The sequence below is a fragment of the Modestobacter marinus genome (assembly GCF_019799945.1).
Classification (GTDB): domain Bacteria; phylum Actinomycetota; class Actinomycetes; order Mycobacteriales; family Geodermatophilaceae; genus Modestobacter; species Modestobacter marinus_B.
Map to the genome: position 1 here is coordinate 56976 of NZ_JABGCH010000011.1, position 57671 is coordinate 114646.

46 protein-coding genes (2 of these 46 cut by a window edge) are annotated in these 57671 nt (G+C 74.4%); 25 read left to right on the forward strand and 21 right to left on the reverse strand.

The window, feature by feature from the left end; translation table 11 throughout:
• Positions 1-213: the 3' end of a deoxyribonuclease IV gene (locus HK417_RS11940; RefSeq protein WP_222266663.1), read on the forward strand. The gene continues 618 nt to the left of window position 1, outside the view; only the last 213 of its 831 coding nucleotides appear in the window; its start codon lies beyond the left edge, outside the window; the stop codon is at positions 211-213.
• Here HK417_RS11940 and HK417_RS11945 read toward each other — a convergent pair.
• From HK417_RS11945 to HK417_RS11955, 3 genes are all read right to left on the reverse strand, one after another.
• Positions 196-1734 carry a glycosyltransferase family 87 protein gene (locus HK417_RS11945; RefSeq protein ID WP_222266665.1) on the reverse strand — a complete coding sequence of 513 codons (1539 nt, stop codon included), beginning with the start codon at positions 1732-1734 and terminating at the stop codon, positions 196-198. The two genes, HK417_RS11940 and HK417_RS11945, sit on opposite strands and share 18 nt — an antisense overlap.
• Before the next feature lie 24 nt (positions 1735-1758).
• Positions 1759-4209 carry a transglycosylase domain-containing protein gene (locus HK417_RS11950; protein WP_222266667.1) on the reverse strand — a complete coding sequence of 817 codons (2451 nt, stop codon included), beginning with the start codon at positions 4207-4209 and terminating at the stop codon, positions 1759-1761.
• Positions 4210-4344: 135 nt separating this feature from the next.
• Positions 4345-4758 (reverse strand): DUF5318 family protein, encoded by a 414-nt coding sequence (locus HK417_RS11955; protein WP_308123534.1) that lies wholly within the window; start codon positions 4756-4758, stop codon positions 4345-4347.
• Positions 4759-4938: 180 nt separating this feature from the next.
• Here HK417_RS11955 and HK417_RS11960 point away from each other — a divergent pair, with 180 nt between their 5' ends.
• Both HK417_RS11960 and HK417_RS11965 read left to right on the forward strand, forming a co-directional pair.
• Positions 4939-5550, forward strand: a complete 612-nt coding sequence (locus tag HK417_RS11960; RefSeq protein ID WP_222266669.1) for a PadR family transcriptional regulator — start codon at positions 4939-4941, stop codon at positions 5548-5550.
• 67 nt (positions 5551-5617) lie between these two features.
• Positions 5618-6697 carry an inositol-3-phosphate synthase gene (locus tag HK417_RS11965; protein WP_222266671.1) on the forward strand — a complete coding sequence of 360 codons (1080 nt, stop codon included), beginning with the start codon at positions 5618-5620 and terminating at the stop codon, positions 6695-6697.
• A gap of 91 nt (positions 6698-6788) precedes the next feature.
• Here HK417_RS11965 and HK417_RS11970 read toward each other — a convergent pair whose 3' ends face one another.
• Positions 6789-7568 carry a glycerophosphodiester phosphodiesterase gene (locus HK417_RS11970; protein ID WP_222266673.1) on the reverse strand — a complete coding sequence of 260 codons (780 nt, stop codon included), beginning with the start codon at positions 7566-7568 and terminating at the stop codon, positions 6789-6791.
• A gap of 286 nt (positions 7569-7854) precedes the next feature.
• On the opposite strand from HK417_RS11970, the gene HK417_RS11975 reads away from it, so the two are divergent.
• The 3 genes from HK417_RS11975 to HK417_RS11985 are packed head-to-tail and all read left to right on the forward strand — an operon-like array spanning position 7855 to position 11026.
• On the forward strand, positions 7855-8847 hold the full coding sequence (locus HK417_RS11975) for an ATP-grasp domain-containing protein (protein ID WP_222266675.1): 993 nt from the start codon (positions 7855-7857) through the stop codon (positions 8845-8847).
• On the forward strand, positions 8844-9662 hold the full coding sequence (locus tag HK417_RS11980) for an ATP-grasp domain-containing protein (protein WP_222266677.1): 819 nt from the start codon (positions 8844-8846) through the stop codon (positions 9660-9662). The genes HK417_RS11975 and HK417_RS11980 overlap by 4 nt, the downstream gene beginning before the upstream one ends.
• Complete coding sequence (locus HK417_RS11985; RefSeq protein WP_222266678.1) at positions 9659-11026, forward strand: phosphotransferase; 1368 nt, start codon at positions 9659-9661, stop codon at positions 11024-11026. The genes HK417_RS11980 and HK417_RS11985 overlap by 4 nt, the downstream gene beginning before the upstream one ends.
• Here HK417_RS11985 and HK417_RS11990 read toward each other — a convergent pair.
• The 7 genes from HK417_RS11990 to HK417_RS12020 all read right to left on the reverse strand — a co-directional run bounded on the left by HK417_RS11990 (position 11010) and on the right by HK417_RS12020 (position 25756).
• Positions 11010-14585, reverse strand: a complete 3576-nt coding sequence (locus HK417_RS11990) for an Hsp70 family protein (protein ID WP_222266680.1) — start codon at positions 14583-14585, stop codon at positions 11010-11012. The genes HK417_RS11985 and HK417_RS11990 overlap by 17 nt on opposite strands.
• 19 nt (positions 14586-14604) lie before the next feature.
• A complete protein-coding gene (locus HK417_RS11995) occupies positions 14605-16440 on the reverse strand; it encodes a serine/threonine-protein kinase (protein ID WP_222266682.1) in 1836 nt (611 codons plus the stop codon).
• Between the two features lie 42 nt (positions 16441-16482).
• Positions 16483-18204 carry a trypsin-like peptidase domain-containing protein gene (locus HK417_RS12000; RefSeq protein ID WP_222266684.1) on the reverse strand — a complete coding sequence of 574 codons (1722 nt, stop codon included), beginning with the start codon at positions 18202-18204 and terminating at the stop codon, positions 16483-16485.
• Positions 18205-18319: 115 nt separating this feature from the next.
• Positions 18320-21802, reverse strand: coding sequence for an ABC transporter ATP-binding protein (locus HK417_RS12005; RefSeq protein WP_222266686.1), 3483 nt, complete (start codon positions 21800-21802; stop codon positions 18320-18322).
• A 94-nt stretch (positions 21803-21896) separates the two neighbouring features.
• Positions 21897-22709 carry a protein kinase domain-containing protein gene (locus HK417_RS12010; protein WP_222266688.1) on the reverse strand — a complete coding sequence of 271 codons (813 nt, stop codon included), beginning with the start codon at positions 22707-22709 and terminating at the stop codon, positions 21897-21899.
• A 7-nt stretch (positions 22710-22716) separates the two neighbouring features.
• Positions 22717-23949: an FHA domain-containing protein gene (locus HK417_RS12015; RefSeq protein WP_222266690.1), complete on the reverse strand. Its 1233-nt coding sequence runs from the start codon at positions 23947-23949 to the stop codon at positions 22717-22719.
• A 13-nt stretch (positions 23950-23962) separates the two neighbouring features.
• On the reverse strand, positions 23963-25756 hold the full coding sequence (locus tag HK417_RS12020) for a glycoside hydrolase family 15 protein (RefSeq protein ID WP_222266692.1): 1794 nt from the start codon (positions 25754-25756) through the stop codon (positions 23963-23965).
• 115 nt (positions 25757-25871) lie between these two features.
• Between HK417_RS12020 and HK417_RS12025 the strand changes: the two genes are divergently transcribed.
• From HK417_RS12025 to HK417_RS12040, 4 genes are all read left to right on the forward strand, one after another.
• Positions 25872-26525: an FHA domain-containing protein gene (locus HK417_RS12025; RefSeq protein ID WP_222266694.1), complete on the forward strand. Its 654-nt coding sequence runs from the start codon at positions 25872-25874 to the stop codon at positions 26523-26525.
• Between the two features lie 178 nt (positions 26526-26703).
• Complete coding sequence (locus tag HK417_RS12030) at positions 26704-27171, forward strand: PepSY domain-containing protein (RefSeq protein WP_222266696.1); 468 nt, start codon at positions 26704-26706, stop codon at positions 27169-27171.
• A gap of 46 nt (positions 27172-27217) precedes the next feature.
• The gene (locus HK417_RS12035; protein ID WP_222266698.1) at positions 27218-28297 is read left to right on the forward strand and encodes an inositol-3-phosphate synthase; all 1080 of its coding nucleotides are present in this window, start codon (positions 27218-27220) and stop codon (positions 28295-28297) included.
• 105 nt (positions 28298-28402) lie between these two features.
• Entirely contained in the window at positions 28403-29197 is a 795-nt protein-coding gene (locus HK417_RS12040; protein WP_222266700.1) for a hypothetical protein, read from the forward strand.
• A gap of 116 nt (positions 29198-29313) precedes the next feature.
• Here the strand turns inward: HK417_RS12040 and HK417_RS12045 are convergent, their stop codons facing one another.
• The gene (locus HK417_RS12045; RefSeq protein ID WP_222266702.1) at positions 29314-29985 is read right to left on the reverse strand and encodes a YqgE/AlgH family protein; all 672 of its coding nucleotides are present in this window, start codon (positions 29983-29985) and stop codon (positions 29314-29316) included.
• Between the two features lie 147 nt (positions 29986-30132).
• Between HK417_RS12045 and HK417_RS12050 the strand changes: the two genes are divergently transcribed.
• The gene (locus HK417_RS12050) at positions 30133-31548 is read left to right on the forward strand and encodes an MFS transporter (protein WP_308123535.1); all 1416 of its coding nucleotides are present in this window, start codon (positions 30133-30135) and stop codon (positions 31546-31548) included.
• On the opposite strand, the gene HK417_RS12055 is transcribed toward HK417_RS12050, so the two are convergent.
• A complete protein-coding gene (locus HK417_RS12055; protein ID WP_308123536.1) occupies positions 31523-33007 on the reverse strand; it encodes a CCA tRNA nucleotidyltransferase in 1485 nt (494 codons plus the stop codon). The genes HK417_RS12050 and HK417_RS12055 overlap by 26 nt on opposite strands.
• A gap of 108 nt (positions 33008-33115) precedes the next feature.
• On the opposite strand from HK417_RS12055, the gene HK417_RS12060 reads away from it, so the two are divergent.
• The 9 genes from HK417_RS12060 to HK417_RS12100 all read left to right on the forward strand — a co-directional run bounded on the left by HK417_RS12060 (position 33116) and on the right by HK417_RS12100 (position 45050).
• On the forward strand, positions 33116-33589 hold the full coding sequence (locus tag HK417_RS12060; RefSeq protein ID WP_222266704.1) for an NUDIX hydrolase: 474 nt from the start codon (positions 33116-33118) through the stop codon (positions 33587-33589).
• Positions 33589-35949 (forward strand): DUF6049 family protein, encoded by a 2361-nt coding sequence (locus HK417_RS12065; protein ID WP_261326468.1) that lies wholly within the window; start codon positions 33589-33591, stop codon positions 35947-35949. Before HK417_RS12060 ends, HK417_RS12065 begins: the two co-directional genes overlap by 1 nt.
• Positions 35946-37988: a murein biosynthesis integral membrane protein MurJ gene (gene murJ, locus HK417_RS12070; protein ID WP_222266708.1), complete on the forward strand. Its 2043-nt coding sequence runs from the start codon at positions 35946-35948 to the stop codon at positions 37986-37988. The genes HK417_RS12065 and murJ overlap by 4 nt, the downstream gene beginning before the upstream one ends.
• 64 nt (positions 37989-38052) lie before the next feature.
• Entirely contained in the window at positions 38053-39660 is a 1608-nt protein-coding gene (locus tag HK417_RS12075) for a hypothetical protein (protein ID WP_222266710.1), read from the forward strand.
• A gap of 76 nt (positions 39661-39736) precedes the next feature.
• Positions 39737-40756, forward strand: a complete 1020-nt coding sequence (trxB, locus tag HK417_RS12080; protein ID WP_222266712.1) for a thioredoxin-disulfide reductase — start codon at positions 39737-39739, stop codon at positions 40754-40756.
• A 98-nt stretch (positions 40757-40854) separates the two neighbouring features.
• Positions 40855-41181, forward strand: a complete 327-nt coding sequence (gene trxA, locus HK417_RS12085) for a thioredoxin (protein ID WP_222266714.1) — start codon at positions 40855-40857, stop codon at positions 41179-41181.
• 220 nt (positions 41182-41401) lie between these two features.
• Entirely contained in the window at positions 41402-42523 is a 1122-nt protein-coding gene (locus HK417_RS12090; protein ID WP_222266716.1) for an N-acetylmuramoyl-L-alanine amidase, read from the forward strand.
• Between the two features lie 27 nt (positions 42524-42550).
• Positions 42551-43999 (forward strand): aminotransferase-like domain-containing protein, encoded by a 1449-nt coding sequence (locus tag HK417_RS12095; protein ID WP_308123537.1) that lies wholly within the window; start codon positions 42551-42553, stop codon positions 43997-43999.
• A 55-nt stretch (positions 44000-44054) separates the two neighbouring features.
• Positions 44055-45050: a D-alanine--D-alanine ligase family protein gene (locus HK417_RS12100; protein ID WP_222266718.1), complete on the forward strand. Its 996-nt coding sequence runs from the start codon at positions 44055-44057 to the stop codon at positions 45048-45050.
• Between the two features lie 96 nt (positions 45051-45146).
• Here the strand turns inward: HK417_RS12100 and HK417_RS12105 are convergent, their stop codons facing one another.
• The 8 genes from HK417_RS12105 to rpmH all read right to left on the reverse strand — a co-directional run bounded on the left by HK417_RS12105 (position 45147) and on the right by rpmH (position 50837).
• Entirely contained in the window at positions 45147-46187 is a 1041-nt protein-coding gene (locus HK417_RS12105; protein WP_222266720.1) for a ParB/RepB/Spo0J family partition protein, read from the reverse strand.
• A gap of 46 nt (positions 46188-46233) precedes the next feature.
• A complete protein-coding gene (locus HK417_RS12110; RefSeq protein ID WP_222266722.1) occupies positions 46234-47298 on the reverse strand; it encodes a ParA family protein in 1065 nt (354 codons plus the stop codon).
• A 60-nt stretch (positions 47299-47358) separates the two neighbouring features.
• On the reverse strand, positions 47359-48057 hold the full coding sequence (gene rsmG / locus HK417_RS12115; protein WP_222266725.1) for a 16S rRNA (guanine(527)-N(7))-methyltransferase RsmG: 699 nt from the start codon (positions 48055-48057) through the stop codon (positions 47359-47361).
• Positions 48054-48710 carry a Jag family protein gene (locus HK417_RS12120; RefSeq protein ID WP_261326432.1) on the reverse strand — a complete coding sequence of 219 codons (657 nt, stop codon included), beginning with the start codon at positions 48708-48710 and terminating at the stop codon, positions 48054-48056. The genes rsmG and HK417_RS12120 overlap by 4 nt, the downstream gene beginning before the upstream one ends.
• A 95-nt stretch (positions 48711-48805) precedes the next feature.
• Complete coding sequence (gene yidC, locus HK417_RS12125; RefSeq protein WP_308123538.1) at positions 48806-49918, reverse strand: membrane protein insertase YidC; 1113 nt, start codon at positions 49916-49918, stop codon at positions 48806-48808.
• A 1-nt stretch (position 49919) separates the two neighbouring features.
• Positions 49920-50306: a membrane protein insertion efficiency factor YidD gene (gene yidD / locus HK417_RS26930; RefSeq protein WP_368858522.1), complete on the reverse strand. Its 387-nt coding sequence runs from the start codon at positions 50304-50306 to the stop codon at positions 49920-49922.
• Positions 50303-50698 carry a ribonuclease P protein component gene (gene rnpA, locus HK417_RS12135; RefSeq protein ID WP_222266727.1) on the reverse strand — a complete coding sequence of 132 codons (396 nt, stop codon included), beginning with the start codon at positions 50696-50698 and terminating at the stop codon, positions 50303-50305. The genes yidD and rnpA overlap by 4 nt, the downstream gene beginning before the upstream one ends.
• 1 nt (position 50699) lies before the next feature.
• Positions 50700-50837, reverse strand: a complete 138-nt coding sequence (gene rpmH, locus HK417_RS12140; protein WP_056296149.1) for a 50S ribosomal protein L34 — start codon at positions 50835-50837, stop codon at positions 50700-50702.
• 687 nt (positions 50838-51524) lie between these two features.
• Between rpmH and dnaA the strand changes: the two genes are divergently transcribed.
• From dnaA to HK417_RS12165, 5 genes are all read left to right on the forward strand, one after another.
• On the forward strand, positions 51525-53372 hold the full coding sequence (gene dnaA / locus HK417_RS12145; RefSeq protein WP_222266729.1) for a chromosomal replication initiator protein DnaA: 1848 nt from the start codon (positions 51525-51527) through the stop codon (positions 53370-53372).
• 786 nt (positions 53373-54158) lie between these two features.
• Complete coding sequence (dnaN, locus tag HK417_RS12150) at positions 54159-55319, forward strand: DNA polymerase III subunit beta (protein WP_222266732.1); 1161 nt, start codon at positions 54159-54161, stop codon at positions 55317-55319.
• 140 nt (positions 55320-55459) lie between these two features.
• Complete coding sequence (gnd, locus tag HK417_RS12155) at positions 55460-56425, forward strand: phosphogluconate dehydrogenase (NAD(+)-dependent, decarboxylating) (protein WP_439957921.1); 966 nt, start codon at positions 55460-55462, stop codon at positions 56423-56425.
• Positions 56426-56469: 44 nt separating this feature from the next.
• Entirely contained in the window at positions 56470-57651 is a 1182-nt protein-coding gene (gene recF, locus HK417_RS12160) for a DNA replication/repair protein RecF (RefSeq protein WP_222266736.1), read from the forward strand.
• On the forward strand, positions 57644-57671 hold the 5' portion of the coding sequence (locus tag HK417_RS12165; protein ID WP_222266738.1) for a DUF721 domain-containing protein. Its footprint extends 473 nt past the window's final position; only the first 28 of its 501 coding nucleotides appear in the window; it begins with the start codon at positions 57644-57646; its stop codon lies beyond the right edge, outside the window. Before recF ends, HK417_RS12165 begins: the two co-directional genes overlap by 8 nt.

Sequence of the window (57671 nt, forward strand, 5' to 3'; positions counted from 1 at the left end):
GGGCGGATCGACCTGGTGCACCTGAACAACAGCCGGGACCCGGCCGGCTCCGGCCGCGACCGGCACGCGCCGCTGTCCGACGGCGAGGTCCCGGTGGAGCTGCTGCTGGGCGTGGCCCGGGCCGCGGGTGCCCCCGTCCTCCTGGAGACCCCCGGCGACGCGGCCAGCCACGCGGGGGAGATCGAGCTGATCCGCTCAGCGCTCCGCAGCTGAGCGCAGCCGCCGGCCGTCCAGCCGCACCCGGTCAGGAGCGCCGTCCAGAACACCGCCGGCGGGGTCGTCGACGGCCGGCCAGCTGGTGCGCACCCGGTCGGTGTCGGGGTCCCAGACGTCCCGCACGACCAGCGCCATGAGGACGACGAGGGCGACGTCCCGCAGCACGACCGCGGTGTAGAACCACTCGACGTCCACGCCCCGGTTGTCCGCGCCGAGGTAGTACAGCAGCGTCAGCGCCCAGACCAGCGCCTCGGTGACCTGCCACAGCAGCAGCGAGCGCCAGCTCGGGCGGGCGAGCACGGCCAGCGGGAGCAGCCACAGCGCGTACTGCGGGCTGTACACCTTGTTCAGCAGCAGGAACGCCGCGACCAGCAGGAACGCCAGCTGGGGCACCCGCGGCCGCAGCGGCGCGGCCAGCGCGAGCCAGAGGACGCCGGCCGCGCACAGCAGCAGCACGACGGCGACCACCGCGTTCAGCTGCGCCGGCGACTCACCCTCGGCCGGCGGGCCGCCCAGGAACGTGCCCCCCGACAGCGCGATGAGCATCGCCCAGATCGACTCGGGGTTGGCCGGCCGGGTGCCGCTGAGCGTGAAGAACCGCAGCCAGCCCTCCGTGCCCAGGACGGCGACCGGGGCGTTGACGACCAGCCAGGCCACCCCGGCGGCGGACGCCGTCCTCAGCCAGGCGCCCAGCCGGCCCGCCCGCAGGCAGAGGGCGAACAGCACGCCCAGCACGATGACGGGGTAGAGCTTGGCGGCCACCGCGAGACCCAGCAGCACCCCGGCGAGGACCAGCCGGTGCCGCGCCCAGGCCCACAGGCCCAGGGTGGTCAGCGCGACCGCGAGCAGGTCCCAGTTGGTGAACGCGTGCACGAGCAGCACCGGCGACAGGGCGACCATCGCGGCGTCCCAGGGCCGCCGGCCGCTGAGCGCGAGCACGGCCCGGGTGACCAGCAGGGCCAGCGCCGACAGCAGCAGGCAGGTCACCACGTAGAAGGTCTGGACCGGAACGCCGTCCGGCAGCAGCCCGGAGCCGGTCGCCAGGCCGTCGTAGGACCGGGCGAGGACCGCGGCCAGCTGCATCAGCCCGCCGGTGAGCACGGGGTACTCCACGAGGGAGTCCAGGTAGGGCACCTGCCCGGTGTCCAGGCCGTGCAGGCCGAACAGCGGGACGGCGTCGTTGTAGCAGAAGTGGGTGTACTGCTTGGACCCCGACCAGTTGCCGTCCGCGCAGGGCTCCTGCTTGACCCACGCCAGGGTCAGCACCAGCACGGTGAACAGCAGGCACACCCGCAGCGGCGTCCAGAACAGCGCCCGGCCGGTCACCGCGTGCCGGCCCCACGGCCCGCCGACGGCCTCGCTGGCCTGCGCCGCGACCGGATCGGTCCAGGTCGGGACGACGCGGTCCGGCGGCGGCGGAGCGGCGACCTGGGGCAGCGCGCCGTGCCCCCGGAACGCCTCGGGCCCGCCCCCCGGCTGGTCGGCCGGGGCGGTCGGGCCCGAGGGTGTCGTGCTCACCCGGTCAGTGTGCCGGGGTCGGGATCAGCGGTTGGACGGCGGTGCGGGGGACGTCGTCGGCGGCCTGCCGATCGCCACGCTGGTCGTCGCGGGCACCGAGACCGACGGCGGCGGGACCCCCGGGACCTCGGTCGTCGGCTCCGGCGACCCGGTCTCCACCGGCGGCTCGCTGGTCGTGGGGGCCGGCGCCTCGCTGCTGGGCACCGGGGTCGCCTCCTGCGTGGTGGCAGGGGCCTGCGTCGTCGGCACCGAGACGCTCTCCCCGGTGTCACCCCGGATGAGCGCCTTGGCCGGCAGCGGCTCCTCCGGGGTGCCGGCCAGCACGGTGTCCATGTACTCCTGCCAGATGGCGCCCGGCAGGCCGGACCCGTAGATGATGCTGCCCGCGGCGTTCTCGATCGGCGCCGCACCCTGGGTGCCCATCCACACCGCCGTGGAGATCGACGGGGTGTAGCCGACCATCCAGGCGTCGGAGTTGTCCGACCGGTTGAGGCCCTGGGTACCGGTCTTGGAGGCGACCGGCCGGCCGCCGTCCAGCGACCGCTTGGAGTAGTCCGCGACGCCCTCCAGCGCGAAGGTGACGTCGTTGGCCGTCTCGGGGGAGATGACCTGCTCGGCCCCCGCGGTGCCGTCGACCGTGGTCAGCACCCCGCCCTCGCTGTCGGCGACCTGCGCGACGAAGTGCGCCGGGCGGTATGTCCCCCCGTTGGCGAAGGTGGCGAAGCCGACCGCCTGCTGGATCGGCCGCACCGCGTACTCACCGATCCCGATCGAGCCTCCGGTGGAGTCGGTGCCCGGGACGCTCAGCGTCTCGTGACCGGCCAGGGTCTCGGGCACGGTGGGGTCGTTCGGGTCCCAGACGTCCGGGATGCCGGCGGCCGCGCGCGCCAGCTGGGCCACCTCCTCGGGCCCGACCTCGAAGGCCAGCCCGTAGAAGGTGGTGTTCAGCGAGCGGGTGATCGCCTCCTTGAGCGTGCACGCCCCGCACTGCGCGTTGCCGGAGTTGACGACCGGCAGCCCCGGGCGGTCGGGGAACTCCTGCGGCGAGGTGCCGTCCCGCCGGGCGTTGACGCTGATGCCCTGCTCCAGGGCCGCGGCCAGCGTGTACGGCTTGAAGGACGAGCCCGGGGGCTTGAGCGCCTGCGCGTAGTCGGTGGTGTCCGCGGCCGGGTCGTCACTGGTCCGCTGGGCGTTGCCGAAGTAGGCCAGCACCCCGCCGGTCTTGGGGTCGATGGAGACCAGCGCCTGGCGCAGGGCCGGGTCCTCCCCGGTCATCACGTCGGTCACCGCGGCGACGGCGGCGTCCTGGTGGGCCTTGTCGACCGTGGTGGTGATCCGCAAGCCCTGCGTCTCCACGTCCTGGTAGCCGTGGTTCGGGCCCTCGAGCTCGGTGATCACCTGGTCGACGATCAGCCCCTCCGGGCCGCTCGGGACGCCGAGGCCGTTGCCCTCGTCCGGCAGCACCGCCGGGTACTGGGCCGCCGAGCGGGCGGCCGCGTCGTACCAGCCCTGCTCGACCATCGCGTCGAGCACCCGGCCCCAGCGGTCCTGGGCCTCCTCCGGGTTGTTCTGCGGGTCGTAGTAGCTCGGGCTGCGCACCAGGACGGCGAGCACCGCGGCCTGCTCGGCGGTGAGCTGCGCGGCCGGGACGCCGAAGTAGGTCTCCGCGGCGGCCTCGATGCCGTACGCGCCGCGGCCGTAGTAGATGGTGTTCAGGTAGCTCTCGAGAATCTCGTCCTTGGTGTACTGGTTGTCCAGCTTGACCGCGAGGAACAGCTCCTTGAACTTGCGGCTGAACGTCTGGTCGGAGTTCAGGAACGCGTTCTTCACGTACTGCTGGGTGATGGTCGAGCCACCCTGGGTGGAGCCGCCGGTGAGGTTGTTCCACGCGGCCCGGACGATGCCGGTGAAGGAGATGCCCGGGTCGTTGTAGAAGTTCCGGTTCTCCGCGGCGAGGATCGCGTTGCGGGCCGGCTCGGAGACCTCGGCCAGCGGGACGTTGATCCGGTTCTCCGGGCCCAGCCGGGCCATCTCGGTGACGCCGTCGGAGTAGTAGAGGATCGTCGTCTGCTTGCTCTGCACCGACTCGGGGGTCGGCACCTCGGTGGAGGCGTAGGTGACGCCGACGAAGACGCCCAGCAGCACCAGCATGCTGACCACCAGCCCGGCGAGGATCTTCAGCCAGCGACGGCGCCGCTGCCTGCCCGTGGGCTTGCGCTTGCCGCCCCCGGAGCCCCCGGTCGGCCGGCTGCCCGGAGGGCGGCCGCCCGGGGGACGGCCACCGCCCGACGACCCGCCGGGACGGCCGCCTCCGGAGCGGCCGGCAGGGGTGCGCCCGCGGGAGGCGGGGGCGCCGCCGCGGGCCGGGGTGCGGCCACGGCCGGGCGTTCCGCCGGTGGAGCGGGCGGCCGGCGGAGGACGGCGCACCGAGCCCGAGCCGGACCCGAGGCGGGAGGTCTCGTCGTGGGGAGGCACGCGGTGGGCCCCTTTCCTGCAGGTCGGAGGTGGTCCGGCGAGCCGGGGACCACCCGGTGTGGCGTCTTCACTGTGCGCCCGCCCCCAGGGCAGGCGTCAGCCCGGTCCGGCGTGCAGGCCGGGCCGGGCGCGGGTCTACTCGGTCGCCGCCCGGCGGCGGGTCCGGCGTGGTGCGCGTCCCGGCACCGGTTCGGCGCCCAGGACGTAGGAGAGGACGAGGTGGTTCCAGCCGCAGCCGCGGCAGACCTCGACGGTGTACACGGAGAACTCGTCCTGCGCGGCGTCCATCCGGGCCAGCTCGGCCTGGCTCTTCGCCTGCCCGGACACCGCGCCCAGCCCGTCGCCGTAGACGTAGCTGACCTGGGTCAGCCGCTCCCGACGGCAGAGCGGACAGGGCGTGTCGGTGGGTTCCCCGTGGTACTTCGCGGCCCGGGACAGGTACGGGCTCGCGTCGCAGACCTCGAAGAGCCCGGCCCGCCCCGTGCGCACGTCGGCGAGGAGCGCGCGCCGCTGGAGCGCGTAGTCCACCACCGACCGTCGTCCGGGCACGGCGCCAAATGTACGCACTGGCGCGCTGGTGATGGCCTCCTTCCGATGTCGACACGTCGCCCGTCGGCGTCGGCGGCCGCGCGTCAGCGGTTGCGCGTGCCGTGACGTCCGGATGTATCGTCCCGATACATCGAGCCGGTGGACGGCGGAGGGCGCGACGGCCGGACGAGGGGGTGGCGGGTGCTCGAGTTCGCCATCCTCGGTCTGCTCCAGCAGTCGCCCATGCACGGCTACGAGCTGCGCAAGGAGCTCGCCGCGGTCCTCGGCGGACGGCGCAGCATCTCCTACGGGTCGCTCTACCCGGCCCTCAAGCGGCTGGCCGGCGCCGGGCTCATCGCCAGCGACGAGCCCACCCCGCGCTCCCTGCTCCCCGCGGACGCCCCACCGCTGACCGGCCGGCGCGGCAAGGTCGTCTACACGATCACCGCCGAGGGAAAGGAGCGGTTCGCCGAGCTGGTCAGCGAGGCGGGCCCGGAGGCCTACGACGACGAGGGCCGCTTCGGCGTCCACCTGGCCTTCTTCCGGCACACGGCGGCCGACGTCCGGCTGCGCATCCTGGAGGGCCGCCGCCGCACCGTCGAGCGCCAGCGCGACCGGCTGCTGGAGTCGCTGCGGCGCACCCAGGCCCGGCTGGACCGCTACACCCTCGAGCTCCAGCGCCACGGGCTGGACTCCGTCGACCGCGAGGTGCGCTGGCTCACCGAGCTGATCGACAGCGAGCGCACCCACCCCGGGGACGCGCCCCCGCAGGCCGCACCACCCACCGCACCACCGAGTGACCGCACCACCTGATCAGCACCACCCACTGGGATCCACACACGTCGTCCGGGCCGCGCGGTCCGGCGGAGGGAGGCAGTCCATGACAGAGGTCAAGGTCGCCATCGTCGGCGTCGGCAACTGTGCCGCGTCGCTCGTGCAGGGCGTCGAGTACTACAAGGACGCCGATGAGACCGCCTCGGTCCCCGGCCTGATGCACGTCCGGTTCGGTGACTACCACGTCTCCGACATCCGGTTCGTCGCCGCGTTCGACGTGGACGCCAAGAAGGTCGGCCGCGACCTGTCCGAGGCCATCGTCGCCAGCGAGAACAACACCATCACCATCACCGACGTCCCCCCGCTCGGGATCACCGTGCAGCGCGGGGTCACCCTCGACGGCCTGGGCAGGTACTACCGGGAGACCATCGAGGAATCCGACGAACAGCCCGTCGACGTCGTCGCCGCGCTGCGCGCCTCCCGCGCCGACGTGCTCGTCTGCTACCTCCCCGTCGGCTCCCAGCAGGCCGCCGAGTTCTACGCCCAGGCCGCCCTCGACGCCGGCGTCGCCTTCGTCAACGCCCTGCCGGTCTTCATCGCCGGCACCCCCGCATGGGCCGCCAAGTTCACCGCCGCCGGCATCCCCATCGTCGGCGACGACATCAAGAGCCAGGTCGGCGCCACCATCACCCACCGCGTGCTGGCCAAGCTCTTCGAAGACCGCGGCGTCCAGCTCGACCGCACCATGCAGCTCAACGTCGGCGGCAACATGGACTTCAAGAACATGCTCGAGCGCGAACGCCTGGAGTCCAAGAAGATCTCCAAGACCCAGTCGGTCACCAGCCAGGTCGACCGCGACATGGGCACCGGCAACGTGCACATCGGACCCTCGGACCACGTGCCCTGGCTGTCGGACCGCAAGTGGGCCTACGTCCGCCTCGAGGGCCGCGCCTTCGGCGACGTGCCGCTGAGCCTGGAGTACAAGCTCGAGGTCTGGGACTCCCCCAACTCCGCCGGGATCATCATCGACGCCGTCCGCGCCGCCAAGATCGCCCTCGACCGCGGCATCGGCGGACCGATCCTGTCCGCCTCCTCGTATTTCATGAAGAGCCCGCCCGTCCAGTACGACGACAGCACCGCCCGCGACGCCGTCGAGGCCTTCATCCGAGGAGACATCGAGCGGTAAGCAGAAGGCTGTCGCCGAGCCGCCCCCGCCTCCTCGCGTTGCACGTGAAACGGAAGCACGTGAAACGGAGAGGAGGCGGGGGCGAGCTGCCTCAGGCCGCGATCAGCTCCGGCAGGACGACGCGGTCCAGCTCGCTCCACGCGGTCAGGACGTCGTCGGTGATCACGGCGTCGGCGCCCAGCTCGGCCACCCACTGCAGAGCCGGCCGGCGGTTGACCGTCCACAGCGCGACCGCCATGCCCAGCGAGTGGGCCCGCTCCACGACCTGCGGCAGGCGCCGGACACCGACCAGCGGCAGGTGCACCTCGTCGTGCCCGCCCTCGGCGGCGCGCCGCACGACGTCCTCGACGGAGTCCGTCTTGTCGCCCAGCAGCGCGGTGCGCACCGGCAGGTCGGCGCAGGCCGCGCGGATCGCCGCGAGCAGGACCGGGTCGAAGGACGAGACGGTGATCGCGGCGCTGCCGGCCGCGGTGCGCAGCACCTCGGCGAGCGCGTGCGCGGTGCGCGCGGCGAGGTCGGCGCCGGCCACCGGCTTGGCCTCCACGACCACCCGGGTGCCGCTGAACCGCTGAGCGGCCGCCAGCACCTCGGCCAGCGTCGCGATCGACGCGCGCCCGGCGGCGTCGAGCCGGTCGATCGGGTCGTGGGAGCAGACCAGCGTGCCCTCGGCGGTGAGCCGCACGTCGATCTCGACGCCGTCCGCACCCTGCAGCAGGGCCTCGGTCACCGCCGCCGCCGAGTTCTCCGGCCGGCCCGGGGCCGGGGAGCCGCGGTGGGCGAGCACCCGGACCCGGTCGCCCTCCGACCCCGACAGCAGGGTGTCGTCGAGCTCGGCGGCCACCTGCCGGCCGAAGCCGTTGCTCTGGTCCATGGTCGCCTCGTCTGCGTCGCGGGGTGGATCCGTCAGGAAGAGGATCGGCCGCGGCAGGGTGATACCGGCAGGCACCGCAGGGGTGGTCGGGCACCGCACGGGGTGTCGTCCTGACCCACCTTGGTGGGCCCCGCACCGGGTCGTCCGACGCCGTCCACCTAGGTGGCGGATGTGCACACCCTGAGCGGCCGCATCCCAGCCCTGGGGGCCTGTGCAGCCGCCCTCGCCGGGTCCAGAGTGGTGTCAGGCCGAGAGCCGGCCGCGACCCGAGGGGTGGCACACCGAGATGACCAGCTCGTCCAGCTCCAGCGAGACCCGCTCCAGTACGAAACAGATCGACGTCAACGCGATCCGGGAGTTCGGCGAGGTCCTGCTGACCTCCCCTGTGCGGCTGTGCTTCATCGTCGAGGCGAAGTACGAGAACGACGTGATGCCCGGCGCGGTCGTGGACGTGCTGCGCTCCTGCGGACACCACGTCGACGTGCTGCGGCCGAACGGCACCGTGACCGACCTGTGGGAGCTGCTGCCCACCGATGCGGCGCGGTACGACGCGTTCGTGCTGAAGACGGTCTCCTCCGGCCCCGGCCTCAGCCTGCTCGACGCCGCCGGAGCCGCGGGCGTCACCACGGTCAACGACTACCGCGCCATCCGCCTGGCCCGGGACAAGGCCGTCGCCGCCGTCCGTGCCCGGGCCGCCGGCATCCCCTTCCCGAAGACCTGGTTCGCGCACAAGTCCACCCTGCTCGAGCAGATCCCGGCGGACGCCTACCCCCTGGTCGTGAAGCCCAACAACGGCAGCGCGCTGCGGGACGTGTACCGGGTGGACAGCCCGGCCGAGCTGGCGCGGCTCGACATCGACGACAGCGGCAGCCTGCTGGCCCAGCCCTACCTGCCCAACCCCGGCTACGACGTCAAGCTGTACAACACCGGCGACGAGGTGTTCGCCACCGTGAAGCGCTCACCGCTGCACCCGGGCGCGCACGTCGTCGAGGAGCAGATCCCGGTCACCCCCGAGCTGCGGAGCCTGGCCCGCGCCGTCGGCCGGGTGTTCGGGCTCGACATCTACGGGATCGACGTCGTCGAGACCGCCAATGGCTGGGTCGTCCTCGACGTCAACGACTTCCCCAGCTTCGGCAACGTCCCGCAGGCCGCCTGGCGGCTGGCCCGCACCGTGCTGCGGGTGACCCGGCGCCAGGCCGCCGCCCGCGCCTCTGCCAAGGCCGCCTCGCCCACCGTCTACCGCCCGGTCCTCTCCACCGTCGCGGAGCCCCGGGCATGAGGATCCACCTGCTCGCCGAGGCCGCGCCCAACCCGGTCCTCACCGCGGTCATGGCCGAGCTGGCCCACCACCACGACGTCGCCGTCCACGACACCACGACCCTGCCCGAGGGCTACGGCGAGGGGCCCGGCCTGCAGCCGCCGCCGGACGTCGTCCTGCTGAAGTCCCGAACCCCGGAGGCCCGGCGGGTGGCGACGACGGCGGAGCGCGCCGGCAGCCTGGTCGTGAACCCCCCGGCCGCGACCACCGCGGCGCTGGACCGCGCCGCGACGGCGGAGGCCCTGGACCGCGAGGGGGTCCCCGCCCCGCGGTCGTGGTCCGTCCCCGCCCTGCGTGACCTGGCCGGCGCGGACCTGTCGTGGCCGCTGGTCGTCAAGAGCCGGACCAGCTCCCGCCGCGACCTCGTGCGCCTGGTGGCCGACCCGGCCGAGCTCGCCGACCTGCTGCCCGAGTGGGGCGACGAGCCGGTCGTCGCCCAGGAGTTCGCCACCAACGACGGCTTCGACATCAAGCTGTGGGTGATCGGCGAGGACATGTCCGCGGCCCGGCGGCGCAGCGCCCTGGAGTCCGTCGACAAGAGCGCCGACGAGCGGCTGGACCCGGCCGAGCTCCCGGCGGACTGGATCGAGACGGCCCGGGGCGCCGGAGCCGCCCTGGGCCTGCAGCTGTACGGCGTCGACCTGCTCATCACCGGCGGCCGGCCGGTGGTGGTGGACGTCAACCCCTTCCCCGGGTTCCGCGGCGCCCGCGAGCCCGCGCAGTCCCTGCTCCGCTTCCTGTCCACCCTGGAGACCACGAGGACGGTGACGGCATGAGCACGCCGACCGCACCGGCACGACCGAACGTGACCCTCGCGACCGAGGCGCTCGACCACCACCTCGCCGGGCAGGACACCGACCGACCCCGCCCGCCGCTGCGGTACCTGCGCCGCAAGCCCGGACGGGGGCTCGTCGCCGTCTTCGGCCCGGACCAGCGGGGCCAGATCTTCACGGTCACCGTCGACGAGCAGTCCCTCCTCGGAACGGCCGACGGCGCCGCGGCCACCGGCCCCACCGTCCAGCAGTTCCCGGTCGACCCGAAGCTGCCGCACCTGGACACCGTCATGGCGCCCGCCGGGCACGGTGCCCTGGCGAGCGCGCTCGAGTCGACCGCGCGGCGGTTCTCCGACGTGCCCCCGGACCTCTCGCTGCTCGACGTCGTGGCCGAGCCCGTGCGCTACAAGCCCGGGGACCGGTGCGTGCTCCGCTACCGGCTGCTCTTCGGGAACGCGTCCGCCGAGGGGGGAGCGGCCGGCACGCGGACCTGCACCCTCGTGGCCAAGCTGTACCGGGAGCCGGAGGAGGCTCAGGCCGCCGACGACCTCCTGTCCCGGCTGCGCACCCAGGCGGCGGTCGGCTGGACCGCGGCGCCCCTCGGCGTGGTGCCGGGGCTGCCGCTGGCGCTGACCGAGGACCTCGGGAGCAGCCGCGACCCGGTGCCGGCGCTCTCCGGACTCGACGTCGTGCACCCCGGTTCCGCGGACGCCCTCGAGGTGGTCCGCGCGGCCGCCCGGGCCCTCGCGGAGCTGCACACCAGCGGCCTGGACACCGCCGGTCTCAGCCGGCGCACGGGAGCCGAGGAGGCGGGGAAGGCGGTCAAGCGGGCCCGGCTGCTGGAGCAGTACGTGCCCGAGCTGACCCCGGAGGTCCGCCGGGTGACCAGCGCGCTGTGCAGCGCCCTGGAGGGGCTGCCGACCGACATGCTCCGGCCCGGGCACGGCAGCTACAAGTCCAGCCAGCTGATGGTCCGGGACGGCGCGGTGTTCCTCGTGGACTTCGACCAGTTCTGCCTCGCCGATCCCGCCCTCGACGTCGGCTACTTCCTCGCCTACCTGCGGCCCGCCGGGCTCTGGTACCGCCGGGCCGGGCGGCGGGCGTGGTTCGAGGCGGCCGCCGAGGCCTTCCTCACGGCGTACCTGTCCCGCCTCGCCGAGCGGGGCGAGTCGGCAGGGACCTGCGCGGGCATCGCCGGCCGCGCCCACGTGTTCGAGGCCGCGTTGCTGCTGAAGATCGCCGCCCGCCGGGCCAACCGCCTGCACAGCCCGCGGGCCGGCGAGGTCGCCGCGGTGCTCGACGAGGTGTCCCGGTCACTCGCCCTCGCCGAGCGTTCCGCGCAGCCCCGCCTCAGCCCGACAGGTTGAGCACGGTGAGCGTGCCGTCCCGGAGGTTGCTGACGTAGCCCCTGCTGCCGTCGGGCAGGATCGCCATGGACGTGGGTGAGGCGCCGGTGGGGATGGTCGCCGTGACCGTGAAGGTGTCGGCGTCGATGACCGAGACGCTGTTGTCCTCGTTGTTCGTGATGTAGGCGAACCGGCCGTCGGCGGACCACTCGGCGTGCTGCGGGAACGCGCCCACCGGGATCGTCTCGGTCAGCGTGTTGGTGTCCGTGTCGATCACCGACGCCGAGTCGGCGTCGTAGGTCGCGACGATGAACAACGGCCGGGTCGGGTGCACCGCGATGCTGTGCGGGCTCGTCGGCGTCGGGATCGTCGTGAGGACCGTGTTGGTCGCGGTGTCGATGACCGAGACGAGGTTCGAGTCGTGGTTGGCGGTGTAGGCCCGCGACCCGTCCTGGGAGAAGGCGACCGAGTGCGGGTTGGGCGCCACCTCGATGTTCACGGTCAGCGTGTCCGTGGCGGTGTCGATCACCGACACGTTGTCGGTGTCGTGGTTGGGCACGTAGATCGACTTCCCGTCGGGGGACACCGCCGCGAGGAACGGGCGGGTGTCCACGGGGATGGTCTCGACGACCGCGTTCGTCGTCGTGTCCAGCACGCTGACCGCCGCGATGGTCCGGGCGTCGTCCCACACGCTCACGTACGCCCGCCGCCCGTCCGGGCTGAAGGCGATGAACTGGGGCGGGCCGGCGCTGATCGGGATGGTGGCGGTCACCTGGTCCACGGCCGTGTCGACGACGGTGACCACGCCGGCGTCCCGGTTGGCGACGTAGAGCTGCCGGCCGCTCGGGGCGGCGACGACGAAGCCCGGGGTCTCCCCGACGTCGATGGTCGCCCCGATCGACGGGATCGGGACCGCCGGCGCCGTCGTGGCCGGCGCCGCTGCGGACGGCGAGGGCGCCGGCGAGGACGTCTGCGCCTGGCCCCCCGTCTGCTGACCGTCCGGCCGCAGGACGACGTAGCCGACCACGCTGCCGATGACCAGCAGCAGCACGAGCCCCACGATGAGCTGCACCGGCCGGCGCCTCAGCGCGGCGGCCCGGCCCGGCCCTCCCCGGCCCGGCGGCGGCGGGGCGGCGTCGCCGGAGGGCTCGCCGCTGCGCGGCTCGGGCACCGGGCCCGGCGGTTCCGCGCCCGACCCGGGCGGTTCCGCGCCCGAACCCGCCGGCCGGACGGCGGAACCCGCTGCGGGCGGGGTGCCGGCCGGACCCGATCCGTCCGGCGGGGCGACGGGACCCGATCCGTCCGGCCGGACGGCGGAGCTCGACCCGGCCGCTCCGGCGGCGGAACGCGATCCGTCCGGCCGGACGGCGGAGCCCGATCCGGCCGGGGCGACGAGGGAGCCCGACCCCCGCGACGCGATCCCCGGCGGCGGGCGCCACGCCTCCGTGTGCACCGACTGCGCCGGGCGGTAGAGGTTGCCGACCACGGACTCCTGCCCCGTCCGCCCGGCGTCCACGCCGGTCAGGAGCATGGCGGGCACCTTCTTCCGGCGGGCCTCCGCGAGCACGGCGGCGCCGAGGGCCACCACGTGCTTGGGATGGGTGCCCACCACCGTGGGCCGGCCGAAGGCCTCGGACACCATCTGGGCGACCAGCGGGATCCGGGAGGAGCCGCCGACCAGGAGCACCGCCGACAGCTGGCTGCGCGGGATCTGGGCCGCACGCAGCACCCGGTCGAGGGTGCCGATCGTCGACTCGATCGGTGCCCGGATCATGCCCTCCAGCTCACTCCGGGTGAGGGTGACCTCGAAGTGCCGGTGCGGCAGGAACACCGGGATGGTCGCCTCGAGGTCGACCGACAGCGCCTCCTTGGCCAGGGTGCAGTCCTGGCGCAGCCGGGCGAGGGCCATGACGGTCTTCGGGTCGCTCATGTCCAGCTCGGTCAGCGCCCCGCCGGCGACGTAGTTGACGTGGCCGAGGACGGCCTCGTCGAAGTCGGTCCCCCCGAGCCGCTCGATGCCCTCGGGGGTCCCGACGATCTCGAAGCCGTGCGCCGTGCGGCGGAGGACCGTCGCGTCGAAGGTGCCGCCGCCGAGGTCGTAGACGGCGATGGCCTCACCCTCGCCGAGGGGACGGGTGGTGGCGTAGTGCGTGGCCGCCGCCTCGGGCTCGGTGGTGTACAGCGGCTCGGTCAGCCCCGCGGACCGGGCCACGTCCTGGAACAGCTCCCGGCGGATGGGTCCCCAGTTGGCCGGGTGGGTGAGCGCGACGACGTCCGGCGCGGCGCCCTGGCGCTCGGTCACCCGGCCGAGCACGTCCTGCAGCAGCACGCCGAGCAGGTCAGGGACCGCGTACGGCGTACCGCCGAGCATCACCGGGGTGGGGTTGCCCAGGTGCCGCTTGACGTCCCGCGCCACCCGGTCGGGGGCGCTCACCGCCCGCCGGGCGGCGGCCTCACCCGTCACCAGCCGCCCGTCGTCCCGGACGTAGACGGCGGCCGGCGCGACCGTCGAGCCGTCTCCGAGCGCGAACATCTCGAGCCCGGCTTCGCCGGCCACCGCGGCGGCGATGAAGGCCGTCCCGAGGTCGATCGCGAGGCTGTAGCCCGCCACCGCGCCCGGCCCGTGCGGGGAGTCCCCGACGACCGTCATCCGTCTGCTGTCGTCGGTTGACGGGCGGGGGACGGGGTGCCCGGACGCCGGCATGCCGAGGGCCTGCTCGAGGTCGTGCACCAGCTCCTCGCACGACTCGTACCGGTCCCCGGGGTCCTTGGCCATCGCGCGGGCCACCACCGCGTTGACCGCCGCGGGGATCCCCGGCTGCGCCGCCGTGACCGGTGGCGGCGGCTCGACCAGGTGCGCCCACAGCAGCGCCGCGTCGTCGTCCCGGCGGAAGGGCAGCTGCCCGGTCAGGCACTCGTAGAGCACGCAGCCCAGCGCGTAGATGTCCGTCCCCGGGCCCACCGGCCGGCCCTGGATCTGCTCCGGGGAGACGTAGTCGACCGTGCCCAGGAAGTGCCCGGTCCCGGTCAGCCCGCTGGACAGCCCGGCGGTGCGCTTGGTCAGGCCGAAGTCGGTGAGGTAGACGTGGTCGCCGAGGGTGGACCGCGTGCGCTGGGTCTGCTGCGGGCGCTCCCGGGGGGCGGTGACGAGGATGTTGCCCGGCTTGACGTCCCGGTGCACCAGCCCGGCCCGGTGCGCCGTGTCCAACGCGTCCCCGACCTGGCGCATCAGCGCCAGCGTCCGGCCCACCGGGAGGTGGCCGCCCTCCTCGGCCAGCACGCCCTTCAGGTCGCTGCCGACGACGTAGCGCATCGCGATGAACAGCTGCCCGTCGGCCTCGCCGGCCTCGAAGATCGGCACGATGTTCGGGTGGTCCAGCGACGCGGCCAGCCGGGACTCCCGGATGAACCGCTGCCGGAACTGCTCGTTGTCCGCCAGCTGCGGGGTCAGCAGCTTCAACGCGACCTTGCGGCCCAGCCGCATGTCCTCCGCGCGGTAGACCACCGCCATGCCGCCGCGACCGATCATGGACTCGATCCGGTAGCCGGCGATCTCGGTACCTGGCTGCTGCTCCGTCATGTCGCCTCGTCGCCTCGCGTCATCCGGTGACCTGGAAGGAGTCCCGGACCCGTTCGAACGTGGACCGCTGGTCCTCGAACACGTCCGGGGGAGCGAAGAACGCGAGGAGCACCGCTCCTCCGGCGCCGGGCGGCTGGACGACGTCGATCAGGACGCGCAGCCGGGACTGCGCGTCCTGCGGATCGGAGGTGACCGCCTCCAGCTCGTCGGCCGGGGCGCCGGACACCGACACGTCCCGGTGCACCGAGTCGAACTCCGTGGCCTCGGGCAGCAGCAGGCGGATCGAGTCCTGCAGCTGCTCGGTGCCGGACGTGTCGTACGTGGCCGACGAGGAGTACACGTACAGCCAGACGTCCTCGGCGCCACCGGACCGCAGCGCCTCACCCGCCCGCGCCCACGCGGTCGGCTCGCCCCTGCTGAAGAACAGGTCACCGGCTGCGGTCGGGTCCGGTCCCAGGACGATGTCGCTGGCCGGTGACACCAGCGTCCCCCAGTCGGTGGGGTGGTCCAGCCGGAACGGCACGACGGTCTGCTGGCTGGTGTAGGTCCGGTACTCCTCCGCGAACAGGGAGGAGCGCAGCAGCACCACCGCCGCGACCGTGGCCACGACGACGGCGGCGGCCACGATCGCGATCAGTCGCCGGTGACGGCGCCACGCCGGGACCGCCGGCGGGGCCACCGGTCCGCCGTCGTCCCAGTCGGGCTCGACGTCCTCGTCGTCGTACCCGGGAGAGTCCTCGAACTCGGGGTCCGGATACCCGCCGAGGTCGGTCCCGGGGTCCGGCGGCGGGGGGATCGGGTGGCGGAACCCCGTCCGCGGCGGGAACCGCATGCGCGAGCCGGACGGGAAGGACGGGTGCTGGCTGCCCCCGAGCACGTGTCCGGTAACCGTCCCGGGTTCGTCCCGGGAGTCGTCCGACGGGGGCTCGTCGGGGCGCGGGGCGCTCCGACCGTCCTCGACCCACGAGCCACCGCGGGAGGTCACCGGGGCCGGCAAGTCGAGCGCGAGCTCGAGCGCCCGGAGGAACTCCTGGCAGGAGGCGAACCGATCGGCGGGGTCCTTGGCCATCGCGCGGGCCACCACCGCGTTGACCGCCGGGGGCAGCTCGGGCCGGATCCCGGTCACCGGTGGCGGCATCTCGACCAGGTGGGCCCACAGCAGCGCCGCGTCGTCGTCCCGGCGGAAGGGCAGCTGCCCGGTCAGGCACTCGAAGAGCACGCAACCCAGCGCGTAGATGTCCGTCCCCGGGCCCACCGGCCGGCCCTGGATCTGCTCCGGGGAGACGAAGTCGACCGTGCCCAGGAAGTGCCCGGTCCCGGTCAGCCCGCCCGACAGCTCGGACGTGCGCTTGGTCAGGCCGAAGTCGGTGAGGTAGACGTGGTCGTCCCGGGAGCGCCGGGGCTGGTCCGAGCCGGCCGCCACCAGGATGTTGCCCGGCTTGACGTCCCGGTGCACCAGCCCCGCTCGGTGGGCGGAGTCCAGCGCGTCCGCGATCTGACTGAACAGCCGCAGGGTCCGCCCCTCCGGCAGCCGGCCACCCTCCTCGGCCAGCACGCCCTTCAGGTCGCTGCCGACGACGTAGCGCATCGCGATGAACAGCTGCTCGCCGGCCTCTCCCGCCTCGAAGATCGGCACGATGTTCGGGTGGTCCAACGACGCGGCCAGCCGGGACTCCCGGATGAACCGCTGCCGGAACTGCTCGTTGTCCGCCAGCTGCGGGGAGAGCAGCTTCAACGCGACCTTGCGGCCCAGCCGCATGTCCTCCGCGCGGTAGACCACCGCCATGCCACCCCGACCGATCAGCGACTCGATCCGGTAGCCGGCGATCACCGTGCCCGGTTCCTGGGTGGTCATGGTCGCGCGACTCCGCTCACTGCCCGGCTCTCCGGCACCGGTTCACCGGGCGGGTGCGCCGCACCGGCCGCAGTACAGGTGGTCGGGAGCGAGTCGGGAACCGCACGAGGTGCAGAAGACGGGTCGCTCCGAGGCCTCCTGGTCGTCGCGGCGGGACGACGGCGGGGCGGCGACGGCGCGCGACGCACGGCGGCCCTCGTCGCCGACGGCGACCGCGGGCCCCTGCCCCGCGACGGACCGCGACCGGGGGGACCCCGAGAGGGCCGGGGCACCGGGGCCGGGGGAGTCCGCACCGCGCCGGCCCGGCCCGTTCCCGGGGACGACGGACCGGGAGCCGGACCGCGAGCCGGTGGCCTGGCCGGGCACCACCGGGCGGTCGCGCTGTCCGGTGGGGGCCCGGGACGGCGCGGCGTGCTGGCTCTTCCCCGCCGGCGGCGTCCCCGGCGACGGGGGAGTCCCGCCCACGGGCGCGGCCCGGCGGCGGTGCAGCAGGAACGCGGCGACGCCGGCGAGCAGCAGCAGGACGGTGAGGAGGGGCAGCCACAGCGCCCAGGAGATCCCGTCGTCCGTGCCGTCGGGGGCCGCGGAGCTCACCCCGCCGGCGTCCGCCGGTCCCGGGGTCCCCGCGCTGACGTTCTGCTCGGCCACGGCGAGGTTGGCGGCCGCCATCGCATGACCGGGGAAGAGCTCGAGGGTCGCCTTCAGGTTGGGGATGGAGGCGGCGTACCCCCCGTTCTTGAACGCGTGCATCGCCGCCTCGAAGCTGGTGTCCACCGGCCCCTGGCGGGGGGTGATCCCCTCCGCGGCCAGCACGTCGCGGACCGCGCCGACGTCGACGAGCCGGCCCGGCGCGGCCGGCGGAGGCCCGGAGTCGGCGTCCGGCACGAGGAACCCGACGACCTGACCCTGCTCGTCGACGAGCGGGCCGCCGAGCATCCCGGCCGGCAGGCCGGCGGCCAGGTCGATGTTGGCCTTCGTCTCCTTCTCGTCCAGGTCCTCGGTCTTCAGCACGGTGGCGCCACGCTCGGCCAGGTGGGCGTTGATCGCCGCAGGGGGGTCGGTGCCGTTCGGGATGCCGGTGAAGCCGAGGGAGGCCAGCGCGCTGGCCCCCTCCGTGGACTCGCCGAGGGGCACCGTCGGCATGCCGCTGGCTCCCCTGACCCGGAGCACGGCCACCTCCGGGGTGCTGCTCGGCAGCAGCTCCGCGCGCATCGCCCCGTACTCCTCCTGGGAGGTGACGTGCGGGTAGACGACGTAGGTCGGCTCGACTGTGACGACGCATCCCCCGGCGTCGTTGGTGCGGTGCGGCGGGTAGCAGGCCTCCAGCCGCTGCTGCAGCCGGTTCGCCGCGTCGCCGACCGCCTGCCGGCTGAACAGGTCGTCGCCCAGCGGCGCCTGGTCCCCGTACTGGTTGGCGAAGGCCTCGTTGACCCCGTAGACCCGCGCCCGGTCGAGGTCGGTCTGGGTGATCCGGCCGGTGGTGACGATGGTGCCGGTCGACTCGACGACGAAACCGCTGGCTTTGGCGAGCACCGGGGTCGAGGTGCTCTGGATGATCCGGATGTGGATCCCCTCGGGGTCGCTCTGCAGGTGCTCCACCAGGGCGACCTCGACCGTGGCGCGCGCCTCCACGAACACGACACCGGGCGCGCTCCGCTCGGTGGGCGTGGGGTGCTCGTGGGCGGCTGCCGGCAGCGTCCCGGACACCAGGAAGGCAGCAGCCGCAGCGACCACCCACGGGGTCCGACGCCGATGACGGGTCATGGGCACTCCGTATGGGCCGCGGCGCACTGACGAGCCTCTTCGCGTGACTCGCGTCACATCAGAGCCCCCTGCTCCAGGGCGTGTCAACCGTTTAAGACACCCCCCAACTGGCGGGTCACCGCGTGTGGAGGCGGTGTGTCTCGTCGAGCAGGGCGAGCGTGCTCCGCAGCCGCTCGGGCTTGAGCCGGCACCAGCTCCGGACGGCGAGACGCGTCAGCGCCAGCGTCTGGTGTGCGGCCGCCCGGTCGAGCAGGAGGTCCGGGTCGCCGTTGTCGCTCAGGTGCAGGTACTCGCGGAGGAAGCCCGAGGTGAGGTCTGCGCCGCCGTCGGGGGTCACCCCCGCGGCGTCCTGGGCCTTGCGGGACGCCAGGGCCAGGGACGCGGTGAACTGGCCGAGGTCCAGGGCGGGCTCGGCGAGACACACCGTGTCGAAGTCGACCAGGCTGGTGGTCGGGCCGTCGAAGAGGACCTGCGAGGGCTCCAGGTCGCCGTGCGCGACGCCGAGCCGCTGCTCCTCGCGGCCCAGGTCGCGGACCGACTCCAGGTGGCGGTGCAGCGACGCGGCGACCGCCGGGGCCAGCGGGGCGAGGCCGTCGACGGCTGCCCGCACCCGCTCGATCTCCTCACCGGCGGTGCGGGCCGGCCCGACCGGGATCGACGACCGGTGCAGGGCGGCCGCGATCCGGGCGCACGCCGCGACCGCGTCCTCCGGGGTGGGCCCGACGACCGCCGGCGGACCGGCCACCCCCGCCCGGGCCCGGACCAGCGAGGGCAGCAGCGGGGACCCGGGCACCGCGTCGAGGAGCGCCAGGCGCAGGTCGGGGAGGTAGGCCTGGAACCGGGGGACCAGGAAGGGCAGGGAGGTGCCCGACCCGTCGTGCAGCAGCTGCCGCAGGGCGTTGACGGCCGGACCGATCAGCTGCCCCCGGCCGTCGGCGTACACCCGGCCGTACATGACCTGCTTGAGGCTGCGGCGGCTGGGCTGGAGGCGCCAGGCCAGCTCGTACCGCAGCACGGCCGCGCCCCGGCCGTACTTGACGACCTCCGCGGTGCACCCCTCGAGGAGCAGCCCGGGCACCGCGCTGGTGACCACCGGCCCGAGCATCTCCACGAGCCGCGAGGGGTCGGTAGCGAGCACCAGGCCGGGGAGCGCCGGGTCGAGCGGCAACGCGTGCAGGACGAGTCGCAGCTCGCGCACCAGGAGCGTCGGCGCGGTGAAGGCGCGCAGGTCGGCACGCTCCTCCAGCCGGCCGGCCAGCGGGTCGAGGGAGGACAGCCACGCCTCGGCGCCCTCCACCGTGGGGAACAGCCGCCCCGCCACGAGGTGCTCGCCGTTCTCGAACCCGCCCCGGCGGCGCAGCTCCAGGCGGTACTGGAGGGTGGCCCCCTCCCCAGGTGCCACGCACACCTTGCCCGGCGAGCAGTCCAGCAGCTCCCAGTCGTCGCCGAGCATGCGCTGCAGGCGCGGCGCCATCGCGGTCCCGGTCAGGGCCTCGGCCAGTCCCGGTACCGCCTGGCCCAGGGCCGGCGAGCGGAGCGGGTCCAGGTCGACCTCGCCGGGCGACGGGCCACGAGGAGCGGGGACCGGGGGCCGCTCGAGCCAGCCGGTGAGTGCGCGGAACTGCTCCTGGGTCGCCGGGAGGGGCATCGCCCGGGTGAGAGCGGTGCCGAAGGCCTCGACCGCCATGGGCGCGGGGCTGCCCAGCCCCACCTCGGCCGCGAGCTCGCCCAGCGTCTTCTCGGCCTCGGCCTCGGCCTCGGCCGCCTCCCCGCCGATCGCCTCGCCGAACTGAGCGGCGTACAGCTCGGCGTAGAGCCCGCCGTTGACGAGCAGGTCGGCCGGGCTGCCCTCCTCCAGAACCCGGCCGGCGGAGATCACCAGGACGCGGTCCACGTGGCGGATCAGGTTGAGGTCGTGCGACACGATCACCGTGGACCGGTTGCGCGCCAGCATCTGCAGGGACTCCGCGACGGTCCCGGACGACTCGGCGTCCAGTCCGGTGGTGGGCTCGTCCAGGATCAGGATGGGGGTGTCCCGGATGAAGGCGCGGGCGATGGCCAGCCGCTGTCGCTGACCACCGGACAGCGTGGCGGCGCGCTCGCCGAGGACGGTGTCGTACCCGTCCTCCATGTCCATGATGAAGTCGTGGGCGCTCGCGAGCTTGGCGGCGGCCACGACGTCGTCCTGGGTCGCGCCCTCACGGCCGTAGGCGATGTTCTCGGCGACGGTGCCGCGGAGCAGGATCGTCTCCTGCAGGACCATGCTCATCTGCGCGCGCAGTGAGTCGTAGGTGAACTCGCGGATGTCGTGGCCGTCGACGAGGACGGCGCCCGCGTGCGGGTCGTACAGCCGGGGCAGCAGCTGGGCGATCGTGCTCTTCCCTGCTCCGCTGCGCCCCACGAGCGCGACCGACTCGCCGGCCGCGATCCGGAAGCTCACCGACTGCAGGGCGAGCCGCCCACTCGCTCCGTCCTGCGTCTCGCCGGCCAGCTGGTAGGCGAAGCTGACGTCCCGGAACTCGATCTCGCCGGTGAGCGGGGGCGCCGGCCGGGCGTCCGGCCGGTCCACCACGGTGGGCTGGCGGTCGAGCAGCTCACCGACCCGGTCCACGCTGGCGTAGACGGCCGCCACCCGGTTCCACTGCTTGATGATCCGCTTGATCGGCTTGAACATGCCCTGGACGAGCAGGATGAACGCGATCAGCGCCCCGGCGGTGAGCGCCTCGTCGTCCACCAACGAGGCGCCCACCAGGATCACCACCGCGATGGCGACGGACTCGAGGAAGGCGACGGTGAAGCTGAACACCGCCTCGATCCGGGAGGTGCGCAGGACGGCGTCCCGCGCCGAGCGGCTGTGCTGGGCGAACTTCCGCTCCTGGAGCTCACCCCGGCCGTAGACCTGGACGAGGCTGATGGCCGACAGCATCTCCTGCGCCGTGGACGCCAGCTCGCCCTCGCTCGCGCGCTCCTGCTTGGAGGCGGACTTGATCCGGCGGGCGAAGGAGTTCGAGATCAGCGTCATCAGCGGCACGATCCCGAGCGCGAGCAGCGCGATCTCCCAGCGCTGCGTGAACAGGTAGCTCAGGGTCGCGCCGAGGACCAGCACGCTGCCCACGAGGTCACTGACGGAGTCCTCGACGAAGTCCTCCATGGCCTTGACGTCCCCGGTGATCCGGGTGAGGACGTCACCGGTGCTGCGCCGGAGGTGGAAGGCCAGCGGGAGCCGCTGCAGGTGGGCGAACAGCGCACCGCGCAGGTTGAAACCGAGCGTCCGCCCGGCGGTGGCCAGCTTGATCTCCGCCAGGGAGGCCGAGGAGCTGTTCACCGCCGTCGCCACGACGATGCCCGCCGCGATCACGTAGACGGCGATGTCCGCGGGCACCGTCACGCCGCCGTACTTCGGCTCGAGGTCGTCCTTGAGCAAGTTGGTCAGCTTGCTGATCAGGTCGGGGACGGCGACCGCGGTGGCCGCCTCGATCGCCAGGAACGCGAAGGCCCAGACGAAGGCGCGGCGCTGCCCCTTGGTGAAGCGCGCGAACAGCCGCATCGTCTTCCGCAAGTCGCCGCCGCTCTTCGTCGACGGGCCGCCTCTGCCCACGCGCGTCCCTCCCGTCGGCGCCGCTGGCGCGGGCGCCAGGCTAGCCGCTCCACCGCCTGCGTTGGACCCCCTCGTCGCCGCCTCTGCGGCGGCCTCACCCCGGTCGCCGGGCGACCTCCTCGACCGCGTCGGCCAGCTCGGCCGCGGTCCGGAAGCGGTGCGCGGGATCCGGGTGGACCGCCCTGGTGACGACGGCCCGTTCGCCCTCGGTCAGGTCGTCGCCCGGCACCGGCTGGCTCCGCAGGTAGATCCGCACCGCCGTGAAGGGGTCCGCGGACACCATCGCCGGGAACAGCCCGTGGCCGGTCAGGACCAGGTGCAGGGTCACCCCGAGCGCCCAGACGTCGCTGGCCCGGCCCGCCGGGCGCCCGCGCATGAGCTCCGGCGCGACGAACTCCAGCCGGCCGGCCTGCGACCCGGTCCCGAGGCCGCTCACCGTGTGCCCCTGGGTGAGCAGGTGTCCCAGGCTCGGCTCGGCCAGGACGGCGCCGGCCTTGTCGAGCAGGACGTTGGTGGGCGCGATGCCCCGGTGCACCAGGCCGGCCTCGTGCATCTCGTGCGCGCCCCGGGCCGCCCGGGCGACGGCCCGGAGGCGCTCGCGGCGGGTCAGGTCCCGGGCCGGTGCGGCCAGCGACCCGGCGGGCTCGTGGCGCATGGCGTAGAACACCACCCCGCCGTCCATCCCGACGTCGTACATCGGGACCAGCTCCGGTGCGCGGAGCGCGGCGAAGAGGCTCAGCTCGTCGGCCAGCGCGTCGAACCCGTCGGTGCCGGTTAGGGACAGCACCTTGACCGAGACCGTGTCCGGGGGGATCCCGAGGCGCCGCGGCGTCCGGGCCAGGTAGACGTGGCTGTGCTCGCCCCGGCCCAGCTCCCGGAGGAAGACGTAGTCGGCGATCCGGTCCATCAGGTCGTCACCGGGGACCGCGGGAGACGGCCGTCTCCCGCCAGGTGTCGAACAGCAGCTGGCGCTTGCCCAGGCGCACCCGGTCGCCGTGGACCAGGCGGACCGGGATCTGCGCGGTGACCGGCAGCCAGGGGCCCGCCGCCCCGGACCGGCTGAGGAACGTGCCGTTGGCCGAGCCGTTGTCGCTGAGCAGCACCTTCCACCCGTCGACGGTGAGCCGGGCGTGGACCCGCGACGTGCTGCGCGCCGCGTCCCGCAGCGGCAGGGCGCGCGCCCGCCCGGCGAGCACGTCGGGCGCCTGGGCCGCCTCGCGGCCGATGAGGAGGTCCCCGGTCACCGGGTAGATCGTCCCGCCGTCGGTGACCAGGATGCCCAGCGGCGGTCGCGGCAGCCGCACCCGCGGACCGGCGGGGGACAGCGGTGCGCCGCAGGCCGGGCAGGCCGGCAGCTCCGGGTCGGTGAAGTGCCCGTGGGGGCAGTGCACGCCCTCGACGAGCACCTCGGGGCCCGTCGTCGCGGTGTCCACGCCGCTCTCCCCGCGCGCCCCGGCGATCGGCAGCGGCGGGCGGCGCGCCCCCCGGGCGGGCTGCCCGCCCGCGGCGGCGACGCACTCCCCGAGCAGCACCGTCCGGAACAGCACCGCGGGCCGCAGCGCCGTCGCCGACGACGGGACCCCGGGACCGGCCGCCCCCGCCGCTCCGCCGGGCAACTGCTGCGCCGGCCCCGCGGCGGTGGGCAGCAGGGTGACCCCGGCTCCCGGCACGGTGCCGCTCTCCAGGTCCAGGCGCAGCACCTCGGAGACGGCGGGGAGCTCCGCGTCCCCGTCCGCCGCCACCGTCAGCTCGTGCCACTCGCCGTCCGCGAGGACGTGCTCGCCGAGCCGCGCGGCATCGCCGGCCGGCAGGTCCGGCGCGCGGCCGTCGACGCGGACCCGCACCGGGCCGTGGACGAGGGCCCGCAGGACCGAGCCGCTGCGGACCAGCAGCGCGAAGCCGGGCAGGTCCGCAGCACGCAGGTCCAGCAGTGCGCGGAGCGCGTCGACCCGGGCGGAACCGGTCGGGTCGGGGCGGTGGCACAGCCGGACCAGCTCGCGCACCCGCTCGGCCGAGGACGGCGGGAGGACGGGCACCACCAGCAGGACGTCGCCGCGCCGGTCGACCACACCCGTCCCCGGGTGCACCTGCACCCGCGGCCACTCCCGCAGGGCGGGGGACGGCCTTTCGGTCAGGGGAACGGACATGGTCACCTGCCAGTCACCGACCCGATGCCGCCAGGGCCCGGTCGAGCTTGACGGCCGCGCGGATGAGGCCGAGGTGGGTGAACGCCTGGGGGAAGTTGCCCAGGGCCTCGCCGGAGGCGCCGATCTCCTCCGAGTACAGCCCGAGGTGGTTGGCGTAGGTCAGCATCTTCTCGAAGGTGTGCCGGGCCTGCTGGAGGCGGCCGGCCCGGGTCAGCGCCTCGACGTACCAGAACGAGCACAGGTTGAAGGTGCCCTCGGGCTCGTCGAAGCCGTCGCTGCCGTCGGCGTGGTACCGGTGCACCAGGCTGTCGGTCACCAGCTCCGCCTCGATGCGGGACAGCGTGGACAGGAACCGGGGGTCCTCCGCGCCGGCGAACCCGACCAGCGGGATCATCAGCGCGCCGGCGTCCAGCGTCGTGGCATGCGGGTACTGCACGTACGCGCCGACGTCGGGGTTCCAGTCCTGTTCCTGCACCTGCAGGTAGGCCCGGTCGGCCACGTCGCGCCAGGCGGCCAGCGGTGCCGGGAGCCCGCGCCGACGGGCGAGCCGGCCGGCCCGCTCGAAGGCCACCCAGGTCATCAGCGTCGAGTAGGTGAACCGCCGGGTGGGCCCGCGGACCTCCCAGACCCCGCAGTCCGGCTCCTCCCAGTGCGCCTCCAGCCAGTCGAGCTGGCGGCACAGCGCCGTCCACAGCTCGTAGGAGACCGGCCGGCCGTTCCGGTCGTACAGGTGCACCGAGTCCATGACCTCGCCCAGGATGTCCAGCTGGAGCTGGTGCGCGGCGCCGTTCCCGATCCGCACCGGACCGGAGTCCCGGTACCCCCGGAGGTGGTCCAGCGTCGACTCGGTGCCGACGACCTCCCCGTCGATGCCGTAGAGGATGTGCAGCCCCTTGTCGGCCCGGGCGTCGAGGCAGCGGGCCTCCAGCCAGGTCATGAAGGCGCCGGCCTCCTCGGTGAAGCCCAGCCGCATCAGCGCGTACACGGTGAACGCGGCGTCACGGACCCAGGTGAAGCGGTAGTCCCAGTTGCGGGTGCCGCCGATCGCCTCCGGCAGCGAGGTGGTGGGGGCGGCGACCAGCGCTCCGGTGGGCTGGTAGACGAGCAGCTTGAGGGTGAGCGCCGACCGTTCCACCATCTCCCGGTACCGGCCCCGGTAGCGGGAGCGGCGGATCCACCGCTGCCAGTAGTCCAGCGTGCCGGCGAGCAGGTCCTCGACCTCGGCCATCCCCAGGGGGTGCGGCGAGCCCCAGCGGGACAGCGCCAGCGCCAGGCTCTCGCCGGCCTCGAGCACCGCCGAGCCGACGGCGGCGGACCCGTCGGCGGTCAGCGGCACGGTGGACCGCAGGACGAGCTGGGCCTGCGGGGAGAAGAAGAAGGCCCCGGAGCCCTCGACGACCTCCACCTCGGTACGGGCCCGGGCGTAGTCGAAGGCCGGCGCGCAGCGGATCTCGACGTCCACCCGCCCGCGGACGGCCCGGACCAGGCGCACGAGCTGGTTGGCCCCGCGCCGGCTCGACCCGGCCTCGTGCGGCACCATGAAGTCCACGACCTCGCCGACGAACTGCTCGCCGAGGAACCGGGTCACCAGGACGTTCGAGTCGGGCAGGTACATCTGCTTCACCCGGGTGGCCCCGGTGCACCGCACCGTGAACCGGCCACCCCGCTCGTCGTCGAGGATCGAGGCGAACACCGACGGGGAGTCGAAGCGGGGCAGGCAGAGCCAGTCGATGTCGCCCTCGGTGGAGACCAGCGCGGCCGTGTGGAGATCACCGATGATGCCGTGGTCCTCGATGACAGCAGCCATCCGCCACCTCGCGTCGACCCGTGGGGGACGGCCAGCCTAGTGGCGCCGAGGGGCGGCGGACACGGTTCGGAACGCCCCCGCGGCGTCGTAGGCTCCACGCCATGCGGGGTGGGCGATGACCGGCCCGGAGGACGGCGCCGGTCGGCGGCAGTGGGCCGGCGCAGAGGGTGCCGCCCTGGTGTACCGCGACGACGCAGGCGCCCAGCGGTTCGTGCCCCTGGACGGCGAGACCTCCCTGACCCTCGGCCGTGGCTCCGGGTGCGACGTCCGGCTGCCCTGGGACGAGCGGGTGTCCCGGGTGCACGCCGGGCTGGAGCGCGTCGGCTCGGACTGGACGCTGGTCGACGACGGGCTGTCCCGGAACGGCACCTTCCTCAACGGGGAGCGGCTCACCGGCCGGCGCCGGCTGCGCGACGGTGACACGTTCGTGCTCGGCTCGACGTCGTTCCGCTTCCGGGACACCACCCGGCCGACCACCCAGCTGACCAAGGTGGGGGAGCAGCTGGTCACCGCGGCCTCGCTGTCCCCGACCCAGCGGCAGATCGCCATCGCGCTGTGCCGGCCGTACAAGCACGACGACCCGTACGCCACCCCGGCGTCGAACCAGCAGATCGCCGACGAGCTGTTCCTCAGCGTGGACGCGGTGAAGACCCACCTGCGGGCCATGTTCCAGAAGTTCCAGATCGAGGACCTGCCGCAGAACCAGAAGCGGGTCAAGCTGGTCGAGCGCGTCCTCGGCCTCGGCCTGGTCAACCGCCGGGACCTGTAAGGCCCCCTCCGCCGGTGGCGTCGTCCCGGCGGCCGTTCCGCAGGTGGGCATCCTCGACGCCCAGGTGGCGGTCCTCCACCACCTGGGGTGGGTTCTGAGCGGCCCGGCGGGCGGCGAGAGTTCTGGCAAGGCAGACGGCGGATCACCGGATCCGCAGCCACCAGGAAGGGACACCACCATGAACCGCTCGTCGCTCACCTCCCGCCGCGTCATCGTCGGGGCCACCCTGGCCGTCGCCCTCGGCACCGGTGTCGGGTTGGGCGCCATCTCCCTCTTCTCCACCGAGACCGCGACCACGCCGCAGTCCTACCGCGTCGAGACCAACGGGTTCCCGTCGAACCGGTCCGCGGACGGTTCGGCCTCCCCCACCACGGCACCGGCGGACGCCCCCGCCGACGCCCCGGCCGACGCGCCCGCTCCGGCACCGGTCGACACCGCCGACGGAGTGAGCATGGACGAGGCCGCGACGATCGCCGTCCAGTTCGCCCCCGGCCAGGTCTACGAGGTGGACCAGGACCAGGACTTCCTGTCGGGCCTGCAGTACGAGGTCACCATCCGGCACGACGACGGCACCTCGACCGAGGTCGAGGTGGATGCCGACACCGGCCAGATCGTCAGCACCGACTTCGACAACGACTGGGACTGAGCCAGGTCCCGGGAAGACAGCCAGAACGAGAGTGAGGAGCACTGCCATGAGTTCGGTTCGTGTGGCGATCGTCGGGGTGGGGAACTGCGCCTCCTCCCTGGTGCAGGGGGTGCACTACTACCGGGATGCGGACGAGTCGCAGCCCGTCCCCGGTCTGATGCACGTCCGGTTCGGTGACTACCACGTCTCCGACATCCGGTTCGTCGCCGCGTTCGACGTGGACGCCAAGAAGGTCGGCCGCGACCTGTCCGAGGCCATCGTCGCCAGCGAGAACAACACCATCACCATCACCGACGTCCCCCCGCTCGGGATCACCGTGCAGCGCGGGGTCACCCTCGACGGCCTGGGCAGGTACTACCGGGAGACCATCGAGGAATCCGACGAACAGCCCGTCGACGTCGTCGCCGCGCTGCGCGCCTCCCGCGCCGACGTGCTCGTCTGCTACCTCCCCGTCGGCTCCCAGCAGGCCGCCGAGTTCTACGCCCAGGCCGCCCTCGACGCCGGCGTCGCCTTCGTCAACGCCCTGCCGGTCTTCATCGCCGGCACCCCCGCATGGGCCGCCAAGTTCACCGCCGCCGGCATCCCCATCGTCGGCGACGACATCAAGAGCCAGGTCGGCGCCACCATCACCCACCGCGTGCTGGCCAAGCTCTTCGAAGACCGCGGCGTCCAGCTCGACCGCACCATGCAGCTCAACGTCGGCGGCAACATGGACTTCAAGAACATGCTCGAGCGCGAACGCCTGGAGTCCAAGAAGATCTCCAAGACCCAGTCGGTCACCAGCCAGGTCGACCGCGACATGGGCACCGGCAACGTGCACATCGGACCCTCGGACCACGTGCCCTGGCTGTCGGACCGCAAGTGGGCCTACGTCCGCCTCGAGGGCCGCGCCTTCGGCGACGTGCCGCTGAGCCTGGAGTACAAGCTCGAGGTCTGGGACTCCCCCAACTCCGCCGGGATCATCATCGACGCCGTCCGCGCCGCCAAGATCGCCCTCGACCGCGGCATCGGCGGACCGATCCTGTCCGCCTCCTCGTATTTCATGAAGAGCCCGCCCGTCCAGTACGACGACAGCACCGCCCGCGACGCCGTCGAGGCCTTCATCCGAGGAGACATCGAGCGGTAATCGAAGGGCGGTCCTCACAGCTGACGGCCCGTGCCCCTCGGGGGTGCACGGGCCGTCGCCGTTCCCCGGCCAGCAGCCCGCGAGCGGGCTCCTAGGGTTGCCCCCATGCCCCTGCGCCGCCCGCTGCCCCTCCTCCACCTGGTGCGACTCGCCGCACTCGGCCTCGTCCTCGCGCTGCTGGCCGGGTGCGGCGGGGACGACGAGCCGGCGCGGGTTCCGGGCGCGCCGATCACCGAGGCGGAGGCCGACGTCCTCGCGCAGGTGCTCTACCGCAACCACCAGGAGGGCGGCGCGGACTTCGTCGTCACCGCGCCCTTCGCCGAGGGCGCGCTGCTCACCCTCACCGGGGAGGTCGACTTCGCCCGCGGCACCGGCCGGGCGCAGGCGGTGACCAGCTACCCGGAGGAGGGCCGGCCCGACGACGTCCGCACCCTGTTCTTCACCCCCGACGACGTCTGGTTCGGCGACGTCCCCGGCCTCGCCGAGGCGCTGACCGGCGCCGGGCTGCCCGCGGCCGCATACGTGCGGCGGCCGATCACCACGGTGACCCCGGGCGGCACGGCCTCGCTGGTCGACGTGCTGGTGCAACTGGTGCCCGCGCTCTCGGCCCGGCAGCCCGACGACCCGCGGTCGTTCCTCGAGCGGGACTACACCTGGCAGGGCACTCAGTCGGTGGACGGGCAGCTGGCCTCAGTGTTTCAGAGCGGCTCGGGCGCCCGCACCTCGGTCGCCGCGGACAGCCGGCTGCTGGTGCAGTACGTCACCCGGCTCAGCGACCAGGAGTTCGACGTCACGGTGACCCTCTCCGACCACGGGGCCCGGGACATCGCGCTGCCCGCCGACACCGACACGGTGGACGCGACCGTGCACCCGGAGATCGCCGGTGCGCTCGGCCTGTGAGAACAGCACGAGAGGGGGCGGCCTCTTCCCCAGGCCGCCCCCTCTCGCACGTCCTTCTTACCAGAGCAGGGCACCCGCGCGGGAGGTGACACGCCGGGACACGCCGCCGGCGCCGCTCAGTTGGCGGACGGGTCCGCCGGGGCGGTGGACAGCACGCCGAGGCGCCCGGTCTGGCGGCGGAGCACCGCGTGCCACAGCTCGGGCCCGGCGGCCCCGGTCAGCACGTCGCCGGGCAGGCCGTCCACGCACGCCCAGGAGCCCTGGACGACCTCCATACCCAGCTGTCCGGGCGACCAGCCGGCGTACCCGGCGAACACCCGCAGCCCGGTGATCTCCCCGACCAGCGGCTCGGGGTCGCTGTCCAGGTCGACCAGGTGGACGGCGCCGCAGACCGGCCGCAGCCCGGAGTCCTCCGGCAGCGGACCGGTGCCCCGGCGGGTGGCCAGGCAGAGCGCGGTGTCCGTCTCGCAGGGACCGCCGACGTGGAAGACCCCCGGCTCGACCGCGAGGTCCGACCAGCCCGGCAGGACGTCGCCGATGCGAACCTCGCTCGGCCGGCCCAGCACGACACCGATCGTGCCGGTGGTGGAGTGGTCGAGGACGTAGACGACCGAGCCGGCGAACGTCGGGTCGGTCAGCGCAGGCAGGGCCACCAGGAGCGCGCCGGGACGGACGTCGTCCAGGGTGCCGACGGACAGCTGGGGAGCGGCCTTCCGCCGACGGCGACCCGCGGCCGGGGAGGCGGCGGGGCGACGCTCGGGATCGGAGGACGACGGCACCGGGTTCATCGCCTCCAGTGTGCAACAGGGAACCGCGGCGGCGGCGGCCCAGCGCTCCGACGGACCGCCGAGAACCGGAGTGTCCCCCGGCGTGTCGTCGCCCCGCGGCGGGGTCCCACCGGCCCGGTGGCGCACCCGATGCGGGGACGTAGTGTGGTGAGGGTGCAGCAGGCGCCCACCACCGTGCGGCACCTGCTGGCCCGGAGCGACTTCCGCCGGCTGCTCGCCACCCGGCTCACCAGCCAGTTCGGGGACGGCGTCTTCCAGGCCGCGCTGGCCGGCACGGTGCTGTTCAACCCCCAGCGGGCGGCCGACCCGATCGACGTCGCCGCCGGGTTCGCCGTGCTGCTCCTGCCGTACTCGCTCGTGGGCCCGTTCGCCGGCGTGTGGCTGGACCGCTGGAGCCGCCGGCAGGTGCTGCTGGTGGCGAACCTGGTGCGCGCGGTCCTGGTCGTGCTGGTCGGCGGGCTCGTCCTCGCCGGGGTCCAGGGGGCCGGCTTCTACGTCGCCGGGCTCGCCGTCGTCTCGGTCAACCGCTTCGTCCTCTCCGCGCTGAGCGCCGGGCTGCCGCACGTCACCGACCAGGCCTCGCTGGTGTCGGCCAACGCGCTGTCGACGACGTCCGGGGCCATCGCCTCGGTCGTCGGCGGGGGAGCGGCGATCGGGGTCACCGCGCTGGGCGGCTCGGGGAACGGCGGGTACGCGGCGCTGGCCGTCGCCGCGGCGCTGCCGTACGTGACGTCGTCCGCCGTCGTCTCCGGCTTCCCGCGTCCGTACCTCGGGCCCGACCACCTCACCCGGGCGGCCCGGGTCAGCGCGCGCGACGTGCTGCACGGGATGCTCGCCGGCGCCCGGCACGTGTTGCAGCACGCGCCCGCCGCCTCGGCGCTGGGGGTGATGAGCGTGCACCGGGTGTTCTACGGGCTGCTCACGCTGATGGCCCTGCTGCTGTACCGGAACACGTTCACCGGGCAGGGCGGACGGTTCTTCCCCGGCGGGCTGACCGGCCTGGGCGAGGTGCTGGCGCTCGGCGCCGCGGGAACCCTGCTCGCCGCGGCGGTGACCCCGTGGGCGGTGCGGCGGATCGGCAAGGCCTGGTGGATCACCGCGATGCTGGCCGTCGGCGGCGTCGGGCAGCTGGCGCTGGGCAGCCTGTTCACCCCGTGGTCGATCGTGCTGGCCGGCTTCGCGCTCGGGTTCGTCGCCCAGGCGGTGAAGATCTGCGTCGACACCACCCTGCAGGAGTCGGTGGACGACGACTTCCGCGGCCGGGTGTTCTCCGTCTACGACACCCTCTTCAACGTCACCTTCGTGGCCGCGCTGCTGGCCGCCGCGTTCTGGCTGCCCCCGTCGGGCCGCAGCCTCCCGGCGCTGGTCGTGGTCGGCGTCGGCTACCTGCTGACCGCGGCGGTGTTCACCCGCTGGTGCCTGCGGCGCCAGCGCCGGACCAGCGACGTGCTGCACCCGGCCGAGGTGCTCCACCCCGGCACCCACCCGCCGCCGGCCGGCGGCGCGGGCCGCCGGCAGGGCGAGCAGCGGCCGGCGGCTACGAGCGAGCGCGCCACCAGCTGAGCAGTTCCGCCTCGGCCTGCTCCGGGTCGAGCGGTCCCCGCTCCAGCCGCAGCTCCTTGAGGAAGCGCCAGGCCTCCCCGACCTCCGGGCCGGGCTCGATGCCGAGCAGCTCCATGATCCGGTTGCCGTCCAGGTCGGGCCGGATCCGGGCGAGGTCCTCCGCGGCGGCGAGCTCGGCCACCCGCTGCTCCAGCGAGTCGTAGGTGGCCGCCAGCGCCGCCGCCCGCTTGCGGTTGCGGGTCGTGCAGTCCGAGCGCACCAGCTTGTGCAGCCGGGGGAGCAGGTCACCGGCGTCGGTGACGTACCGGCGCACCGCGGAGTCGGTCCACTCGCCGCGGCCGTAGCCGTGGAAGCGCAGGTGCAGGAAGGTCAGCCGGGAGACCGCCTCGACGACGTCCTTGGGGTACTTCAGCGCGGTCAGCCGCTTGCGGACCAGCTTGGCGCCGACCACCTCGTGGTGGTGGAAGGAGACCCGGCCGCGCGGCTCGTGCCGGCGGGTGGCCGGCTTCCCGATGTCGTGCAGCAGCGCCGCGAGCCGGAGCACGAGGTCCGGCGACCCGGCGTCCGGGTCCGCCTCCTCCAGGGCGATCGCCTGCTCGAGCACGGTGAGCGAGTGGGCGTAGACGTCCTTGTGCTGGTGGTGCTCGTCGATCTCCATCCGCAGCGCGGAGAGCTCCGGCAGCACCACGTCGGCCAGGCCGGTGGACACGAACAGGTCCAGCGCGTCCCGCGGGGAGTCGTTGAGGAGGGTGCGGGAGAACTCGTGCTGCACCCGCTCGGCGGTGATCCGGCCGAGCTGGGGCGCCAGCGAGGTCATCGCCTCGACGACCTCCGGGTCGGGGGTCACCCCGAGCTGGGCCACGAAGCGGACCGCGCGCAGCATCCGCAGCGGGTCGTCGGCGAAGGAGTCGGCGGCGGCACCCGGCGTCCGCAACCGCTTGGCCAGCAGGTCGCCCAGCCCACCGAACGGGTCGGTCACCGTGCGGTCGGGGCCGAGGGAGACCGCCATCGCGTTCACCGTGAAGTCCCGCCGGGCGAGGTCGTCGACCAGGGAGTCCCCCCAGGCGACCTCCGGGTTGCGCGACTCGCGGTCGTACCGGTCGGCGCGGAAGGTGGTGATCTCCAGCCGGGTGCCGCGCACCTCGGCGCCCACGGTGCCGAACTGGATGCCGGTGTTCCACGTGGAACTGGCCCAGCCGCGGAGCAGCCGCAGGGTCTCCTCCGGCCGCGCGTCGGTGGTGACGTCGAGGTCGCCCGGCGGCAGCGGGGTCGCGGAGCCGGCAGCGAGCAGCGCGTCCCGGACCGACCCGCCGACCAGGTGCACCTCGAACCCGGCGGCGGCGAACCGCTCACCGAGCTCCCGCAGCACGGGGGAGACCTCGACCAGCGCGCGCACCGTCGCCTGGACCGCCGGCGGCACGGGGGAGGCGGGCGGGCGGATCGGGGGGTCAGCGGACACGACGGTCGAGGGTAGTGCGGTCCCCGGACCCGGCCCGCTTCCGCGCCTGCTCCGGGAGATCGCGCGATGCTCCCGGAGCAGGCGCCGGACGCGCGCTACCCTCCTGACATGGCTGGGACGGGCGGGCGACAGCGCCCCGGCCGCCGGCTGCGACGGGTCGACGAGACCTCCGCCGGGGGTCTCGTGGTGGCGGACGACGCCGCCGGGCCCCGCGCGGCCCTCATCGGCCGCACCGACCGCCGCGGCCGGCTCCTCTGGTCGCTGCCCAAGGGGCACATCGAGGAGGGTGAGACCCCCGAGGACACCGCCGTCCGCGAGGTCGCCGAGGAGACCGGGATCATCGGCGCGGTCGTCGCGCCGCTGGGGATCATCGATTTCTGGTTCGTCGCCGACGGGCGCCGGGTGCACAAGACCGTGCACCACTTCCTCCTCCGCGCGGTGGGTGGCGCCCTCTCCGACGCCGACGTCGAGGTGACCGAGGTCGCCTGGGTCCCCCTGGACGAACTGGGCGACCGGCTGGCGTACGCCGACGAGCGCGCGTTGGTCGAGCGCGCACCGGCCCTGCTGGCCGACAGCGCGTGATGCGGCGAGCCGCCGGGTGCGCCGGCGGCCGCGGACGCACCCGGGCCACCCTGCTGGTGGGCCTGGCGGGAGCGGTGACCGGTCTGCTCCCACCGGTCCCGGCGCTGGCCGCGCCCGGCGCCACGGGTCCTGCGGACGCCGACGCCACCGGCCCGGTGGAGGTCACGGTCGGCCGGCTGGAGCCGCGGACGGTCACCCCCGGCGCGACCATCGAGGTCAGCGGCACGATGGTCAACCGCTCCGACGAGACCTACACCGGGCTCTCGGTCCGGCTGCAGCGCGGCGAGGTGCTCGCGGACCGGCCCGCGCTCGACGACGAGGTCGCCGATCCGGGCGAGACGACGTCGGTCACCGGGCCGTTCCTCGACGTCCCCGGCGACCTGGAGCCCGGCGACTCGCTCAGCTTCACCTACACGACCACCGCCGAGGCGCTGAAGCTGACCGCGGAAGGCGTCTACCCCGTGCTGGTCAACGTCAACGGCATCCCGGACGGGGGCTCGGCCGAACGGGTGGGCGAGCTGGCCACCTGGCTGGTCGCCCAGCCGGCGGCGCCGGTCGAGCGCACCACCGTGGCCTGGCTCTGGCCGCTGACCGACCGCCCGCATCGGAACGCGACCGGCGCGTTCGCCGACGACGAGCTGGCCGCGGAGGTCGCCCCCGGCGGGCGGCTGGACCGCGCGGTCGCCGTCCTCGAGCAGCTGCCCCGGGTGCCCGGCCCGGCGCCGGAGGCCACGCTCCCCGCGGTGGCGGTCACCGTCGCCGTCGACCCGGCGCTGCTCGAGGAGCTCTCGGTGATGGCCGCCGGCCCCTACCTCGTGGGCGAGGAGGAGGGCACCGGCACCGCCGACGCCGCCGACCTGCTCGAGCGCCTGCGCGCGGTCACCGCCGACCTGCCCGTCGTGGCGCTGCCCTACGCCGACGTGGACGCCGACGCCCTGGTGGCCGTCGGCCGGTCCGCGGTGGTCACCCGCACCCTCCCCGGGACGCCGGAGGGCACCGCTCGGCAGCCGGTCGACGACGACGGGACGGCCGACGCCGCGCCCGGCGACCCCGCGGCCGGGGCCGGCGGCGAGAGCGGGACCACGGACGGCGCCGTCCCGCCGGGCGAGGCGGAGGCCGAGCCGACCACGGGCGCCGGCGCCGCGGTGGTCACCGACGTCCTCGGCGTCGAGCCCCGCACCGACCTCGCCTGGCCGGCCGGCGGCTCCGTCCAGGCCGCCACCCTCGACGTGCTGCAGTCCGGCGGCGCGCGGACGGTGGTGCTCTCCTCCGACGGCCTGACCGACGGCGACGCGGCGGTCGGCGCCGACGGCGACCCCGCCGCCGCGCGCGGCGGCTCCCTCGACACCGCCGCCGGCCCGGTGGCCACCCTGGTCGCCGACAGCCGGATGGGCAGCGCGGTCGCCGACGCCACCGGGTCGCGGACCGGCGGCCGGCTGGCGGAGCAGCGCTACCTGGCCGAGCTCGCCGCCCTCACCACCCAGCTGGACGGCGCCCAGCCGCAGACGGTGCTGGTCGCGCCGCCCCGGGTGGTCGACCCCGATCCGGACACCGCCGCCGCGATGATCGCCGACACGCTGCAGCAGCCGTGGCTGGCCCCGGCCTCGGTGGAGCAGCTGGCCGCCGGGCCGGAGGTGGACGCCGGGGAGCTGGCCGCCCGCCAGTCCGCGTCCCCGCTGCCGGCGGAGGGGGTCGAGGCGGTCGCCCAGAGCGCCGCCGTCCGCGACGACTTCGCCGGCGCGGTCACCGGCGACCCGGCGACGGTGCTCGCCGGGTACGACGCCGCGATCGCCCGGGCGTCGTCCGCCGAGTGGCGCGGCCACGAGGAGGGGTTCGCGGCGGCCACCACCGACCTGCGGGACACCCTGGGCCGGCTCCGCGACCAGGTGACCCTGCTCGCCCCGGTGAACGGCACCTACAGCCTCGCCTCGGGCGACGCGCCCCTGGTGCTCACGGTGCGCAACGACCTGCCCTTCGCCGTCGACGTCCGGTTGGCGCTGGAGGCCCGCGGCAAGGTCGGGCTGACCACCGAGGACATCGGCGTGCGGACGCTCGAGCCGCTGTCCCGCACCACCCTGCAGGTGCCCGCGCACGTCCAGCAGTCCGGCGGCTTCGCGGTCACCGCGCGGCTGACCACCCCGGACGGCGGCCCGCTCGGCGAGACGGTGCAGATGCAGGTGAAGAGCACCGCCTACGGGACGCTCACCCTGGCGATCACCATCGGCGCGGCGGCGCTGCTCGCGCTGCTGTTCCTCCGCCGCGGCGTGCGGTTCCTGCTCCGTCGCCGGCGCGCCGCGGCCGCCGAGGAGCTCCCGGTCGACGGCGTCGCCGGCGTCCCGCCGACCCGGAGCCCGGTGTGAGCGGCCCGGGCAGGAGCGCGGACACCGGCGCGGGACCGGACACCGGCACGGGGCCGGGCGCGGACGACGGCGCTCCCCGCCGACGCCCCCGGTCGCCCACCCCGCTGCCACCGGTCCCGTACAAGGACCCGCCCCCGGCAGCCGGGCAGCCCGGTGCCTCGTCGGCCCGGCCGGGTCTCCCGCGGTACCCGGCGACCGGCGGCGCCCCGATGCCCCCGCTGCCCGGCGGTCCGCTGCGCCCGGTGCCGCCGTCCGCGGACGCCGCCCTCCGCCGCGCCCCCCTGCCGCCGGTGCCCCCGTCCCGGGTGCGCCGCTTCGTGCCGGGACCCGACGACACCCAGCTGATCCCGGTGCTGCCGCCGGTCCCGCAGGACGACCAGGAGACGGCGGAGGACGGCCGGCCCCGCACGGAGGCGCCCGGCGGCAGCCGGGGGATCCTGCGGGCCGCGGGCACCATGGCCGTCGCCACGGCGGTCAGCCGGCTCACCGGGCTGCTGCGCACCGTGGTGATCGCCGCCGCGCTGGGCGTCGGCCTGGTCAACGACGCCTACAACACGGCGAACACGCTGCCCAACCTCGTGTACGAGCTGCTGCTGGGCGGGGTGCTCTCCTCGGTGGTCGTGCCGCTGCTCGTCCAGGCGCAGGAGCGGGACCGGGACGGCGGGGTCGGCTACGCCCAGCGGCTGATCACGCTGGCCACCGCCGGGCTGGCGGCGATGACCGCGGTCGCGGTGCTCGCCGCGCCGCTGCTGACCCGGCTGTCGGGCATCAGCGGGGACCCCGACCAGGTCGCGCTGGCCAACTGGCTGGCCCGGCTGCTGCTGGTCGAGATCGTCTTCTACGGCATCGGTGCCCTGGCCACCGCCGTCCTCAACTCCCGCGGCGTCTTCGGCGCCCCGGCTTGGGCCCCGGTGCTGAACAACGTGGTGGTCATCGCGACCGGCCTGCTGTTCATCGCCGCCAGCGGTCCCGGCGACCTGACCCCGGTGACCATCACCAGCGGCCAGGTCTGGCTGCTGGGCATCGGCACGACGCTGGGGATCGCGGTGCAGGCACTGGTGCTGCTGCCGCTGCTCGGCCGCGCCGGCGTGCCGCTGCGCCCGCGCTGGGGGCTGCGCGGCACCGGGCTGGGCGAGGTCGGCTCGCTGGGCCTGTGGGTCGTCGGCTACGCGGCGATCAGCCAGGTCGGCGTCATCGTCGCGCTGCGGGTGGCGAACGCCGCGGGGCGGGACGACGCCCTGGGCTCCAGCGCCTTCGCGATCGCCAGCCTGCTGTTCCAGATGCCCTACGGGATCATCGGCGTCGCGCTGCTGACCGCCCTCCTGCCGCGGATGAGCCGCGCGGCGGCCCGGCACGACACGCCCGGCGTCGTCGCCGATCTGACACTGGGCACCCGGCTGTCGGCGACCGGGCTGCTCCCGGTCACCGCGCTGCTCGTCGTCCTCGGTCCAGCGCTGGCCACCGTCGCGCTGGCCCGGGGCAACACCAGCACCGAGGACGCCCGGGGGATCGGTCTCGCGCTCGCCGTCGGCGCGTTCGGCCTGCTGCCGATGGCGATGACGCTGCTGCAGCTGCGGGTGTTCTACGCGATGAAGGACGCCCGGACGCCGACGCTGATCCAGCTGGTCATGGTGGCCGTCCGGACCCCGCTGCTGCTGCTGGTCCCGGTCGTGGTCGCCGACCAGCACGTGGTGGCCGGCCTGATGGTCGTCACGAGCACGACCTACGTGGTCGGCTGGGTGGCCGGGAGCATCGCGTTGTCCCGGGTGCTCGGGGTGCGGGGGAACGGCGCGGCGATCGGCACCGTGGTGCGGATGGCGGCCGTGTCCCTCGTCGCCGGGGCGCTGGGCTGGGGGGCCACCGCGGCCACGGAGAGAGTCGTGGGCGACTCCCTGCCGGGCTCGCTCGCGACCGTCGTCCTCGGTACCGTGGTCATCGGCGTCGCGGTGCTCGCGGGTGCCGTGGTGGCCGGCGTCCCGGAGGTCCGGGGGGCGTGGGCCGGCGTCCGGGCGCGGCTCGGTCGATCACGGTCCTCGTGACCCGCGGTGACCGTCCCGGGGACGCCGTCCCCGGGCTGAGCGACCAGGGAGGTCGGCTGCGGCTGTGACGTCGACGACCACCGGTCTGCCCGACCGCTACCGCCCACTCGACCAGGTGGCCCCCGACGAGCAGACGCCCACCGGCGTCATCCGCTCCTGGCGGGCCCGGGACCGCGTGCTGAACCGGGACGTCGCGCTGCGGGTGCACACCCCCGGCGGCCCGGCCGCCCGTGAGTGGATCACCCGCGCCCTCACCGCCGGCGGTCTGGCCACCCCGTCGCTGGCGATGGTCTACGACGCCGCGGAGGGCACCGGGGGCTCCGGCCCCGGGGGTGCCGCCTACGTCGTCAACGAGTGGATCGAGGGCACCCGGCTCTCCGACCACCTGGCCGCCGAGGGGCCGCTGCCCGAGCGGGAGGCGCGCGCGGTGGTCCGCCGGCTGGCGGAGGGCGTCGCCGAGGCGCACCGGGTCGGCCTGGCCGTCGGCGGGCTGACCCCGGACCACGTCGTGCTGCGCCCGGGCGGCCTGGTCGGCCTGCTGTCCGTGCCCGCGGCCAGCGGCACCATCCAGGGGGACATCGCGGCGCTGGGCGCCCTGCTGGAGCTGTGCCTCACCGGCCGGCGCTCCGACCTCCCGGGCAGCACGCCCCCGGTCATCGGCTCGCCCGACCTCGCGGCGCTGGTGCGCCGGGCCCGGTCGACCGACCCGGCCACCGGGCTGTCCAGTGCGAACACCATGGTCCGGCTGCTGGCCGAACGACCGCGCACCGGCCCGCAGGAGCCCGCGCGCACCGAGGGCGCCACGGACAACGGCTGGGTCCGCCGGATGCAGGACCGCCGGGACGCGGCCGGGTCCGCCGGGCCGTCCACCGTCGAGCCGGTGCGGCTGCGCCGCGAGGGCCTGCCGCCCGTGCCCGGCGCGCCACGGACCGCCGGGCCGGCGCCGGCCGACCAGGACGACCTCGACTGGGGCGAGACCTTCAGCGCCGACGGCGAGCACGCCGCGGGCGAGGAGCCGGCGCCGAGCACCGCCCGCCGTCGGCTCGCCGTCGTCGGGCTGCCGCTGCTCGCGCTCGCGCTGGTGGTGGCGATCGGCTGGTGGTTCGGCAGCAGCGTCCTCTCCGTCGCCGGGAACGTCGACGAGGTCGACGGCTCGACGCCCAGCGTCAGCGCGCCCTCCACCGGCGCGCCCGCGAGCAGCAGCCCGCCCGCGCCGGTGCCCGGAGCGGCGCTGCCGATCGCCGGAGCGGCGATCTACAACCCGTTCGGTGACGGCGAGCCGGAGAACGACGACGACGTCCCGGCCACCGTCGACGGCAACCCTGCCACCGGCTGGTCCACCGTGACCTACCGGGGGTCGGCCGCGTTCGGCAACCTCAAGCCCGGGGTCGGCGTCCTGCTGGACCTCGGTGGCGAGCAGACGCTGGCCGGTGTGACGGTGCAGACGTCGACGCCCGGCGCGACCGTCGAGATCCGCACCGGCGCCGGCCCGTCCGACGCCCTCGACGCCTTCCCGGTCTCCGCGTCCGGCGCGCTCACCGGCCGGGACGACCTGACCTTCACCGCCCCGGTGACCACGGGGTACGTGCTCGTGTGGGTCACCGGCCTGGTGCCCGCGGACGACGGGTTCGTCGCCGACCTCACCGAGCTCACCGTCACCGCCGCGGGCTGACCCGGTCGGGTCTCCCGCCGGTCGGCACCCGGGTGGTGCCCTGCCGGGCGGGAATGCCCGCCCTAGGCTTTCGGTTGTGCCGCCCGTGACGAACGACCAGCCCACCCCCGGTCCCGCGGTCTCCATCGACCCGGCGCACCCCGCCATCCCCCCGGCGGAGCACGACGGGATCCGCGACCTCATCATCATCGGGTCCGGCCCGGCCGGTTACACCGCCGCCATCTACGCCGCCCGCGCGAACCTGCACCCGCTGGTGTTCGAGGGCTCGCAGTTCGGCGGCGCGCTGATGACGACCACCGAGGTCGAGAACTTCCCCGGGTTCCCCGAGGGCATCCAGGGCCCGCAGCTGATGGACGACATGCGCACCCAGGCCGAGCGCTTCGGCGCCGAGCTGGTGCCGGCCGACGTCACCGAGGTCGACCTCACCGCCGAGCCCAAGATCGTCAAGGTTGGCTCCGAGGTGCACCGGGCGCACGCGGTGATCGTGGCGACCGGCTCCAAGTACCGGTACCTGGGCTTGGACAACGAGCAGCGGCTGCTCGGCCACGGCGTCTCGGCCTGCGCCACCTGCGACGGCTTCTTCTTCCGCGACCAGGACATCGTGGTCGTCGGCGGCGGCGACTCGGCGATGGAGGAGGCCACCTTCCTCACCCGCTTCGCCAAGACGGTGACCGTGGTGCACCGGCGCAACGAGCTGCGGGCGTCCAAGATCATGCAGCAGCGTGCGCAGGACAACCCGAAGATCCGCTGGGCACTGGGCAAGCAGCTCACCGACGTGTACGGGGAGAACGCCGTCTCCGCGGTCGAGCTGACCGACGTCGAGACCGGCGCCCCCGAGACCCTGCCGGTCACCGGCGTGTTCATCGCCATCGGGCACGACCCGCGCAGCGAGATGTTCGCGGGCCAGCTGAAGCTCGACGACGAGGGGTACGTCCTGGCCGAGCACCCGACCACGCAGACCAACATCCCGGGTGTCTTCGCCTGCGGCGACGTCGTCGACAAGATCTACCGGCAGGCGATCACCTCCGCCGGGACCGGCGCCGCCGCCGCGATCGACGCGGAGCGCTGGCTCGCCGAGACCTTCGACGAGCGCTAGGAGGACCTCCTCCCCTCACCCCTCGCACGCTCGGGGTGAGCCTCTGGCCGAGGCCTCACAGACCTAGATCCATCCATCCCACAGAAGGAGCAGCACCCATGGCAGGCAACACCGTGACCGTCACCGACGCCAGCTTCGCCAGCGACGTCCTGGGCAGCGACAAGCCCGTGCTGGTGGACTTCTGGGCCGAGTGGTGCGGCCCGTGCAAGATGGTCGCCCCGGTGCTGGAGGAGATCGCCGCCGAGCACAAGGACAAGCTGACGATCGCCAAGCTCAACATCGACGAGAACCCGCAGATCGCCCGCGACTACCAGGTCATGTCGATCCCGACGATGACGGTGTTCCAGGGCGGCAAGCCGGTCAAGAGCATCATCGGCGCCAAGCCCAAGGGCGCCATCCTCTCGGACCTCGCCGACTACCTGTGAGCTGACGGCCGGCGGCCCGCACCGGTGCCGCCGGCCCTGTCGCAGAACGCGCGACGTCCTCGGCGAGACCCGCCCGTCCCCGGACCGGCGGGTCTCGTCGTGTCCGCGCCCGGCCCCGGTGCGCGCGGACCGGGGCGGACCGGCCACAATCGTCACCGGCACCCGGGGCCTCCCGGCACCCGCCCGACCCGTCCCGACCACCAGGAGCGACGACAACCGCATGGACGTCCTGCGACTCGGCAGCACCGGCCCCGCCGTGGCCGAGGTGCAGGCGGTGCTCCGCACCCTCGGCCTGCTGGGCGGCGACGCGGGCGACACCGCCACCGCGTCCTACGACGAGGCCACCGAGCTCGCCGTCCGCCACTTCCAGCAGGTCCGCGGGCTCTCGGTCGACGGCCGCGTCGGTGACGAGACCTACCGGGCGCTGCACGAGGCCCGCTGGTCGCTCGGCGACCGGCTGCTGCGCTACGACCCCGAGCACCCGGCCCGCGGCGACGACGTCGGCCGGCTGCAGGAGCTCCTCCTCGAGCTCGGCTACGACGCCGGCCGGGCCGACGGCATCCTCGGCCCCGAGACGGAGGCCGGGCTGCGCGCCTTCCAGCGCGACTACGGCCTGACCGCCGACGGCACCTGCGGGCCGGCCACCCTGCGGGCGCTCAAGCAGCTCGGCCGGCGGGTCACCGGCGGACGTCCCCAGCTGCTGCGGCAGAGCGCGTCGATGGTGGAGTCCGGCTCGCACCTCATCGGCCGGGTCATCGCCGTCGACCCCGGGCACGGCGGCCCGGACACCGGGTACACCGCGGGGGAGACCACCGAGGCCGACCTCGTGTTCGACCTGGCCTCCCGGATCGAGGGCCGGCTGGCCGCCGCGGGGGCCACCGTCTACCTCACCCACGGCCGGGACGGGAACCCCACCGCGGCGGAGCGGACGGCGTTCGCCAACGAGACGCGAGCCGACCTGTTCCTCTCGCTGCACATGGAGGCGCACGGGTCCGCGCACGCCCGCGGGGTGGCCAGCTACTACTACGGCACCGGTTCCGGGGCCAGCTCCACGGTGGGCGAACAGTTCGCCAACCTGGTCCGCCGCGAGGTCATCGCGCGCACCGGCATGCTCGACTGCGGCTCGCACCCCAAGACCTGGGACATCCTCCGGATGACCCGGATGCCCGCCGTCCGGATCGACTGCGGGTACCTCTCCCACCCGGTCGACCGGCTGCTGCTGCTCGACGCCCGACTGCGCAGCACCGTCGCGCAGGCCGTCGTGGCCGCCGTCCAGCGGCTGTTCCTGCCCGCCGAGGCCGACCCGCCCACCGGCACCTTCCTGCTGCCCGCGCGGAGCTGACGCAGGACCCGGCATAGACTGCGACGGGTGACCCCTCCTGTGCCCGACCCGTCGGTCGGAACCGGTCAGGCCGGGGCGCACTCCGCCGGTGCGTCCCCGCACGTCCACCCCCGCCATCCGCGGCTGGACCCGCTGGCGGACCGGTACGCAGCACGCACCCACGGGATGAAAAGCTCGGAGATCCGGGCGCTGTTCTCCGTGGTCAGCCGGCCCGAGGTGGTCTCGCTCGCCGGCGGCATGCCCGCGGTGACCGCGCTGCCCCTCGACGCGGTCGGCTCGATGATCGGCGACCTGGTGTCCGGGATGGGTGCCCAGACCCTGCAGTACGGGTCCGGCCAGGGCGACCCCCGGCTGCGCGAGCGGATCTGCGACGTGATGGCCTTGGAGGGCATCACCGACGCCTCGCCGAGCGAGGTCGTCGTCACCGTCGGCTCCCAGCAGGGCCTGGACCTGGTGACCCGGGTCTTCTGCGACCCGGGCGACGTCATCCTGGCGGAGGGTCCCTCCTACGTCGGCGCGCTGGGCGTCTTCCAGGCCGCGCAGGCGCGCGTCCGGCACGTCCCGATGGACGACGACGGCCTGGTGCCCGAGGCGCTGGAGCAGGCGCTGGTGGAGTGCCGGGCCCGCGGGGACCGGGTCAAGTTCCTCTACACGGTGCCCAACTACCACAACCCCGGCGGCGTGACCCTCAGCGAGCCCCGCCGCGAGCAGATCATGGCGATCGCCGAGCGGTTCGACCTGCTCATCGTCGAGGACAACCCCTACGGCCTGCTCGGCTTCGACCGCGAGCCGATGCGCGCCCTGCGCGCCCGGGACGACCAGCGGGTCATCTACCTCGGCTCGTTCTCCAAGACCTTCTCCCCGGGGCTGCGGGTCGGCTGGGTGCTCGCCCCGCTCGCCGTCCGCGAGAAGCTGGTGCTGGCCACCGAGGCGCAGGTGCTCTGCCCGCCGTCGCTGACCCAGTACGCCGTCGCCCGCTACCTGGACACCCAGCCGTGGCGCGAGCAGATCAAGATCTTCACCGAGCTGTACCGCGAGCGGCGCGACGCGACCCTGGAGTCGCTGGCCGCGCTGATGCCCCCGGGCACCACCTGGACCCGGCCGGACGGCGGCTTCTACGTGTGGCTCAAGCTCCCCGCCGGGCTGGACGCCAAGCTGATGCAGCCGCGCGCCGTCGCCGCGCACGTGGCCTACGTGCCGGGCATCGGCTTCTACGCCGACGGCTCGGGCCGCGAGTACATGCGGCTGTCCTACTGCTTCCCGGAGCCGCACCGGATCCGTGAGGGCGTGCGCCGCCTGGCCCGGGTGATCGAGGCCGAGCTGGACCTGCACTCCACCTTCGACGGGGTCGACACCGGGTCCTTCCGGGCCGTTCCCGCGTCCCCGTCCGGCCCGCCGCGCGTGGTCGAGCCCGAGGGCTCCGGCCCGTTCATCGGCCCCGCCAACTCCGACCGGAACGAGGACCGCCAGCCATGAGCCGACCCCACGACGACGCTCCGCCGGCGCTCCCCGCGTCCGCGGGGACCCCGGCATGAGCGAGCCGGCCGCCGCACCGACCTCGATGCCCACCGCCGACCGCCATCCGCTGCGCACCCTCGTGCTCGCCGGCGGCCTCACCTTCGAGCGCGAGGTCAGCCTCTCCTCCGGCAGCCAGGTGGTGGAGGCGCTCACCCGCGCTGGCATCGACGCCGAGCTGCACGACGCCGACGCGGAGCTGCTCCCCGGCCTGTCCGCGGCGCCGGTGGACGCGGTGTTCATCGCCCTGCACGGGGCCACCGGCGAGGACGGCGCGCTGCGCGCCGTGCTCGACCTGGCCGGTGTGCCGTACGTGGGTTCCCCGGCCGCCGCCTGCCGGCTGGCCTGGGACAAGCCCGCGGCCAAGTCGGTGGTCCGCTCCGCCGGGGTGGCGACGCCGGACTGGGTCGCCCTGCCGCACAGCACCTTCCGGGAGCTCGGGGCCGGCGCCGTCCTGGACCTGATCGTCGCCCGGCTGGGGCTGCCGCTGATGGTGAAGCCGGCGTCGGGCGGCTCGTCGCTGGGCGTGCAGAAGGTCAGCCGGGTCGAGGACCTGCCGGCGACCATGGTGAGCTGCTTCGCCTACGGGGACACCGTGATGGTGGAGCGGTTCGTCGAGGGTGTCGAGCTGGCGCTGTCGGTGGTCGACCTGGGTGACGGGCCGGTCGCGCTGCCCGCGGTGGAGATCGCCCCGGAGTCCGGCGTCTTCGACTACACCTCGCGCTACACCCCGGGGCTCACCGAGTACCACGCCCCGGCCCGGGTACCCGAGGACGTCGCCGAGCGCGCCGCCGCGGTCGCGCTGCGGGCCCACGAGGCGCTGGGGCTGGCCGACCTGTCGCGGACCGACGCGATCGTGGGGCCGGACGGCGAGGTGCACTTCCTGGAGGTCAACGTCTCCCCGGGCCTGACCGAGACGTCGATGTTCCCGATGGCCGTCGAGGCGGCGGGGTACCGGCTCGGCGACGTCCTCGGCACGCTGCTCACCCGCCGGGCCGGCACCGCCCGCTAGCCGAGACCGGTTTCGTCACAGCACATACCAGACGGTGGCCCCGCTGCAGGGGCCCGCGGCGAGCTCGCGAGCCGTGGGGGGCAGCGGGGTCCTTCCTCAGTCGTGGGCGCTGCGACCCGTGATGTCGGGGGCCATCATGCCGACGATGCGCTGCAGGTCGTCGACCGAGCCGAACTCGACGACGATCCGCCCCTTCGCCCGGCCGATCTGCACCTTGACCTTGGTCTCGAAGACGTCCGACAACCGGCCGGCGAGGTCCTCGACGCCCGGTGCGGAGATCTTGCGGGCCTGCCGGCGCGCGGCCGTCGGGGAGTCGGCCACGGCGAGCGCGACCGCCTCCTCGGTGGCGCGCACGGACATGCCCTCGGCGACGATCCGGGTGGCCAGGGCGTCCTGCGCCTCGGCGTCCGGGAGCCCGAGCAGTGCCCGGGCGTGCCCGGCGGAGAGCACGCCGGCGGCCACCCGGGTCTGCACCTTCACCGGGAGCTTGAGCAGCCGGATGGTGTTGGTGACCTGCGAGCGGCTGCGGCCGATCTTGCCGGCGAGCTCCTCGTGGGTGGCGCCGAACTCCTCGAGCAGCTGCTGGTAGGCCGCGGCCTCCTCCAGGGGGTTCAGCTGGACGCGGTGGATGTTCTCCAGCAGGGCGTCCCGCAGCATCGCGTCGTCGGTGGTGTCCCGGACGATCGCCGGCACCGTGTCGAGGTCGGCGGCCTTGGCCGCCCGCAGCCGCCGCTCGCCCATGATGAGCTCGTAGCCGCCGTCCGGGGCCTCCCGGACCACGATCGGCTGGAGCAGGCCGAACTCGCGCACCGAGTAGGTGAGCTCCTCCAGCGCCTCGTCGTCGAAGACCTGCCGGGGCTGCTTCGGGTTCGGCAGGACGTCGGTGACCCGCACCTCGCGCAGCTGCGCCCCGGGGACCCGGGCGACCTCCTCGACGGCCGGCACCGCGGCCCGCGCCGCGGCGCGCTCGGCGAGCGAGGTCGGGGCCGGGGGAGCCGCGCCGGTCTGCTCGACCGCGGCGGCGCCTGCCGCCTCGGCGGCCTCCGCGGCCCGCGCCGCGGGCGTGGCCGTCGGCACCGGTGCGCTGGTGGGGATGAGAGCCGCCAGGCCCCGGCCGAGTCCGCCGCGCTTCGTCACAGATCCTCCTGGGAGGGGATGGGGTCAGGGGGGCACACCGGGGCGGTCACGGGGTGTGCCGGCGCGGAGCGGGGGGAACGGACTCACCGAGCACCAGCGCGGCGACCGGCGGTGGAGGGGGCGGTGGAGCCGCCGTCGGCACCGGGGGCGGGGCCACCGTCGCCGGCGCAGCCGGCGCCAGGGCCACCCCGCGGTGGGCCAGTTCCTTGGCCGCCTCGACGTAGGCGGTCGCGCCCCGCGACCCGGGGTCGTAGGTGAGCACCGACTGGCCGTAGCCCGGCGCCTCGCTCACCCGGACGTTGCGCGGGATGACCGCGGCGAGCACGAGCTCCCCGAAGTGGTTGCGGACCTCGTCGGCGACCTGGTCGGCCAGCTTGGTCCGACCGTCGTACATGGTGAGCAGGATGGTGCTCACCGAGATGCCCGGGTTCAGGTGCGCGCGGACCAGGTCGATGTTGGAGAGCAGCTGCCCCAGCCCCTCGAGCGCGTAGTACTCGCACTGGATGGGGATGAGCACCTCGTCCCCGGCGACGAGCGCGTTGAGGGTGAGCAGCCCCAGGGACGGCGGGCAGTCGATGAGCACGTAGTGCGGGCGCTGCTCGACCGGGACCTCGTGCAGGAACGCCTCGATCGAGCGGCGCAGCCGGTGCTCCCGGGCGACCACGGAGACCAGTTCGATCTCCGCGCCGGCCAGGTCGATGGTCGCCGGCACGCAGGTCAGCAGCGGGCTGGCCGTCGTCGGGTGGGTGACCTCGGCCAGCGTCGCGTCACTGACCAGCGCGTCGTAGATGGACGGCGTCCCGACGGTGTGCTCGACACCGAGCGCGGTGCTCGTGTTCCCCTGCGGGTCGAGGTCGATGACCAGCGTCCGCAGTCCGTACATCGCCAGCGCCACGCCCAGGTTGACCGTCGAGGTCGTCTTGCCGACGCCACCCTTCTGGTTGGCCACGGTGATGACCCGGATCCGCCCCGGTGCGGGGAACGGCTCCTGGTCGGCCGCGTGCAGCACCCGGGTGGCACGCATCGCCTCCATGGCGATCGGGCTGTCGAACTCACCGACTCCCTGGTCGGCGGCGAGGTTGCTGCGCAACCGCTCGCCGGGGTCCGTCATCGGTGCGTCCTCCTCGCCACCGTGTTCCACGTGGAACGGCGGTCGTGTTCCACGTGGAACTCAGCTCTGCGCGGGCGGCCGGGGAGTGCCGCCCCGCGTCATCAGCACCACGGTAGTGGCTGCCTCGCCCAGCCCGACACCGACAGCCCGTGTGTGGATCTCCCGCATGCCCGCGGCCTCGAGCTCGGGGACGAGTGACGGCACCTCCTCCGCCGCCCGGGAGCCGACGAGGGCGATCAGCTGGGCGCCGGGCCGCAGCAGCCCCCGGCACCAGCCGACCAGCCGGGGGAGCGGCGCGACCGCCCGGGCGGTGACCACGTCGACCGGCCCCACCACGCGGACGACGGCGCGCTCCTCGGCCCGGCCGCGGACGACCCGCCACGGGACGCCGAGGTCCGCGACGACCTCCTGGAGGAACTCCACCCGCCGCGCCATGGGCTCGACCAGGGTGAGCGTCAGGTCGGGCCGGGCCAGTCCGAGCGGAACCCCGGGCAGGCCGGCACCACTGCCGACGTCGACCACGCGGGCACCCTCGGGGACCGCCTCGGCCAGCGCGGCGCTGTTGAGCACGTGCCGCTCCCACAGCCGCGGCACCTCGCGCGGGCCGATCAGCCCGCGGGTGACGCCGTCCCCGGCGAGCTTGGCGACGTAGCGGGCGGCCGCAGGCGTGGCCGCCCCGAAGATCCGCTCCGCAGCCTCGGGAATTTCCGAGACCGATGGGTCTCCGAAGTCGTCCGGGGCGCCGTCCGGGCCGGTCACGCGTCGGGCAGGACCACGACGCGCCGGTTCGGCTCCTCGCCCTCCGACTCGCTGCGCACGCCGGCCGCCGCGGCGACGACGTCGTGCACGACCTTGCGCTCGAACGGGTTCATCGGGGCCAGCCGCTCGGGCTGCCCGCTCGTCGCGACCCGCTCGGCGGCCTCGGCCGCGAGGGCGGTGAGATCGGCCCGGCGCTTGGCGCGGTACCCGCCGATGTCGAGCATCAGCCGGCTCCGGACGCCGGTGGACTGGGCCACCGCGAGCCGGGTCAGCTCCTGCAGCGCCTCCAGCGTGGCGCCGTCCGGGCCGATGAGCGTCTTCAGCTGACCGCCGACCACGGCGACCGACGCCCGGTCGCCCTCGACGTCCAGGTCGATGTCCCCGTCGACGTCGAGGATGTCCAGCAGCCGCTCGAGGTAGTCGCCGGCCACGTCGCCCTCGCGCACGAGCAGGCTCTCGCCGTCCTCGGGCTCCGCGGCCGCGTCCTCGTCCTCGTCCTCGTCCTCGAGGTCGTCGACCGGCTCGATCACCGCGTCGGCGGAGGCTGCGTCGGCATCCGGGAGGGCTGGGTTGCCCGACCCGCCGGTCTGCGGGAGCACCGCGTCGGAGGTCGCCTCGGCGGTCGCAACGGTGTCGTTCTCGGGTGCACTCATGTGATCCTCCGTGTCGTGCAGGCGGCCGGGCGAACCCGGTGGTCGGAGGGCGGGGCACCGCGCGGGCCCGGCGGCCCGGGTGCGCCCGCCGCAGGTCAGCGGCGCTTGCGCCTGCCGCGGTTGGCCGGTCCGGACCGACTGCCCGCCCCGGGCCTACCGCCGGCACCCGGACGTCCGGCGCTGCCGCTGCTGCGCGGGCCGCCGTCGGCCGCCGGCGTCCCGTCGAGCGAGCCGGTGCCCACGGCGGAGGCGCCGCCGGCCGGCGGCACGTCCACCGGGCCGCCGCTGGCGTCCACGGTCGAGGAGGGGGCCACGGTGGCCGGACGGCCCGGCTTCGGGCGCACCGGCTTCGCGCCGGGCTTGGGCGCCAGCGTCTTCGGGTCCACCTTGGGCTTGTCCTCGGCGGCCTTGGCGAGGGCACCCGGCGACCCGGGCGGCGGCAACTTCTTCAGGATGTAGAACTGCTGCCCCAGGGTCCACAGGTTGTTGGTGAACCAGTAGAGGAGCACGCCCACGGGGAAGAAGAAGCCGGAGACGAAGAGGCTGATCGGCATGCCGTAGAGCAGCATCTTCTGCACCATCGCGGCCTGGCCCTCGACCGGCCCGGAGCGCCGCATGATCTGCTTCTGGGTGATGTAGGTCGTGGCGCACATGATCACGATCAGCGCGAAGCAGACGATCCGGATGTTGGTGTAGCTGCCGTCGGTCAGCGCGAGGATCGCGCTCTGCTTCGGCTCCTGCATGTTGAACGAGGAGGAGATCGGCGCACCGAACAGCTCGGCCTTGGCGGCCTGGTCGGTGAGCGTGTCGTCCCAGCTGTAGAGCCCGTCCTTGCCGGGCGCCAGGCGGCGCAGCACGTGGAAGAGCGCGAGGAAGACCGGGATCTGCGGGAGCAGCGGCAGGCAGCCGGCCAGCGGGTTGACCCCGCGCTCCTTCTGCAGCGCCATCATCGCCTGGCTGAAGCCCTGCTTGTCCGCGCCGTACTGCTGGCGCAGCTTCTGGATCTCCGGCTGGATCTCCTGCATGGCCCGCTGCGACTTGACCTGCTTGACGAACAGGCGGAACAGCAGCAGCCGGATCGTGATGACCAGGAAGACGATCGACAGCGCCCAGGTGATGCCACCGGCAGGGTCGAGGAAGGTGCTGAACAGTGTGTGCCACTGCTTCATCACCCACGCGATCGCGGTGTAGAACCAGTTCAGGTTCACGTCAAACAACGCCAGCCTCCTGCTGGGGAGCCCGGCCGGTGGCCGGCGGGGTGGCTCGATCGGGACGACGGCCCGCGTCGGCTCCCGGCACCCGGGCGGGCGCCGCTGTGCTCGACGACTGGGTGGGCCCAGCGGTTCCTGAGCCGGGCTCGGGGGTGGTCCGGCGCGGCGGGACGAGGTCGACCCCGCCGGGGTGCCACGGCGCGCACTTGGCCAGCCGGCACAACGCGAGCCAGCTGCCCCGGGTGGCGCCGTGCACCTCGATCGCCTCGGCGGCGTAGGCGCTGCAGCTGGGGACGAACCGGCACCGCGGCGGGAACGCCGGGCTGATCGCCCGCTGGTAGAAGCGCACGGCCGACAACAGGGCCGCGGCGGGGGACGCGCTCACGACGTGCGCGACCGGTCGGCCCGGGACGCACCCAGCAGCCGGTCGAGACCACGGCTCAGGTCGCGCCCGAGGACTGCCGACCCGGCGCCGGCCGCCTCGGGGCGGGCGCGGACGACCAGGTCGGCGGTCGGCGGCAGGCGGTGCAGCTCCGCGCGGACCAGGTGCCGCAGCTGGCGGGTCACCCGGTGCCGGCACACGGAGTTGCCGACGGTCTTGCCGACCACTAAACCGGCCCGTGGCCCGGCCGCGGGGTCGGGAAGACCCCCGGTCCGGGCGACGGGCCGTTCGGGGAGGTAGTGCAGCACCAGCGTCGGGCGGCCGGCACGCCGGCCGGACCGCACGACCGCGGTGAACTCCGGCCGCCGGCGCAGGCGTGCCTGCGCGGGCAGCACCTCAGGCGGAGAGCTTGTCGCGACCCTTGCGCCGGCGGCCGGCGAGGATCGCGCGACCGGCACGGGTGCGCATCCGCAGCCGGAAGCCGTGGGTCTTGGACCGGCGGCGGTTGTTCGGCTGGAACGTGCGCTTGCTCACGAGGGACTCCCACTGCTGACGACGTCGGTGCGGCGCGGCCCCGGCTGGGGACCGTGCACGCGAGATGCCGGCCGTTCCGGGACCCGGCGGGCCTCGGACCGCTCCGGCACCCGGAGGCTGGTCTGCCGTGGCCGGACCCGCGTACGAAGGACCCGGTGGAGAGCTCCCCGGGTCGGGACGTGCGACGGTCCGTGTCCACAGACGCCGACCAGCATAGCCGAGACCGGGCGGGGACCGCGGCGGCGGCCGGACCGGCCAGGGTCCACCCCCGGGCGGAGCGGTCCGGGGGGACACGCCGCCGGGCGGGCGCGGCAGGGTCGTCGCGAGGTCGGGCGCGTTGCCGGGCTGTGGATGAAGCTGTTAGCGTCGCCGTCGCTCCGCGTTGGACGACAGGCTCCCGGTTCGTACACCGCGTCTGTCGGACAGCCGCTCGCAGGACCTCCCCCCGACGGGCCGTGCGCACGCCCTGACCTGGGAGTACGCCGTTCCCGGCGACCGGCACCCGCCGGGGCCGGGGCAGCACGTCGCCGGGCGTGCACAGACTGTGGACACTCGTGTGGAACGAGCACCGTCGCACGTCCACAGCTGGGGACCGTTCGGGGGATCCACCGGGTCCGAGGGCCCGTCCCCTGCCTGTGGACGACGGCGCGGGGCGACGAAGCGACGGCACGGGAAGGGACACAGTCGATGGCCGACTCCACGGTCGACCTGGCGACCGTCTGGGACCAGATCCGCGAGCGACTGGCCACCAGCCTGTCCCCGCAGCAGAACGCGCTGCTGAACCTCACCCGCCCGCTGGGGCTGGTCGAGGACACCGCCGTCCTGGCGGCGCCGAACGAGTTCACCCAGACGGTGCTCGAGTCCCGGATGCGCACCGCCCTGGCCGACGCCCTGTCGGCCGAGTTCGGTCGCGCCATCCGGGTGGCGGTACAGCTGGAGGACACCCCGGCGCAGGCGCCCGCGCCGCCCCGACGCGGACCGGACGACGACCGGCGCTGGCCCGGTGAGCGGGACCGCGCCCCCCGGGACGAGGCACCGTGGCCCCCCGCGGACCGGTACGCCGAGCCGCCCGCGGACCGGTACGCCGACGAGCTCGCCGCCCGCGAGCGGGCCGCGGAGGACCGCGCCGCCGAGGACCGCGCCGCCCGCGACCGGGCCGACGACGGGCGCAGCGCCTTCGGTGTCCGCGCCGACGCCGTCCGCACCGACGCCCTCCGGCCGGAGTCGCGGCAGGACGAGACGCTGCGCGCGGACGTGTGGCTGCCCGAGTCCGGCGACGGCCGGGACTGGTCCCGCGGGGCCGTCGCGGACGAGCCCACGGACTGGCAGGCCGCCGGCACGGGGCCGGGCGTCGGGGTGCAGCCCCGGCTGGCCCCCTGGGACCGGGACACCTCGGCCCCGACCGGGAACCCGGCCGACACGGGCACCTCCGCCGACCGGCGATCGGCCCGCGGCCAGGGTGCGGTGCCGCTGTTCGCCGACCGCCGTCCCGGCGCCCTGGACCCGGGGCTGAACCCCAAGTACGTCTTCGACAGCTTCGTCATCGGCAACAGCAACCGCTTCGCGCACGCCGCCGCGGTCGCCGTCGCCGAGGCGCCGGCCCGCGCCTACAACCCGCTGTTCATCTACGGCGACTCCGGGCTGGGCAAGACGCACCTGCTGCACGCCATCGGGCACTACGCCGCGCGGATGTTCCCCAACGTGCGGGTCCGGTACGTCAGCACCGAGGAGTTCACCAACGAGTTCATCAACCTGGTGCACTCCGGCCGGGCCGAGGACTTCCGCCGCCGCTACCGGGACATCGACTTCCTGCTCATCGACGACATCCAGTTCCTGGAGCGCGCCGAGCGGACGCAGGAGGAGTTCTTCCACACCTTCAACACGCTGCACAACGCCAGCAAGCAGATCGTCATCACCTCCGACCGTCCGCCCAAGAAGCTGACGACGCTGGAGGACCGGCTGCGCACCCGGTTCGAGTGGGGCCTGATCACCGACGTCCAGGCGCCGGACCTGGAGACCCGCATCGCCATCCTGCGGAAGAAGGCCTACGGGGAGCGGCTGCAGGCGCCCGACGCGGTGCTGGAGTTCATCGCCAGCAAGGTGCAGACCAACATCCGCGAGCTCGAGGGCGCGCTGATCCGGGTCACCGCGTTCGCCAGCCTGAACAAGCAGCCGGTCGACCTCGCGCTGGCCGAGCTGGTGCTCAAGGACCTGATCAGCGACGAGCAGGGCCCGCAGATCACCGCGGCGATCATCATGGCGGCCACCGCCGAGTACTTCTCCGTGACGATGGAGGAGCTGCAGGGCAGCAACCGCAGCCGCACGCTGGTGAACGCCCGGCAGATCGCCATGTACCTCTGCCGGGAGCTGACCGAGCTGTCCCTGCCGCGGATCGGCGCCTCGTTCGGCGGCAAGGACCACACCACCGTCATGCACGCGGTCAAGAAGATCACCGGCCTGATGAGCGAGCGCCGGGCCACCTACACCCAGGTCACCGAGCTCACCGCCCGGATCAAGAGCCGCGCCCGCTCCTGAGCCTCGCGGGCTCCCGCTCGATCCCGCTCCGGAACGCCCCGGGCACCCCGACCGGTACCCGGGGCGTTCCGCGTCCTGTCCACCGATCCGGTGACCCTGCGAGGCTCTGTCCTCACCCGTCCGGGTCATTTGTCGCCTTGTCCCCAGATCTGTGCACAGGTTGGGGACTCACCGGTCCGCGGGCATCGGTGCAGCCCAGACCCCCTGCTCGAGGGAGCCCGTCGCGTCCGTGCTGGTCCCGGTGCCGACACCGGGGTCTGCGGCGTCCCCCAGCTGTCCACATGTCGACTCGGGTAAACGGTGGACACGGCCGCCACGCCGGACGGATCGGGCACACGGTGGGGACGGACCTGCGGGTCCAGCGGGGACGGGACGTGGAGAACCGGGGGCGACGGTGCAGAACCGTCGAGTTGTCCACGTGTCGACACAGGGAGAGGGCTGGCGACGCACAGCGCACCAACAACCCCACTCGGTCGCTGACGTGCGCGAACAGGGCTTCTCCCCAACATCCACACACGTGATGACGAAGATGAAGGAGTTATCTCGAGGAGTCCTTGAACCACACTCTGGGTGGGGACGGCCCGCTGGCGGCCCTCCCGGGCACCCTCCACCCAGGCACCGACAGAATGCGTCGTCCTCCCGCTGATCGACCGGTGCACCCGCTCCCCGGGACGGGGGACTGGTCAGACCGGGGGCACGTCGGGGCAGGATGGGCGCCGCACACCGCGCCCGGGACCGGCCGGCGCGGGCCGAGCACGACGCACGAGGACCAGAGGTGGGTACGAGATGAAGTTCCGGGTGGCACGTGAGGTGCTCGCCGAGGCGGTCGCCTGGACCGCGCGGAGCCTGCCGCCGCGGCCGTCGGTGCCGGTGCTCGCCGGGATCCTGCTCGAGGTCGACGGCAACCAGCTGTCGGTGTCCGGGTTCGACTACGAGGTGTCGGCGCGGTCGGAGGTCGACGTCCAGTCCACCGAGAGCGGACGGGCCCTGGTCCCCGGTCGGCTGCTCGCCGAGATCACCCGGGCGCTGCCGCCGCACCCGGTCGACGTCGTTGCCGAGGGCGCCCGGCTGTCGATCGCCTGCGGCAACGCGCGGTTCAGCCTGCCCACCCTGCCGGTGGAGGACTACCCGTCGCTGCCCTCGATGCCCTCCACCGCCGGGGTCGTGGACAGCGACGCCTTCGCCGAGGCGGTGAGCCAGGTCGCGGTGGCCGCCGGCCGGGACGACACCCTGCCGATGCTCACCGGCGTCCGGCTCGAGATCGACGACGACCTGGTGACCCTCGCCGCGACCGACCGCTACCGGCTGGCGGTGCGCGAGTTCGCCTGGCGGCCGGAGCAGCCGGGGTTGACGGCGGCCGTGCTGGTCCCCGCCCGCACCCTCGCCGATGCGGCGAAGACGCTGACCAGCGGCCCGGAGGTGACCCTGTCGCTGTCCTCCGGGGGAGCCGGCGAGGGCATCCTCGGCCTGTCCGGCAAGGACCGGCAGACCACGACCCGGCTGCTGGACGCGGAGTTCGTGAAGTACCGGGCGATCATGCCCTCCGAGTCCTCCTCCAACGCGACGCTGCCGGTCGGGCTGTTCACCGACGCGGCCAAGCGGGTCGCCCTGGTCGCCGAGCGCGGCACGCCGTTGCGCTGCGAGTTCACCCCCGGCCAGGTCACCCTGCGGGCCGGCGGCACCGACGACGAGGGGCAGGCCGAGGAGCGGTGCGACGTCGAGTTCGACGGTGAGCCGCTGACCATCGGCTTCAACCCGACGTTCCTGCTCGACGGCCTGGCCGCGGTGCACACCGAGCGGGCGCGAATGGACTTCACGACGGCGCTCAAGCCGGCCGTGCTGTCCGGGGTCGAGGAGCCCTCCGCCGACGACGACGCGCCGGCGAAGCCCGCGGAGCGGCCGGGCAGCTACCGGTACCTGATCATGCCGGTGCGGCTGCCCGGCTGAGGCACCCCGCCGCGCGGTCGGTGCGGCGGGCGAGCACGATGGGCGGCGGACAGGTCCCGGGAGTCCCCGCGGACCAGGGCGCTGCGCGGTGCGGCGCGCGCCCACCGGGAGCGACCGCGGACGACCGCGTTCACGAGCAGCTGAAGGAGGGTCCGGGCGTGCAGCTGGGGCTGGTCGGGCTGGGCAAGATGGGCGGCAACATGGCCGAGCGGGTCCGCCGCGCGGGCATCGAGGTGATCGGGTACGACCGCGCGCCGGGCAGTCGGGACGTCGACAGCCTGGAGGCGCTGGTCGAGGCGCTGGAGGCCCCCCGCGTGGTGTGGGTGATGGTGCCGTCCGGTGAGCCCACTCGGGCCACCGTCCGCGCGCTCGGCGACCTGCTGTCCGAGGGCGACGTGATCGTCGACGGCGGCAACTCGAAGTTCACCGACGACAAGCTGCACGCCGAGCAGCTGGCCCCCAAGGGCATCGGCTACGTCGACGCGGGCGTCTCCGGCGGTGTCTGGGGCCTGCAGAACGGCTACGCGCTGATGGTCGGCGGCTCGGTCGAGGACGTCGCCAAGGTCCAGCCGGTCTTCGACGCGCTCAAGCCGCCGTCCCCCCGTGACGAGACCGGCACCGAGATGCCCGGCGCCGGCTTCGTGCACGCCGGCCCGGTGGGTGCCGGGCACTTCGCGAAGATGGTCCACAACGGCATCGAGTACGCGATGATGCAGGCCTACGGCGAGGGCTACGAACTGCTGGCCGCCGCGGACGTGATCGAGGACGTGCCCGGCGTGGTCGCCTCCTGGACCCAGGGCACCGTCATCCGCTCGTGGCTGCTGGACCTGCTGGTCCGCGCGCTGCAGGAGGACCCGGGCCTGGACAAGATCACCGGCTACGCGGAGGACTCCGGCGAGGGCCGCTGGACCGTCGAGCAGGCCATCGCGCTGGCCGTCCCCATGCCGGCCATCGCCGCGTCGCTGTTCGCCCGCTTCGCCTCCCGCCAGGAGGACTCCCCGACGATGAAGGCGGTCGCGGCGCTGCGCAACCAGTTCGGCGGCCACGCGGTCCAGGCCAGCATCGACACGCGCGGCAACAACCCGGTCCCCGAGCAGCCGGCGTGAAGAAGGGGAAGGGCCGTCCCCGTACCTCTCGGGGACACTGAGGGGTGTACGTCCGGCACCTGCAGGTCGGCCAGTTCCGCAGCTGGGAGTCCGCCGACCTGGCGCTGACCCCTGGTCCCACCGTGCTGGTGGGCCGCAACGGCCAGGGCAAGACCAACCTCGTCGAGGCGGTCGGCTACCTGGCGACGCTGAGCAGCCACCGGGTCTCCTCCGACGCCCCGCTGGTCCGGCACGGCGCCACCCAGGCGGTGGTGCGGGCGGCGCTGCGGCGCGACGAGCGCGAGCTGCTGGTCGAGGTCGAGATCAACCCCGGCCGGGCCAACCGGGTGCGGGTCAACCGCGCACCGCTGCCCCGGCCCCGGGAGGTCCTCGGCCTGGTCAAGACGGTGCTGTTCGCACCCGAGGACCTCGCCCTGGTGCGCGGCGACCCGGCCGAGCGGCGGCGGTTCCTCGACGACCTGCTGGTCAGCCGCACCCCCCGGCTGGCCGGTGTGCGCAGCGACTACGACAGGGTGCTCAAGCAGCGCAACGCGCTGCTCAAGACGGCCCGGCTGGCCCGCGGCAACGCGCTGGCCACCCTGGACGTCTGGGACGGCCACCTCACCGAGCTCGGCGGGCAGCTGCTCGCCGCCCGGCTGCGGCTGGTCGCCGATCTGGCCCCCTTCGTCGCCGACGCCTACGCGGGTGTCGCCGGACCCGGCGCGGACCGGGCGGCGCTGGGCTACAGCAGCACGGTGCCGCTGGCCGGGACCGGGGAGCCGGTCGATCCGGACCGCCTGCTGCCCGGCGACGGCGAGCTGGCTGCGGCGCTGCGCGAGCAGGTCGCCGAGCGGCGGACCGACGAGGTCGACCGGGGGGTGACCCTGGTCGGCCCGCACCGCGACGACCTGGTGCTGCACCTGGGCCCGGCGCCGGCGAAGGGGTACGCCAGCCATGGCGAGTCCTGGTCCTTCGCGCTCGCGGTGAAGCTGGCGTGCTTCGCCCTGCTCCGCGCCGAGGGCGACGACCCCATCCTGGTCCTGGACGACGTCTTCGCGGAGCTGGACACCGGCCGCCGGAGCGCCCTCGCCGAGGTCGCCGCCGGCGCGGAGCAGACGCTGATCACCGCGGCCGTCGCCGAGGACGTCCCCGCCGCCCTGCGCGGCACCCGGGTGGAGGTGGCCGACGGCCGGGCCACCGTGCTCTCCGCCGACACCCCCCGGCCGATCGAGGTGCCCAGTGACTGACCAGCGGCCCGCCCGCCCCT

Bases quoted from the DNA above. Each gene is read 5' to 3' on its own strand.
- HK417_RS12015 (WP_222266690.1), bottom strand. From the start codon at position 23,949: ATGTCCGTTCCCCTGACCGAAAGGCCGTCCCCCGCCCTGCGGGAGTGG.
- HK417_RS12035 (WP_222266698.1), top strand. From the start codon at position 27,218: ATGAGTTCGGTTCGTGTGGCGATCGTCGGGGTGGGGAACTGCGCCTCC.
- HK417_RS11980 (WP_222266677.1), top strand. From the start codon at position 8,844: ATGAGGATCCACCTGCTCGCCGAGGCCGCGCCCAACCCGGTCCTCACC.
- HK417_RS12010 (WP_222266688.1), bottom strand. From the start codon at position 22,709: ATGGACCGGATCGCCGACTACGTCTTCCTCCGGGAGCTGGGCCGGGGC.
- HK417_RS11975 (WP_222266675.1), top strand. From the start codon at position 7,855: ATGACCAGCTCGTCCAGCTCCAGCGAGACCCGCTCCAGTACGAAACAG.
- HK417_RS12045 (WP_222266702.1), bottom strand. From the start codon at position 29,985: ATGAACCCGGTGCCGTCGTCCTCCGATCCCGAGCGTCGCCCCGCCGCC.
- HK417_RS12090 (WP_222266716.1), top strand. From the start codon at position 41,402: ATGGACGTCCTGCGACTCGGCAGCACCGGCCCCGCCGTGGCCGAGGTG.
- HK417_RS12100 (WP_222266718.1), top strand. From the start codon at position 44,055: ATGAGCGAGCCGGCCGCCGCACCGACCTCGATGCCCACCGCCGACCGC.
- HK417_RS12110 (WP_222266722.1), bottom strand. From the start codon at position 47,298: ATGACGGACCCCGGCGAGCGGTTGCGCAGCAACCTCGCCGCCGACCAG.
- HK417_RS12060 (WP_222266704.1), top strand. From the start codon at position 33,116: ATGGCTGGGACGGGCGGGCGACAGCGCCCCGGCCGCCGGCTGCGACGG.
- trxA (WP_222266714.1), top strand. From the start codon at position 40,855: ATGGCAGGCAACACCGTGACCGTCACCGACGCCAGCTTCGCCAGCGAC.
- HK417_RS11985 (WP_222266678.1), top strand. From the start codon at position 9,659: ATGAGCACGCCGACCGCACCGGCACGACCGAACGTGACCCTCGCGACC.
- HK417_RS11990 (WP_222266680.1), bottom strand. From the start codon at position 14,585: ATGACGGAGCAGCAGCCAGGTACCGAGATCGCCGGCTACCGGATCGAG.
- HK417_RS12020 (WP_222266692.1), bottom strand. From the start codon at position 25,756: ATGGCTGCTGTCATCGAGGACCACGGCATCATCGGTGATCTCCACACG.
- HK417_RS11970 (WP_222266673.1), bottom strand. From the start codon at position 7,568: ATGGACCAGAGCAACGGCTTCGGCCGGCAGGTGGCCGCCGAGCTCGAC.
- HK417_RS12065 (WP_261326468.1), top strand. From the start codon at position 33,589: ATGCGGCGAGCCGCCGGGTGCGCCGGCGGCCGCGGACGCACCCGGGCC.
- HK417_RS11995 (WP_222266682.1), bottom strand. From the start codon at position 16,440: ATGACCACCCAGGAACCGGGCACGGTGATCGCCGGCTACCGGATCGAG.
- HK417_RS11965 (WP_222266671.1), top strand. From the start codon at position 5,618: ATGACAGAGGTCAAGGTCGCCATCGTCGGCGTCGGCAACTGTGCCGCG.
- dnaN (WP_222266732.1), top strand. From the start codon at position 54,159: ATGAAGTTCCGGGTGGCACGTGAGGTGCTCGCCGAGGCGGTCGCCTGG.
- dnaA (WP_222266729.1), top strand. From the start codon at position 51,525: ATGGCCGACTCCACGGTCGACCTGGCGACCGTCTGGGACCAGATCCGC.
- HK417_RS12030 (WP_222266696.1), top strand. From the start codon at position 26,704: ATGAACCGCTCGTCGCTCACCTCCCGCCGCGTCATCGTCGGGGCCACC.
- HK417_RS12120 (WP_261326432.1), bottom strand. From the start codon at position 48,710: ATGAGTGCACCCGAGAACGACACCGTTGCGACCGCCGAGGCGACCTCC.
- HK417_RS12025 (WP_222266694.1), top strand. From the start codon at position 25,872: ATGACCGGCCCGGAGGACGGCGCCGGTCGGCGGCAGTGGGCCGGCGCA.
- HK417_RS12000 (WP_222266684.1), bottom strand. From the start codon at position 18,204: ATGACCCGTCATCGGCGTCGGACCCCGTGGGTGGTCGCTGCGGCTGCT.
- HK417_RS12040 (WP_222266700.1), top strand. From the start codon at position 28,403: ATGCCCCTGCGCCGCCCGCTGCCCCTCCTCCACCTGGTGCGACTCGCC.